50 protein-coding genes and 1 other RNA gene (2 of these 51 only partly in view) are annotated in these 57,671 nt (G+C 54.2%); 35 read left to right on the top strand and 16 right to left on the bottom strand.

All coding sequences use genetic code 11. From position 1 onward, the window contains the following. Both LMS44_RS13045 and LMS44_RS13040 read left to right on the top strand, forming a co-directional pair. A protein-coding gene (locus LMS44_RS13045; protein WP_498945320.1) for a flavin prenyltransferase UbiX crosses the window boundary here: on the top strand, window positions 1–32 show its 3' end. Its footprint begins 613 nt before the window's first position; only the last 32 of its 645 coding nucleotides appear in the window; its start codon lies off the left edge, out of view; the stop codon is at window positions 30–32. A 3-nt stretch (window positions 33–35) separates the two neighbouring features. Beyond that, window positions 36–659: a LysE family translocator gene (locus LMS44_RS13040; protein ID WP_009287002.1), complete on the top strand. Its 624-nt coding sequence runs from the start codon at window positions 36–38 to the stop codon at window positions 657–659. 18 nt (window positions 660–677) lie between these two features. Here LMS44_RS13040 and LMS44_RS13035 read toward each other — a convergent pair whose 3' ends face one another. From LMS44_RS13035 to LMS44_RS13025, 3 genes are read right to left on the bottom strand one after another with little or no spacing between them, the layout of a single operon-like run. Further along, on the bottom strand, window positions 678–2,075 hold the full coding sequence (locus LMS44_RS13035) for a bifunctional DedA family/phosphatase PAP2 family protein (RefSeq protein WP_022523153.1): 1,398 nt from the start codon (window positions 2,073–2,075) through the stop codon (window positions 678–680). Window positions 2,076–2,118: 43 nt separating this feature from the next. After that, window positions 2,119–3,048, bottom strand: a complete 930-nt coding sequence (locus LMS44_RS13030; RefSeq protein WP_009287001.1) for a diguanylate cyclase domain-containing protein — start codon at window positions 3,046–3,048, stop codon at window positions 2,119–2,121. Further along, window positions 3,045–3,899, bottom strand: a complete 855-nt coding sequence (locus LMS44_RS13025) for a hypothetical protein (RefSeq protein ID WP_009287000.1) — start codon at window positions 3,897–3,899, stop codon at window positions 3,045–3,047. The genes LMS44_RS13030 and LMS44_RS13025 overlap by 4 nt, the downstream gene beginning before the upstream one ends. A gap of 198 nt (window positions 3,900–4,097) precedes the next feature. On the opposite strand from LMS44_RS13025, the gene LMS44_RS13020 reads away from it, so the two are divergent. The 11 genes from LMS44_RS13020 (at window position 4,098) to lipB (ending at window position 14,696) form a co-directional block, all read left to right on the top strand. Beyond that, window positions 4,098–5,405 carry a glutamate-5-semialdehyde dehydrogenase gene (locus LMS44_RS13020; RefSeq protein WP_022523154.1) on the top strand — a complete coding sequence of 436 codons (1,308 nt, stop codon included), beginning with the start codon at window positions 4,098–4,100 and terminating at the stop codon, window positions 5,403–5,405. Between the two features lie 9 nt (window positions 5,406–5,414). Then, a complete protein-coding gene (gene nadD, locus LMS44_RS13015; RefSeq protein WP_022523155.1) occupies window positions 5,415–6,074 on the top strand; it encodes a nicotinate-nucleotide adenylyltransferase in 660 nt (219 codons plus the stop codon). 78 nt (window positions 6,075–6,152) lie between these two features. Next, window positions 6,153–6,539: a ribosome silencing factor gene (gene rsfS, locus LMS44_RS13010; protein ID WP_022523156.1), complete on the top strand. Its 387-nt coding sequence runs from the start codon at window positions 6,153–6,155 to the stop codon at window positions 6,537–6,539. Beyond that, complete coding sequence (gene rlmH / locus LMS44_RS13005) at window positions 6,536–7,003, top strand: 23S rRNA (pseudouridine(1915)-N(3))-methyltransferase RlmH (RefSeq protein WP_009286999.1); 468 nt, start codon at window positions 6,536–6,538, stop codon at window positions 7,001–7,003. Before rsfS ends, rlmH begins: the two co-directional genes overlap by 4 nt. Window positions 7,004–7,091: 88 nt before the next feature. Continuing rightward, on the top strand, window positions 7,092–8,999 hold the full coding sequence (gene mrdA, locus LMS44_RS13000) for a penicillin-binding protein 2 (protein WP_022523157.1): 1,908 nt from the start codon (window positions 7,092–7,094) through the stop codon (window positions 8,997–8,999). A gap of 3 nt (window positions 9,000–9,002) precedes the next feature. Next, window positions 9,003–10,163, top strand: coding sequence for a rod shape-determining protein RodA (rodA, locus tag LMS44_RS12995; RefSeq protein WP_041158541.1), 1,161 nt, complete (start codon window positions 9,003–9,005; stop codon window positions 10,161–10,163). Between the two features lie 78 nt (window positions 10,164–10,241). Further along, window positions 10,242–11,303 carry a lytic murein transglycosylase B gene (gene mltB / locus LMS44_RS12990; protein WP_009286996.1) on the top strand — a complete coding sequence of 354 codons (1,062 nt, stop codon included), beginning with the start codon at window positions 10,242–10,244 and terminating at the stop codon, window positions 11,301–11,303. Beyond that, window positions 11,300–12,316: a septal ring lytic transglycosylase RlpA family protein gene (locus LMS44_RS12985; protein ID WP_022523159.1), complete on the top strand. Its 1,017-nt coding sequence runs from the start codon at window positions 11,300–11,302 to the stop codon at window positions 12,314–12,316. The genes mltB and LMS44_RS12985 overlap by 4 nt, the downstream gene beginning before the upstream one ends. Window positions 12,317–12,412: 96 nt before the next feature. After that, window positions 12,413–13,627: a D-alanyl-D-alanine carboxypeptidase family protein gene (locus LMS44_RS12980; protein ID WP_022523160.1), complete on the top strand. Its 1,215-nt coding sequence runs from the start codon at window positions 12,413–12,415 to the stop codon at window positions 13,625–13,627. Window positions 13,628–13,722: 95 nt separating this feature from the next. Further along, a complete protein-coding gene (locus LMS44_RS12975) occupies window positions 13,723–14,031 on the top strand; it encodes an HP0495 family protein (RefSeq protein ID WP_022523161.1) in 309 nt (102 codons plus the stop codon). Window positions 14,032–14,033: 2 nt separating this feature from the next. Further along, complete coding sequence (lipB, locus tag LMS44_RS12970; RefSeq protein ID WP_022523162.1) at window positions 14,034–14,696, top strand: lipoyl(octanoyl) transferase LipB; 663 nt, start codon at window positions 14,034–14,036, stop codon at window positions 14,694–14,696. Between the two features lie 112 nt (window positions 14,697–14,808). Here the strand turns inward: lipB and lipA are convergent, their stop codons facing one another. Together lipA and LMS44_RS12960 are read right to left on the bottom strand one after the other, a co-directional pair. Next, window positions 14,809–15,873 (bottom strand): lipoyl synthase, encoded by a 1,065-nt coding sequence (gene lipA / locus LMS44_RS12965; RefSeq protein ID WP_022523163.1) that lies wholly within the window; start codon window positions 15,871–15,873, stop codon window positions 14,809–14,811. A gap of 178 nt (window positions 15,874–16,051) precedes the next feature. Beyond that, complete coding sequence (locus LMS44_RS12960; protein WP_027957536.1) at window positions 16,052–17,038, bottom strand: LysR family transcriptional regulator; 987 nt, start codon at window positions 17,036–17,038, stop codon at window positions 16,052–16,054. A gap of 235 nt (window positions 17,039–17,273) precedes the next feature. Here LMS44_RS12960 and LMS44_RS12955 point away from each other — a divergent pair, with 235 nt between their 5' ends. From LMS44_RS12955 to LMS44_RS12930, 6 genes are all read left to right on the top strand, one after another. Further along, a complete protein-coding gene (locus tag LMS44_RS12955) occupies window positions 17,274–19,817 on the top strand; it encodes a DUF3141 domain-containing protein (protein ID WP_022523165.1) in 2,544 nt (847 codons plus the stop codon). A 314-nt stretch (window positions 19,818–20,131) separates the two neighbouring features. After that, a complete protein-coding gene (gene topA, locus LMS44_RS12950; RefSeq protein WP_022523166.1) occupies window positions 20,132–22,759 on the top strand; it encodes a type I DNA topoisomerase in 2,628 nt (875 codons plus the stop codon). After that, entirely contained in the window at window positions 22,756–23,217 is a 462-nt protein-coding gene (locus tag LMS44_RS12945) for a DUF6586 family protein (protein ID WP_022523167.1), read from the top strand. Before topA ends, LMS44_RS12945 begins: the two co-directional genes overlap by 4 nt. A gap of 46 nt (window positions 23,218–23,263) precedes the next feature. Next, complete coding sequence (locus LMS44_RS12940) at window positions 23,264–23,728, top strand: ferritin family protein (RefSeq protein WP_022523168.1); 465 nt, start codon at window positions 23,264–23,266, stop codon at window positions 23,726–23,728. 154 nt (window positions 23,729–23,882) lie between these two features. Further along, entirely contained in the window at window positions 23,883–24,512 is a 630-nt protein-coding gene (locus LMS44_RS12935; RefSeq protein ID WP_022523169.1) for a L,D-transpeptidase family protein, read from the top strand. Between the two features lie 230 nt (window positions 24,513–24,742). Continuing rightward, window positions 24,743–25,006 carry an Lpp/OprI family alanine-zipper lipoprotein gene (locus tag LMS44_RS12930; RefSeq protein WP_022523170.1) on the top strand — a complete coding sequence of 88 codons (264 nt, stop codon included), beginning with the start codon at window positions 24,743–24,745 and terminating at the stop codon, window positions 25,004–25,006. Between the two features lie 177 nt (window positions 25,007–25,183). Here LMS44_RS12930 and LMS44_RS12925 read toward each other — a convergent pair whose 3' ends face one another. Both LMS44_RS12925 and mfd read right to left on the bottom strand, forming a co-directional pair. Beyond that, entirely contained in the window at window positions 25,184–26,353 is a 1,170-nt protein-coding gene (locus LMS44_RS12925; RefSeq protein ID WP_022523171.1) for a L,D-transpeptidase family protein, read from the bottom strand. A 111-nt stretch (window positions 26,354–26,464) separates the two neighbouring features. Beyond that, entirely contained in the window at window positions 26,465–29,914 is a 3,450-nt protein-coding gene (gene mfd / locus LMS44_RS12920; protein ID WP_422154570.1) for a transcription-repair coupling factor, read from the bottom strand. A gap of 231 nt (window positions 29,915–30,145) precedes the next feature. On the opposite strand from mfd, the gene LMS44_RS12915 reads away from it, so the two are divergent. From LMS44_RS12915 to sthA, 9 genes are all read left to right on the top strand, one after another. Then, window positions 30,146–31,600 carry a glyceraldehyde-3-phosphate dehydrogenase gene (locus tag LMS44_RS12915; RefSeq protein ID WP_190373118.1) on the top strand — a complete coding sequence of 485 codons (1,455 nt, stop codon included), beginning with the start codon at window positions 30,146–30,148 and terminating at the stop codon, window positions 31,598–31,600. Between the two features lie 306 nt (window positions 31,601–31,906). After that, a complete protein-coding gene (locus LMS44_RS12910) occupies window positions 31,907–33,256 on the top strand; it encodes a Na(+)-translocating NADH-quinone reductase subunit A (RefSeq protein ID WP_027957530.1) in 1,350 nt (449 codons plus the stop codon). A gap of 2 nt (window positions 33,257–33,258) precedes the next feature. After that, entirely contained in the window at window positions 33,259–34,482 is a 1,224-nt protein-coding gene (locus tag LMS44_RS12905; RefSeq protein WP_022523175.1) for an NADH:ubiquinone reductase (Na(+)-transporting) subunit B, read from the top strand. Then, window positions 34,482–35,303, top strand: coding sequence for a Na(+)-translocating NADH-quinone reductase subunit C (locus tag LMS44_RS12900; RefSeq protein WP_009286986.1), 822 nt, complete (start codon window positions 34,482–34,484; stop codon window positions 35,301–35,303). The genes LMS44_RS12905 and LMS44_RS12900 overlap by 1 nt, the downstream gene beginning before the upstream one ends. Window positions 35,304–35,305: 2 nt before the next feature. Beyond that, entirely contained in the window at window positions 35,306–35,974 is a 669-nt protein-coding gene (locus LMS44_RS12895; RefSeq protein ID WP_009286985.1) for an NADH:ubiquinone reductase (Na(+)-transporting) subunit D, read from the top strand. A gap of 1 nt (window position 35,975) precedes the next feature. Beyond that, the gene (gene nqrE, locus LMS44_RS12890) at window positions 35,976–36,593 is read left to right on the top strand and encodes an NADH:ubiquinone reductase (Na(+)-transporting) subunit E (protein ID WP_009286984.1); all 618 of its coding nucleotides are present in this window, start codon (window positions 35,976–35,978) and stop codon (window positions 36,591–36,593) included. A gap of 72 nt (window positions 36,594–36,665) precedes the next feature. Next, entirely contained in the window at window positions 36,666–37,898 is a 1,233-nt protein-coding gene (nqrF, locus tag LMS44_RS12885) for an NADH:ubiquinone reductase (Na(+)-transporting) subunit F (protein ID WP_009286983.1), read from the top strand. A gap of 232 nt (window positions 37,899–38,130) precedes the next feature. Further along, complete coding sequence (gene nqrM / locus LMS44_RS12880) at window positions 38,131–38,385, top strand: (Na+)-NQR maturation NqrM (RefSeq protein ID WP_022523176.1); 255 nt, start codon at window positions 38,131–38,133, stop codon at window positions 38,383–38,385. Window positions 38,386–38,445: 60 nt separating this feature from the next. Beyond that, window positions 38,446–39,837, top strand: a complete 1,392-nt coding sequence (sthA, locus tag LMS44_RS12875; RefSeq protein WP_009286982.1) for a Si-specific NAD(P)(+) transhydrogenase — start codon at window positions 38,446–38,448, stop codon at window positions 39,835–39,837. Between the two features lie 66 nt (window positions 39,838–39,903). Here sthA and LMS44_RS12870 read toward each other — a convergent pair whose 3' ends face one another. The 6 genes from LMS44_RS12870 to leuS all read right to left on the bottom strand — a co-directional run bounded on the left by LMS44_RS12870 (window position 39,904) and on the right by leuS (window position 46,975). After that, the gene (locus LMS44_RS12870; protein WP_022523177.1) at window positions 39,904–41,109 is read right to left on the bottom strand and encodes a GGDEF domain-containing protein; all 1,206 of its coding nucleotides are present in this window, start codon (window positions 41,107–41,109) and stop codon (window positions 39,904–39,906) included. A 288-nt stretch (window positions 41,110–41,397) separates the two neighbouring features. Then, window positions 41,398–42,336 (bottom strand): PA2778 family cysteine peptidase, encoded by a 939-nt coding sequence (locus LMS44_RS12865; protein WP_141440977.1) that lies wholly within the window; start codon window positions 42,334–42,336, stop codon window positions 41,398–41,400. 13 nt (window positions 42,337–42,349) lie between these two features. Further along, entirely contained in the window at window positions 42,350–42,748 is a 399-nt protein-coding gene (locus tag LMS44_RS12860) for a PA2779 family protein (RefSeq protein ID WP_009286979.1), read from the bottom strand. A gap of 86 nt (window positions 42,749–42,834) precedes the next feature. After that, window positions 42,835–43,902 (bottom strand): DNA polymerase III subunit delta, encoded by a 1,068-nt coding sequence (gene holA, locus LMS44_RS12855; protein WP_141440978.1) that lies wholly within the window; start codon window positions 43,900–43,902, stop codon window positions 42,835–42,837. Next, complete coding sequence (locus tag LMS44_RS12850) at window positions 43,899–44,393, bottom strand: LPS-assembly lipoprotein LptE (protein ID WP_027957523.1); 495 nt, start codon at window positions 44,391–44,393, stop codon at window positions 43,899–43,901. The genes holA and LMS44_RS12850 overlap by 4 nt, the downstream gene beginning before the upstream one ends. Continuing rightward, the gene (gene leuS, locus LMS44_RS12845) at window positions 44,390–46,975 is read right to left on the bottom strand and encodes a leucine--tRNA ligase (protein WP_430468926.1); all 2,586 of its coding nucleotides are present in this window, start codon (window positions 46,973–46,975) and stop codon (window positions 44,390–44,392) included. The genes LMS44_RS12850 and leuS overlap by 4 nt, the downstream gene beginning before the upstream one ends. 161 nt (window positions 46,976–47,136) lie before the next feature. On the opposite strand from leuS, the gene LMS44_RS12840 reads away from it, so the two are divergent. Further along, window positions 47,137–47,658 carry a zinc ribbon-containing protein gene (locus LMS44_RS12840; RefSeq protein WP_226251462.1) on the top strand — a complete coding sequence of 174 codons (522 nt, stop codon included), beginning with the start codon at window positions 47,137–47,139 and terminating at the stop codon, window positions 47,656–47,658. 4 nt (window positions 47,659–47,662) lie between these two features. Here the strand turns inward: LMS44_RS12840 and LMS44_RS12835 are convergent, their stop codons facing one another. Together LMS44_RS12835 and LMS44_RS12830 are read right to left on the bottom strand one after the other, a co-directional pair. Then, on the bottom strand, window positions 47,663–48,976 hold the full coding sequence (locus LMS44_RS12835) for a hypothetical protein (RefSeq protein ID WP_430468925.1): 1,314 nt from the start codon (window positions 48,974–48,976) through the stop codon (window positions 47,663–47,665). Between the two features lie 412 nt (window positions 48,977–49,388). After that, window positions 49,389–49,790, bottom strand: coding sequence for a phage integrase N-terminal SAM-like domain-containing protein (locus LMS44_RS12830; protein ID WP_427769744.1), 402 nt, complete (start codon window positions 49,788–49,790; stop codon window positions 49,389–49,391). Between the two features lie 311 nt (window positions 49,791–50,101). Between LMS44_RS12830 and LMS44_RS12825 the strand changes: the two genes are divergently transcribed. The 6 genes from LMS44_RS12825 to LMS44_RS12800 all read left to right on the top strand — a co-directional run bounded on the left by LMS44_RS12825 (window position 50,102) and on the right by LMS44_RS12800 (window position 56,529). Beyond that, the gene (locus LMS44_RS12825) at window positions 50,102–50,959 is read left to right on the top strand and encodes a tyrosine-type recombinase/integrase (RefSeq protein ID WP_422154442.1); all 858 of its coding nucleotides are present in this window, start codon (window positions 50,102–50,104) and stop codon (window positions 50,957–50,959) included. Then, window positions 50,952–52,103 carry an IS91 family transposase gene (locus tag LMS44_RS12820; protein ID WP_052475583.1) on the top strand — a complete coding sequence of 384 codons (1,152 nt, stop codon included), beginning with the start codon at window positions 50,952–50,954 and terminating at the stop codon, window positions 52,101–52,103. The genes LMS44_RS12825 and LMS44_RS12820 overlap by 8 nt, the downstream gene beginning before the upstream one ends. 344 nt (window positions 52,104–52,447) lie before the next feature. After that, an RNA gene (locus LMS44_RS12815) (hammerhead ribozyme type II) lies at window positions 52,448–52,510 on the top strand. 277 nt (window positions 52,511–52,787) lie between these two features. After that, window positions 52,788–53,546: a hypothetical protein gene (locus LMS44_RS12810; RefSeq protein ID WP_430468924.1), complete on the top strand. Its 759-nt coding sequence runs from the start codon at window positions 52,788–52,790 to the stop codon at window positions 53,544–53,546. A gap of 139 nt (window positions 53,547–53,685) precedes the next feature. After that, window positions 53,686–55,224, top strand: a complete 1,539-nt coding sequence (locus LMS44_RS12805; RefSeq protein ID WP_430468923.1) for a transposase — start codon at window positions 53,686–53,688, stop codon at window positions 55,222–55,224. A 456-nt stretch (window positions 55,225–55,680) separates the two neighbouring features. Continuing rightward, on the top strand, window positions 55,681–56,529 hold the full coding sequence (locus tag LMS44_RS12800; protein ID WP_430468922.1) for a sulfurtransferase: 849 nt from the start codon (window positions 55,681–55,683) through the stop codon (window positions 56,527–56,529). Window positions 56,530–56,925: 396 nt separating this feature from the next. Here the strand turns inward: LMS44_RS12800 and rlmF are convergent, their stop codons facing one another. Further along, window positions 56,926–57,671 carry the 3' portion of a 23S rRNA (adenine(1618)-N(6))-methyltransferase RlmF gene (gene rlmF, locus LMS44_RS12795; protein WP_430468921.1) on the bottom strand. The gene runs 193 nt beyond the window's last position, so the window shows 746 of its 939 coding nt (coding positions 194–939); its start codon lies off the right edge, out of view; the stop codon is at window positions 56,926–56,928.

The following is a 57,671-nucleotide window of genomic DNA, read 5'->3' as shown; positions in this document are numbered from 1 at the left end:
GCTGGGGAGAGGTCGGAGATAAGGATGAGTGATCTATGATGTCGTGGGCCACGCTGTCGGTTTTTGTGCCAACGTTTCTGTTTGTCTCGCTAACCCCAGGTATGTGCATGACCCTCGCCATGGTGCTGGGCATGACCCAAGGCGTCAAACGCACGCTGTGGATGATGGTGGGCGAGTTGCTGGGCGTTGGCTTAGTGGCTGCCGCCGCAGGCGCGGGGGTAGCTGCGTTGATGCTGCGTCAGCCAGAGCTGTTTGTGCTGTTTAAGTGGGTGGGCGGCGCTTACCTGGGTTATTTGGGTATTATGATGTGGCGTTCCCGTGGGCGCATGGCGATTCCCAGCGAGCTGGATGCGGGTCCACCCGCTAGCCCCCTGCAGTTAGCCATGCAAGGGTTTGTTACCGCGGTGGCAAACCCGAAAGGGTGGGCATTTTTTATGGTGCTGCTGCCGCCTTTTTTGGATAGTAGTCGCCCACTGCCGGGGCAGCTCAGCCTGCTGATAGCGGTCATTTTGACCATTGAGTTTGTCAGCATGCTGGTCTATGCCACCGGCGGCAAAACGCTACGCAATGTGCTCGGTAAAAGCGGCAATGTCCGGCTCCTGAATCGCATCGCCGGAACACTGATGATTGGGGTAGGCCTGTGGCTTGCCTTGGGGTAAAGCGGTGTCGATTTAAAGCTAAACCGGTGGGAATAAGCCGACGCGAGCGCTGATAAGCACTAGCGATGCCAGGCTGAGCAGAAGCCACGGGCAGGGGCGCATCGACGGGCGCGACTGCTGCTGCCAATGAAGTAGCGTGAGTGCGCAAACGACCAAGCCGAGTAGCGCGCCTCCCACCAGATCACTGAACCAGTGCACGCCCACCACCAGTCTTGATAGCGCCATGGGCAGCGCAAGCGCTAGTGCTATCCAGTACACCCAAAAGCGTTTTTGACGGGGTATCTCGGCCGCAACGAACGCCGCTGTAAGGCCAACGAGCACCACGGCGGTGGAAGTGTGGGCGCTGGGGTAGGAGAACGAGCCCATTAAGTAGTCCGGTGTCTCTGGGCGAGCACGACCAAACAGCCCTTTGCCTACTGTGTTTAGCAAGGCGACGCTGGCAAAGGCGCCACTCCAGTGCAGTAAAGCCTCCCATCTCTTGCTCACCAGCATCCATGCTGCCCAAGGCAGTGTTAAAGCGATAATGCCTAGGGTGTCGCCAATGCGTGCAAAAACATTCCCCGCTCGGTACAAAACATCGCTTTGCAGCCAGGAGAACAGTTGCTGAATGAACAGATCAATCTCAAGCGGTTCATGGTGGGCGATGACCAGCAGTGTCCAGCCAGACAGACTGCCTAGCGCTATGACCAGTAACAGTAGTGAAGCCAAGGGGACATCGCCGGTTTGACTCATGGCCAGCCATGGCCTGCGTAGTAGCGGCATACGGCGAACGCTGACAGCAATAGCCCGGTAAAGTCGCCCATGCCGTGTCGCTTGATGCCGACCCCAGGAGAAAATCACCGCTAGCACGACAATGATCGCTGCGAGGATAAGCAGCGCAGCCTCTATGCCTGGCGGTAGATTCAAATGGTGCTGCCAGGTACGCCCCAACAAATAGCCGGGCAGTATATAGGCAGGCGCCCACAGTGCTGCAGAAGTGACGTTAGCCCAAATAAAGGTGCGTGGTGGCATACGCATCATGCCTGCTACCAAGGGAATAATCGGTCGCACTGGACCGACAAAGCGGCCGATAAACACTGACCAAATGCCATAGCGCTCAAAGAACCGTGCCCCGCGGCCCAACCATTCGGGATGCAGGGAAAGGGGCCATCTCTGAGTGACCTGCTCGTGATGTTTAAAGCCCAGCGAAAAACTGACGCCGTCGCCTAAAATAGCGCCTATGAAGGCAGCACCGATTAACCATGCCAAGCCAAGATCCTGATGTCCCGCCAGGGAGGCTGCGGTAGTGATTAACACCACGCCCGGCACCAGCAGCCCGATCAAGGCAAGTGATTCTACTAATGAAATCGCCAGCACCAGACAGACGATCAACGCAGGCGATGGCGTTAATGAGTGGAGCAGATCGGCTAGCGGCAAGGAGAGTACTCCAGCGTCAGATAAGAGACATTGAAAAGGCAGACTAGAGGTTGGCGAGGGCGGCGCCGCGGGTTTCCAGGCGCTTTACATAGTGTGCAAAGTGCTCGGTGCGACTGGGTAAGCAGGCGGCAATGCGCGCTTCCAGTTGACCGGTTTCTACCAGTACACGCTGTGAAAGAGCTCTTTGTAAACGCTCGCGTACCAACAGAGCGCCGCTTTCACTAGTGTCAGGTAGAACCAGCCAAAAAGTGGCGCTGTCCGCGCGCCCCAGCACATCATGATCGCGACAACGGCTATTCACTTCACCGCATAGCGCTCCCAGCAGCGCCGTTTGCGCACGATGGCCAAACTGCTCTGCTGCCATATCCAACTGCGGTAAATGCAGTACCAGCACTGCCAGTTGCTGATTGAGCATGGCAGCGCGCTGGAACTCGCTGTGTAAGCGCTCTTTTAGCGTGTCCATGTGGAAAGCTTCACAGTCGCTGTCGTTGGGGTCGGTAGCTCTTAAGAGTGCACGGCGACGAGCATGCTCCCAGCGGGGGAGGGCAAGTAACAGTGTTAAAGCAGCATAGCCCACGATAATCGCCGGTGGCGCAGAGGCGACCGAAGGAAGCAGCCACCACAATGGCCCAATGGCAATATTAATCAGCATTGCGGCCCATAGCGGTAGCAGTAAAAACGCGGCGGTAATCGGCAGGCCTAACCATAGAGGTGATACCTGCGGCTGAAAATAGAAAGCGCCGAGCACTACCGAGTAGGTACTGCAGAGTAAAATAATGCGCGGCAGGTAGCTTTTCACGCCCTGCCCTATATGCATTAGCAGGGCGGCCATTAGCAGCAGGGTCATAAAGGTGGGAATCAGCAGGTCGCGGTAGTCACCCATGGCATACAGCCATAGCGCGTAGCCCACCATCAACGCGATACTGGAAGTATAAGCCAGGGTCATTAATCGTTTGGGGAGGTGCTCGATCATACCGTCTCCCGCACCCGCTCAGCCGGAAGTTTGCTGATCTCAAACACCGAAAGCGTTGCCGGTTCGATATCGATTAATTCAAGGTGTTCACTGGTAATATTGTCGGGTAAGTCGGCGAGTAGTAGGCTGCGTCGTTGAGCGGCTTCTCTAGGTGAGCGGGCAAGAATGAGTGTCACCAGCGTTGTGCTGCTTAAGCGGTAAACGTTTTCAAAATCATAGGTTAATTCGCACAGCTTTTGCGCCATTGGCCACAGTTGGTGGCGTTTTACGTGCAGAATAAACAGTTCCGCATGAACGCCTTCACGCTCGCAGCGCGTTTGTTCACGGGCGATATCGCGCAGCAACTGCTCACCGGCCCAAAGGTTAAGGCCGGGAATCAGTCGCAGGCGTTGGCGAATGGAGCCGTTCATATCAATAAGCTGCTGTGCTCTGGATAAGGCCAGCAGACCAAGCACCAGCAGTGAACAAATCAGCAGCACAAGCGCTGACGCCTCCAATTGAGGTGCTACCATTACAGCGCTAATCAGTGCAGCGCTGAGGTTAAAAGCGGCGACCCCATTGTTTTGGGGCAGCATCAGCATTGCGGCCCACGCCCAGATTAAAATGCCGTGTCGTTCTGGAGCAGTGGCAATTAAACCCAATAGCAGTGCACCCGGTACAATTTGCCATGGCAATCCTCGCGAACGACGGTGGCTAAAATCAAGCATCAGTGCGGTGATGAGTAACCAGCCGACTGATAGCCACAGCACTAGGGCAGCAGCAGGGGGTGTAGCGGGTGTCCATAGTGCCAAAGCGACGGCAGCAGCTAAAAGATTGGCACGTAGCAGGCGGATTTTGTACTTGCTTTGCATGGTGACTTACTATTCGTCCTGAATGACCAGATGTATCTCATCAAGTAAAGTAATTGTAGGATAATAAATGTACGCGAGACATATTAGTGCCTTAATCGTCCCCAGTATAACGATGAAATGACGTAACATAAGCAAAACATGTAAAACGCGATACATGGTTAATTAAAAAATTAAAGTATCCTTCCGTACGGAGACACTATGAGCGCTTCAACACCGTTCCAAGACGAGGCCCATCAGCACTTAATTGCCGGGAATGTGCCCGCCTACATGCAGGCCTTGGGGCAAGCGGCGCGCCGTGCCGCCAGTGAACTGCGGCGGGCGGATACCGGGTTGAAAAACCGTGCGCTAATGGCTATGGCGCAGCGCTTGACCGAGGCGCGAGCCAAAATACTGGATGCCAACACCGAGGATTTACAGCGTGGCCGCGAGAACGGTTTGGAAAGCGCGCTGCTGGATCGCTTAGCTCTGAACGACGCGCGTATCGACGCCATGATTGAAGGGCTACAGCAGGTAGCGGGCTTGCCTGACCCGGTGGGCGAAATTGGCGATATGCGTTATCGGCCTAGCGGCATCCAAGTGGGCAAAATGCGCGTCCCGCTGGGCGTCATCGGAATTATTTACGAGTCGCGCCCAAATGTAACCCTGGAAGCCGCCAGCCTATGTTTGAAGTCGGGCAACGCCTGTATTTTGCGCGGCGGGTCGGAAGCCAGCCAGTCAAATGCCGCCATTAGCGCCTGTATCCAAACGGGGTTAGCTGATGTAGGCCTGCCAGCGGGTAGTGTGCAGGTAGTCGCCACCACTGATCGCGCGGCGGTGGGTGAAATGATTAGCATGCCGGAATATGTCGACGTGATTATCCCCCGCGGTGGAAAGTCGTTGATTGAGCGTATCAGCCGTGATGCCCGCGTACCGGTTATCAAACATCTCGACGGTGTTTGTCATGTGTATATCGATACCACCGCTGATCCCGCCAAAGCGCTAGCCATCGCCGTCAATGCGAAAACTCATCGCTACGGCACCTGTAACACCATGGAAACGTTGCTGGTTGATGCGCCGATTGCTGACCTGCTGCTGCCGGAACTGGCCCGCGCTTATGCCGAACATGAAGTTGAACTGCGTGGCTGCCAGCGTACGCAGGCATTGTTGCCACAGGCGGCAGCTGCTGAAGAAGCCGATTGGTATGCCGAGTATTTGGCCCCCGTGCTGGCAATCAAAGTGGTCGATGGTATCGATGAAGCGATTGCCCATATTGAACAGTACGGCTCTCACCACACTGATGCGATTGTCACCCAGGATTATTCACTCGCACGCCGCTTTATGGCGGAAGTCGACTCCAGTTCGGTGATTGTGAATGCCTCTACCCGGTTTGCCGATGGTTTTGAGTACGGGCTTGGCGCTGAGATCGGAATTTCAACCGATAAGCTTCACGCCCGTGGGCCTGTCGGTTTGGAAGGGCTAACCACTCAGAAATACGTCGTATTTGGCGATGGCCAGGTGCGTGAATAGGGTGGTGGCATGAGTCAAACGGAGCAGCGTATCGGCATGTTGGGCGGCACCTTTGACCCTGTTCATCTGGGGCATTTGCGCAGCGCGGTAGAGTTGCATGAGGCGCTGTCGCTTGATCGGCTACATATGATACCGGCTCAACAGCCACCGCTACGTGGGCGACCCCAAGTCTCGGCGAAACAGAGATTGGCGTTATTAGAAGCGGGTATCGGTGCGACGCCTGGGCTGATCGCCGATGACCGCGAGCTGCGCCGTGACGGCCCCTCTTATAGCGTCGATACACTGGCTGAGCTGCGTGGGGAAGTTGGCGAACAGGCCCGTCTGGTGATGGCGATTGGTTTTGATGCCTTTTTGCGGCTCGCCCAGTGGCACCAGCCGGAGCGCTTGTTTGAGTTTGCTCATCTAGTGGTGATTGCCAGACCGGGCTATGACGATCCGTTACCGGCATCATTAATGGAACTGGTAGCGCATCGCAGAGTCGATAGCGTAGACGCATTGATGCAGCGGCCTTGCGGCGGCTATCTGCCATTGGAACTGCCATCACTGATGGCGATCTCGGCGACGTATATCCGCGAGCGTTTGGAGGCCGGGAAAAGCGTGCGCTATTTACTGCCAGAAGCCGTTGAATTGGCCATTACGCAGGACGGACTTTATCGACAACGCGAATAGCGCTGGCAGTCATCAAAGAAGCCGTTACAATGGCCGGCTTTATTGACCGATTAACCAATAAGGTTGTCTTTAGGAGTCATGCACATCGATACATTGAAAAATCTAGCGGTTGACGCGCTAGAAGAACTGAAAGCACGTGACATTACACAGTTGGATGTTGCCAAATTAACCGAGGTTACCGACCTCATGCTGATTGCCAGTGGCACTTCGACCCGCCATGTGGCTGCCCTGGCGCAAAACGTCGTGGAAAAAGCCAAGGCTGCAGGGCTTGGCCCGCTGGGCGTTGAAGGTGGCGATAACGCCGATTGGGTACTGGTCGACCTGGGGGATGTCGTTGTCCACGTGATGATGCCCGAGGCACGCACCCTGTATGACTTAGAGCGGCTGTGGGCCGATCTGCCCAGCGACTCGGGTGCCATTGGCGACTCTCTTGAGCGCTTCCAAGAGCGAGCCGGCATGTCATGAAGATCCGGCTGTTAGCGGTAGGAAGCAAAATGCCTGGCTGGGTAGAAGAGGGCGTCAATACTTACCGCAAGCGGCTACCGAGAGATTTTAATCTCGAGATAGAAGAAATTGCCCTCGGTCAGCGTGGCAAAAATGCAGATATCGCGAAGGCGCGTGCCCAAGAGGCGCAGCGAATTCGCGACAAGTTGCGTGGCGACGAGTATCTAGTCGCGCTGGAAGTCAAAGGTAAGCCTTGGACCACCGAACAGTTAGCGCAAGAAGCCGATGCCTGGCGCATGGCCGGGCGAGATATTGTCCTGCTTGTGGGGGGGCCAGACGGTCTCGAGCCCTCGCTCTCTGCGACGGCTGACAAAACCTGGTCGATCTCCCCGCTGACGCTGCCTCACCCGCTGGTGCGGATTATGCTGGCCGAGCAGCTCTACCGTGCCTGGACACTACTGGTAGGTCACCCTTATCACCGCTGACGGCTAACTGAGATGGTGAGCGATCACTGTTATGGACTGCTGCGCCTTTTGTTTGATTTGATTGTTTGATTTGAGAGTCATCGTTACCATGCTCAAGCGCCCCAACACGCTAAAAAACTCCGAGCAAGAACTGCGTATTTTTCGTGTTAGAGCGCTACTCGCGGTGTTAGTAGTTTTTACGCTTGCAGGCTTGCTAACGAGTCGCTTGGTTTATTTGCAGATCGTCCAGCATGATATGTACAGCACGCGCTCCGAAAACAACCGGGTTCGCGTCGAGCCGCTGCCGCCGAACCGCGGTTTGATCTATGACCGTAACGGGGTGCTGCTGGCTGAAAACCGTCCCACCTACAACCTCACGCTGGTTCGCGAGCGTGTCGATAACCTAGATGAAACCCTAGCACTATTGGTCGACCTGCTTGAACTGCCTGAAGAGGAGATCGAGGCGTTCAATGTGCGTTCACGCCAACGCCAGCGTCCTTTCCAGCCAGCCCTCCTTACCAGTGACTTAAGCGAAGCACAAATTGCCCGTTTGGCGGTTAATCGTCATCGTCTGCCTGGAGTCGAAATAGAGGCTCAGCCGCTGCGCTACTATCCCGATGCCGAAATCATGGCACACACACTGGGCTACGTTGGGCGGATTAACGCCGAAGAGATGGAAACCCTGGACGCGGGTCGCTACGCAGGGACTCATTTTATCGGTAAGACGGGGGTTGAGCGTTTTTACGAAGAGGAGCTGCACGGTCAGGCAGGCTTGCGCAAAGTTGAGACAAACGCTCGCGGGCGAGTCTTGCGGGAGCTTGGGCGAACCGATCCGGTGCCTGGTAAGAACCTAACCCTAACCCTGGATAAGTCGCTGCAAACACTGGCTTACGAATTGCTGGATGGTCGTCGTGGCTCCATTGTGGCTATCGTGCCGGGCACTGGTGAGATCCTCGCCATGGTATCGACACCGGGTTTTGACAGTAACCAGTTTGTCACCGGTATTGATGTTGCGTCTTATCGCGCTTTGCAGCAAGACCTTGATCTCCCTCTGTTTAACCGCGCGACTCGCGGTCACTATCCTCCCGGCTCTACGATTAAGCCCTTTCTAGCGCTCGCGGGTTTGGTGGAAGGGGTAATCACTCCAGACAGCACCATAAACGACCCTGGTTACTACCAATTGCCTAATGATTCCCGACGCTATCGCAACTGGCTGCGTTGGGGGCACGGGCGGGTCGATTTAGAACGAGCTTTAGCGGTATCTAATAACACCTATTTTTATACCCTTGCGCACGATTTAGGCATTGATGACTTACATGATCAAATGAGTAATTTTGGCTTTGGCCGGCGTGTAGCCCATGACGTTCAGGGAGAGAGTGGTGCTTTGATGCCTTCGCGAGATTGGAAGCGTGGCCGCTTTAACCAGCCCTGGTATCCCGGGGAAACCCTCTCGGTGGGGATTGGACAAGGCTATTGGCAGGTAACACCTCTCCAGCTAGCCAGTGCTACGGCAACGCTGGCCAATCGGGGCCATTGGGTGAAACCAAGGCTGGCCCGACAGATTGGTGATACCCCTGTGCCGCGTGATCTGCCGGATACGTTAGATGATATTGTGCTCGCCAATGATAGCTGGTGGGATCGTGTATTCAGCGGCATGGAAAAGGTGGTTAGTGGCACGGAAGGCACTGCCCGGCGAACCGGTGTGGGCCTTGAGTACCGCATGGGCGGCAAATCAGGCACCGCACAAGTATTTTCGCTGGGGCAGGATCAGCGCTACAACGCCGATGAGCTGGCCGAACGACTGCGCGACCACGCTCTGTTTGTGGCCTTTGCGCCGTTGGATGACCCCCAGATTGCCGTCTCGGTTATTGTTGAGAATGCCGGTGGTGGCAGTACCCACGCAGCGCATCTGGCCCGTGCAATGACCGATGCCTGGTTACTTGAGGATGAGGCCCCCGACGTAGAGGAAGTGCGTGAAGTGTTGGAAGAAGATGATGCCAATGTGGAGGGAAACTAAGCCATGCCTTGGCATTATATAGCCCGTTCGATGCGTGGCCATCCTGTTCGCCCGCCTGAGAGTGGTATCGCCCGGCGGAAAAGTATCTGGGAGCGAATCCATCTCGACCCTTGGCTGCTAGGTTTGCTATTGCTGCTGATGGGGAGCGGTTTAATCGTTCTTTACAGCGCTTCCGGACAATCTATTGATGCAGTGATTGGCCAAGGCGTGCGTTTTCTTATCGCGCTGGTAGGCATGGTAATTATTGCCCAGTTCTCGCCCTCAACCTTTTTGCGCTTTGCTCCATTGGCCTATTGTGTTGGCGTAGCCATGCTGATTGCCGTTGATGTAGTGGGTGATGTGGGCATGGGGGCGAAGCGCTGGCTAGTGATTCCTGGTGTGATACGTTTTCAGCCATCGGAAATGATGAAGTTAGCTGCCCCGTTAATGGTTGCTGCCTATCTAAATCGCTGCGAACTACCGCCCCGCCTGCGCGATATTGTCGTGTGTGGGGTCATTATTGGCGTGCCTGTGGTACTAACCGCGATCCAACCCGATTTGGGTACTTCGCTGCTGGTATCTAGCGCGGCCCTGATTGTCGTGCTACTGGCGGGCTTGTCGTGGCGTTTGATTGGATTTATTACCGCGCTGGGGGCTGCCGCAGTGCCGCTGCTCTGGATGAATATGCATAACTACCAGCGTCAGCGGGTATTGACGTTTCTCAACCCTGAAAGCGATCCGTTGGGGGCAGGCTGGAATATTATTCAGTCGACCACGGCCATAGGTAGTGGAGGGCTATGGGGCAAGGGGTGGCTGCAGGGTACCCAGTCCCAACTAGAGTTTTTACCTGAGCGACACACCGATTTCATCATTGCCGTCCTGGGCGAGGAGTTTGGTTTGGTGGGTATGCTTGTGCTGCTGTTCCTATATCTATTGATTGTCAGCCGAGGTTTGTGGATGGCTAGCTCCGCGCAGGATACCTTTGGGCGTTTGGTGGCAGGCAGCATCATTTTAACTTTTTTTATCTACGTGTTCGTCAATATGGGCATGGTGAGTGGCATTTTGCCCGTGGTGGGGGTGCCGCTGCCATTGGTTAGTTATGGCGGCACCTCTAGCGTGACCTTGTTAGCGGGTTTCGGTATTCTCATGTCGATACATGCGCATCGTCGGTTACTGTCGCGCTAGCGATGCTGTCTGCTTCAGACGCTAATGTTGCTCGGTAATGGATAATTCAGGATTGAATAGCTCAGGAGTGGAGAGCCAATGAACAAGGTTCAAGGGAAGACGAGCAGCTATGTGTTGGCCGCGCTGATGTGCTGGGTGACCCCCATGGCGTTTGCTGATCAGCCTTCACCGCAGGCTCAGTTTGAGACTCCTCACCACTTTGCTCCCCAGCAAAATGCTGACAGCCAAGCGCTGGTGGAAGAGCTGGTCGAGCAAGGGTTGCCGCAAGACTGGTTGGCAGAAGCGCTGGGTCAGGCGAGCTATACCCAAAGCGTATTAGATGCCATGGAAGGAGCTGCTGAGCGGCGTCTGAAGTGGTACGAATATCGTGCTATTTTTCTGACCCAGCAGCGCATTGAAGAGGGCGTGGAGTTCATCGATGCTCATGCCGACGCCTTGGCGCGCGCGGAAAGCACCTATGGTGTGCCCGCTGAAATCATTACCGCTATTATTGGCGTTGAAACTTACTATGGTCGCCATAAAGGCCAGCATCGCGTGCTGGATTCGCTAGCCACACTGGCGTTTCATCATCCGGCAAGGGGGGCTTTTTTTCGCGGTGAGCTAGCGGCCTTTTTACGTATTGCCTACGAACAGCAGGTCGACCCTACCGAGTTGCGCGGTTCCTATGCCGGTGCGATGGGTTACCCGCAGTTTATTCCCACCAGTTATCAAGCCTATGCCGTGGATTTTGATGGCGATGGACGACGTGATCTTTGGGAGAACCCGGTTGATGCGATTGGCAGCGTCGCGAATTACTTTGCCGAGCATAACTGGAAGCCGGGAGCTGATATCTACCACCAGGCCACTGGGCCAGACGTAATGCCCGTAGAGTTACTCCAGGAACTCTCATTTAACCAAACCTCACCTCCTGCGGTGAGCATTGCTCAGTTGGCCACTCATGGGATTGAGCCCAGCGAGCCACTTGATGATAATTTGCCAGTGGTGCCGTTGGCGCTTGAGTTCGCCAATGGAGAGACCCGTTACCGGTTTGGCGAGTATAATTTTTACGTGATTACCCGCTACAACCATAGTCACCTCTATGCCATGGCCGTAGCCGAGTTGGCAGAAGCGATTGCTGAGCTGCACGAGGATGAGGGATGAAGAGCAAATTGAGGATTAGCCAGCGGGCGGTTGGCGCGATTGCCTTACTGGCGCTGGTCAGCGGCTGTGCCAGCAATGACACTCAGCGGGTAGATGCCTCCGGTTCCGCGAATCAAACGGCGGCTCCGGCTTCAACGGCGGCCAACACTAGTGGTGGCCGCTATGCCATGAGTGGTGATGCCTATCCGCTCGAGCCGCCGGATGTTACCAAGGTGCCTGATGCAGAGCCCCGCATCGAGCAGCCTTCCAGAGCGGGCAACCGCTCTAGCTATGAAGTGTGGGGGAAAACCTATCAAGTGCTGCCTGATGCAACGGGTTATGAGAAACGTGGTACGGCCTCCTGGTATGGCGAAAAATTCCATGGCTACGCGACCTCAAACGGTGAAATCTACGACATGTATAAGATGTCGGCGGCACACCGTTCGCTGCCTCTACCCACCTTTGCGCGAGTCACAAACCTGGATAATGGGCGATCGGTCATTGTGCGAGTGAACGACCGTGGCCCCTTCCACAGTGACCGTGAGATCGATCTCTCCTACGCGGCAGCCGCCCGGCTAGGCTTCCTCGACAATGGTACCGGTTCCGTGAAAGTGGAAGCGATCAACCCTGAGCAGTGGCTAGCCGAGCACGGCAAGGGCGGTGGCGGCGCTTCCCCCCAGCCTCGCGTAGCCGAGGCACAGCGGGTTGCTGCAAATGCTTCTTCTATGCCCGTTCCGCCGGCGGCGTCTGCTGCATCTGCGGCTGATCCTTCACCACAGACACAAACAGCGCAGCCGCCAAACGAAGGGGAAGCTGGCGACGCAGTGTATCTGCAGATCGCGGCACTGGGTAATCCGGAAGGCGCTCAGCAGTTGCAGCAGCGTTTACAAGGTGAGCAGCCCCATGCGGTGCGTATTATGAACGACGCTGACGTTTATCGTGTTCAAGTGGGGCCCATCGCTCCGAGCCAAGAACCTCAAGCGCGAGAAACACTGCGCCAAGCAGGGTTCCCCCAGGTCTTTGTTGTGCGATAATTCACCCCCTGTTTATTTCCGGTGGCGCGCCTTACGCGCCGCCGTTTTTTAAAATAAGCTTTTCAAGTAAGCTTTCAAGTAAGTGAGACTGACGTTATGAACGTGTTTACATCCATTGGTCGCTCTGCACGCCTGTGCCTCTTCGCTGCCATGGCGACGGTTGCTGTGCCTGCCAGTGCCCAGCCAACGCCTCAGCCGGTAATTCCGCAGCCGCAAACCATTATCCCTTCAGCCCCTCAGTTAGCGGCAAGTTCGTGGATTCTGATGGATGCTAACAGTGGCCGTATCTTGGCCGAGCATAATTCCGATGAACGTTTGCCACCAGCAAGTTTAACCAAGCTGATGACCGCCTATTTGGTAGAGCGTGAGCTCAATCGTGGCACCATTAAGCTCACTGATATGGTTAATATTAGCGAGAATGCCTGGCGCACCGGCGGCTCGAAAATGTTTATTGAGGTGGGTGATCAGGTTTCGGTGGATGATTTACTCCACGGTATCATAATTGTGTCGGGCAACGATGCCAGTGTCGCCATGGCAGAGCATTTGGCGGGTGGTGAGGTGCCCTTTGCCGATCTGATGAATCAGCATGCCACGCGGTTGGGCATGAATAACACCAACTTCCAGAACGCCACTGGCTTGCCCGCCGACAATCACTACTCAACGGCCCATGACTTGGCGCGTTTATCCCAGCACATTATTAATGATTACCCTGATCACTACGAAATCTACTCCCATCGTACGTTTTCCTATGGCGGTATTGATCAGCCCAACCGCAACCGTTTGCTGTGGCGTGACCCTTCGGTGGATGGCCTGAAAACCGGCTGGACAACGGAGGCGGGGTTCTGTCTGGTGTCTTCAGCTAAGCGTGACGATATGCGCTTGATTTCCGTAGTGATGGGCACCAACTCTGATGAAGCACGCGCTCAAGAAACCCAAAAGCTGCTCAGCTACGGTTTCCGCTTTTTCGAAACCATGAAGCTCTATGAGCGCGGTGCCGTATTGGCAACGCCGCGGGTTTGGGGCGGCGATATCAATGAGCTGCGTGTTGGTGTCGATGAAGAAGTCTTTATGACCCTGCCACGCAACCGCAACGAAGAGCTGCGTGCGCGCCTAAACCTCAATCCAGACCTACAGGCACCGATTGCCATTGGCGACGAGGTTGGTACGCTGGAAGTGCATTTAGGTGATGAAGTGGTCGGTGAGCGCCGCTTAGTGGCGCTGGAAAACATCGAAGAGGGTGGTCTCTTTAAGCGCTTGTTCGATCAGGTGCAGCGCTTCTTTAGTAATCTGATTAGTAATTTTACGGATTGATTATAGACTTACAGCCGGTAGGTTGATGGGTTCTAGCGTATATCTGTGATGAACCCAGTCTTTGTGAAAATCAGTCTTTACGAAATAGGTTTGTTATGAAAAAAGGTGCTCCGGGACTTCGTGATTTGCGCCAACCGGCGGCTCAGGAGCCGCCTAAAATCACTTTCCCATGTGATTACTCGTTAAAAGTTGTCGGCGATGCGGCCGAAGATTTTCCTGCCTGTGTGTGCCAGGTGATTGTGCGCCATGACCCTGACTTCGATGCAACGGCAATGCAGGTGGTCGATAGCCGCAATGGCCGTTTTCAATCGGTACGTGTGGTGATTAGAGCGACCGGAGAGCAGCATATTAAAGAGTTGTTCGACGACCTCAAGGCTACTGGCCGTGTGCATATGGTGGTGTAACCGTGGAAAACACCGTGCCGATTGAGTTGCACGATTTGGGTCACCAAGCCTACCTGCCAGTGTGGGAAGCTATGCGCACGCTAACCGATACACGGGATGCGCAAACCCCTGATCAGTTCTGGTTGGTCGAGCATGACCCGGTGTTTACCCAAGGCCAGGCTGGCAAGCCCGAACACCTGCTGCTGCCCGGCGATATTCCGGTGGTGCACGTTGATCGGGGGGGGCAAGTCACTTATCACGGGCCAGGGCAGGTGGTGCTGTACCCGCTGCTGGATGTACGGCGGGGAAAAATTGGCGTGCGCGATTTAGTCACTGCATTGGAGAATGCCGTGATTGACGTCTTGAGCCACTATGGCGTGAGCGCCCGAGCTTGGCCCGATGCTCCAGGGGTTTATGTGATGACAGAAGCGGGTGAGGCGAAGATTGCCTCACTGGGTCTGCGTATTCGGCGGGGGGCGAGCTTTCACGGCGTGGCGCTGAATGTAAACGGTGACCTGACGCCTTTTTTGCGCATTAACCCCTGCGGCTATGCAGGTATGCCCATGGCGAAGTTGGCTGACCTCGTCTCGTTGCCAGGGGATCATCGGGTGGGTGAGCAGCTGGCCGAGGCGCTAGCTAAACGGCTAAACCGCGAATTGGTCAGTGTCGAGAACACGCCACTGTAAAAATTGGGTCACCTTTATTAAAAAAACGGTTCAAAAAAACGAGGCTTATAAAGCGGGTCTTAAAACCCGCTCCATACATATTAGCAAGCCCCGTAGAACGCTTAATTTAAGCCTATCCTACGTTGAGCGCTGGAATAATATTGGGGTTTGCTTCTTGCTCCTGACCGGGAATCGCGGCAGGTGAGGCGAGCCCCAGATTGTTTTTCTCAAACACGCGATCAGCGCGGTAGCTTGAACGTACCAGCGGGCCAGAGGGCACTTCCATAAAGCCTTTTTCCAGGCCAATCACGCGGTAGCGATCAAACTCTTCAGGCGTTACCCAGCGCTCAACCGACAGGTGATTTTTGGTCGGGCGAAGGTACTGGCCAAGCGTGACAATATCGACGCCGATCTCACGTAAATCATCAAACGTTTGCAAAATCTCTTCGTCGGTTTCACCCAAGCCCAGCATCAGGCTGGTTTTGGTGATGATATCTGGGCGGTAGCGCTTGGCATGAGCAAGGACATCGAGGGTTTTGCGGTAACCTGCCCGCCGGTCACGCACTCGGCCTGTCAGGCGTTCCACGGTCTCCACATTTTGGGCAAATACCTGTAGGCCTGAATCGACGACGCGTTCGATAGCGGCAAGGTCACCATCAAAGTCGGGCGTCAAGGCTTCGACTACCACCTCGGGTGTGCGCGCTTTGATCGCGCGAATGCAGTTGGCGTAGTGGGTTGCGCCGCCATCGTCGAGGTCGTCACGGTCAACTGAAGTCAGTACGATATAACGCAGCCCCATGAGCTCTACAGATTTGGCCGTGTTTTCAGGCTCTTCGTGGTCAAGCCAGCCCTGGGGGTTGCCGGTGTCTACTGCGCAGAACCGACAGGCGCGGGTACATACCGAGCCCATCAGCATGATAGTGGCCGTGCCGTTGCTCCAGCACTCGCCCATATTGGGGCAGTGGGATTCAGCGCAAACAGTGCTTAATCGATGGGTCGCGACGTTTTTCTTGACCGCTTCAAAACGCTCGCCACCTGGAATCTGTGCTCGCAGCCACTTGGGTTTGCGCTCAAGCTCAACAGAAGGGGCCTCTGGCTGCGCTTTGCGCTGCTTCATGCCATCCTTGATCACCGACATGCCATGTTCATTACGGTATTTTTCACCGCTGGACACGCGCTGCGAGGGGTTATTGCTCATAGTGACAGAGCCTCTCTTCTGTGCGGTAGGCCGAAGGCGTAAAAAAGGTTTAACCCTGTTCCAAGCCTGCCTATTGATACCTGGTTAATACGAAGTTTGCTCAATATTTTATCGTGCTAATGATGGCTAATGTAACATATCTCGCTGCCAACAAGACACCGTAAGCCATCACTCGCCTTCAGGAGGGAAGTATCGGCAAACAGGCTACCCCATGGCTGGGTAAGGGGCTGGCGGGCGCCTGAAAGTGACGGCGATAGTCGGGTAAGTGTTCACGGATGAAACTCAAAAATAGCTCGGCGACCGGAGTGGGTAAGCGCTCCCGCGTATAGACCGTGCACCAAGAGCGGTGGATGGGAAAGTCGGGCAACCCCAGCTCAAACAGTAACCCCTGCTCAAGCTCCAGCTGCACCGCCAAACGCGGCAGCACGGCAACACCTAAGTGAGCCATGACGCCCCCTTTAATCGCTTCATTGGTACCTAACTCAATACAGTGGGGAAGGGCGACCTGCTGACTGGCCGCCATCTGCTCAAAAGCGTTGCGTACGCCGGAACCGGGTTCGCGCATTAGCACGTAATGGCGCGCAAAGTCTGCTAAGGAGGGTTGCGGCATCGAAAGTAGCGGATGCTCGGGCCAGACGACGGCGATCAGTTCGTTATCAATAATCGGCATCACTACCAAGCGATCGTCTTCAGGCACCATGGCCATGATAACCAAGTCGTCCTGCTGCTCAGCCAATCGATCGAGTGCCTGGCAGCGATTGCATACCTTTAAGCGGACATGTACTTCGGGATAGTGAGCACGGAAGCGGGCAAGTAAATAAGGCACCACATATTGGGCTGAGGAAACCGCTGCGATGTTGAGTTCGCCGCTTATTTTGCCGTTAATATCCGATAGGTTCATTTCCAGCCGTGACAGTTGGCCAAAAATTTCGCGCGCTGAGTGGGCGAGGGTATCGGCGGCGGGAAGCGTGTGAAGCGTTTTACCCGCATAATTAAACAGAGGCTGACCCAGTGCCAACTCAAGCTGCCGTATTTGCGCGCTGACTGCTGGCTGGGTCAGTCCCAGTTGCTCAGCTGCACGAGAGTAGGAGCGCTGCCGATGCACCGCCTGGAAGACCTGGAGTTGCCGAAATGTTAGGCGATTGAGCAGATTGGGGGATGACATAAAAACCTCGTAGTGAGCACCCTTTAACTAATATCAAAATCAGGCTTCATCGCCAGGGCAAAGCATGCTAACACTGAATCTTTTAGACTGCCTAAACAGGACTTCATTAGTCACATAAGGCGTAATTGCCAGGGTTAAAGATCGACGCCGTGCGCATAGTGGCCTAGACTATATTGCATTGCAGCATCATTGCTTTCGGGTCTGATGCCTGTGCATCAACCCAACGGGAGACCCTATGAACTTTCTTGCTAACCCACTCGCCAAGACTATGTTTCCTGCTAACGCTTTCACTAGCGCATGGTTGAAGCAACAAAATGATTCCACAGCCATACCTGGAAGTGAGGCGATCGCTTCATTATTCGATCCTTTCGGGTTTGGGCGTGCAGCCTTTGGTTACTGGCGCGATAGCATGGAGCGCAGCGTTCTCTATCTGGACGTTATGCGCGAACGCGGTAATCAGTACCTCGAGCATATGGAGCAAACCAAGCCCAATGTGTTGGGGTTCGATACCGAAGTGCTGATGGATGGTCGGACGCTGCCGCGGCCAACCAACTACGAACTGTTGCGTGTGTTGCCCCACGAAGGGACAGAAATTGATCTGCAAAAGCGCCCGTTTGTAGTGGTTGACCCACGTGCGGGGCATGGGCCAGGGATTGGAGGGTTTAAGCCGGACAGTGAGTTGGGCGTGGCGCTTAAAGCGGGGCACCCCTGCTACTTTATTGGTTTTTTACCGTTTCCTGAGCCAGGCCAAACCGTTGAGGATGTGGTCGAGTCGGAGATCGCTTTTTTGCGCCATGTGATTGAGCTGCATCCCGAAACGACTGAAAAACCGATGGTGGTGGGCAATTGCCAGGCGGGCTGGCAGATCATGATGGCGGCTGCCTTGGAGCCTGACGTTTTTGGCCCTATCCTGATTGCTGGCGCGCCACTCTCCTACTGGGCTGGTGAACACGGCAAAGCCCCCATGCGCTATACCGGCGGGATGGCGGGAGGCAGCTGGATTACGGCACTCACCAGTGATATTGGCGACGGCCTGTTTGACGGGGCGTGGCTGGTGCAGAACTTCGAGCGCCTCAACCCGGCTAATACCTACTGGAAAAAGCAGTATCACCTTTACGACAATATCGATACCGAAGCGGGCCGATACCTCGATTTTGAGCGTTGGTGGGGTGGTCACGTCGTATTAGGCGGTGAAGAGATTCAGTATATCGTCGATAATCTATTTGTCGGTAATCGGCTCTCTACCGCGCAGCTGGTCACCCATGATGGCCGCCGAATCGACCTGCGTAATGTGCGTTCGCCGGTGGTTGTGTTCTGTTCGCGTGGGGATGACATTACTCCGCCGCCTCAAGCATTGGGGTGGATTCGTGATTTATATGCAAACACCGATGACATCATTGCCAATGAGCAAACCATCGTCTATTGCCAGCATGATACGACCGGCCATCTAGGTATATTTGTTTCGGGCAGCGTATCGCGCAAAGAGCATACCGAATTCACCGCCAATATGGATTACATCGACGTACTGCCGCCTGGGCTGTACGAAACCTCCATATCTCCGGCAGAGAAGGGTGAAGACGCTGAGCTGTTCGAGCGGGATTATCTGCTCGAATTTATGCCGCGTAACTTTGAAGAGTTAGACCAGGCAGTAATGCACAAGCCAGAGGATGATCGTCGTTTTGCCACCGTGGCGCGGATCTCAGAAATCAATTTGGGGATGTATCGGCTCTTTTTGCAGCCGTGGCTAAAAGCCATCATGACACCGGAGGCTGCCCGCTTGATCCGTCGTATGCACCCTATTCGTTTGGGCTACAAACTGCTTTCTGATCGTAATCCACTTTCGGTGCCGCTACCGGTAATGGCGGAAGCAGTGCGCAAAAATCGTCACCCAGTATCAAAAGATAATCTGTTCAAAACGCTTGAAACCATGGGGTCTGATCAACTGGTCGCCAGCCTCAATGCGATGCGCGATTTGCGGGATAGCAGCACCGAAAAAATGTTTATGGATATCTACGGCCAGCCGCTATTGCAGGCTGCTGTCGGTCTGTATGGCGATGCCCATGTACACCGTCGCCGTCCAGGGGCAGAGCCCGAGCACCGTCGCTTTATTGAACAGCGTCAGGAAGAACTGCGAGAGAAAATTGCTAAGGGCAGTGCCCATGAAGCGGTTATGCGCTCGCTTATCTATGTGCTCGGTGGCGCCCCAGCTACAGATGAGCGTAACTTTAAGCGGCTACGCGCCTCCCGTGCGGAGCTTGAGCCTGGTATCGAACTGAGTGATTTTAAAAACTTGGTGCGCGAGCAGTTCTTTATCTTGAAGCTGGATCGTGAGCAGGCGTTGAATTCGCTGCCTACTTTGCTAGCAGGTAGCAGCAACGATGATGTCGATGGCTATATTAGCCACCTTGAGCATGTGTTTGCCGCCAGCGGCGATCTTTCAGAGCATGCTGCTGAGCGCTTTGCTCAAATTAAAGTGTTGTTTGATAAGGCAAGACCCCGCAAATCGGTAGCGAATAAGCCGGCTGCGAGCAAGCCGACGGCCAGCAAAGCGGCTGCGACAACTAAGCCTGCCGCTAAGCCCAAAGCTGCTACTGCTAAGCTGGCCGAAACGCAAACGACTTCGTCTGCGCCAGTGGCCAAGGAGCAGCCCGTGGTGAATGAGGAGTCTGTGGTTAAGGAGTCATCGTCTAAATCTGCTGCGACTAGCGAGTCGGCCAGTGAGCCGGCGGCTAAACCCACCAGCACTACCAGACGTAAAAAGACGCCGCCTAAACGCTAAATCAGTACATTAGCTCATTGCGCCCCCGCCTATTTGGTGGGGGCGCTTTGTTTGCCTGATTACCTTTTGGGTTGCTGTAATGTCGGTGGCAGTCTAGTGTCTAGCTACTATTTGTCTGAAATATAACCCTGGTTGTCTAAAGTCTATGGATTCTCCCTACGGCTTGGTTGCCACTGGCGCTTAGCTAAGGGCTGGGGTAGGGTAGGCGCATTTTTTCATCCGTATCTTTTTTAACGGGCAGTTTCAGCCCGTCGATACGGCACCGAATTCAGAGCACGCGCTAGACAGTCCGTGCATTAGGAAAGTGGAGCACTATGGGCAAGTCACTGGTCATCGTCGAGTCGCCAGCGAAAGCGAAGACGATTAACAAATATCTCGGCAACGATTTCATCGTGAAGTCGAGCGTGGGCCACATTCGTGACCTGCCGACCAGCGGCTCAGGTAAGGCAGCCTCCGACCCCAAGGAGCGCGCGCGCCAGGCCGCAGCGACACGCAAGATGTCGGCGGAAGAGAAAGAAGAATATAAAAAACGTAAAAGCCAAGATCAGCTGATTCGGCGGATGGGGATTGACCCCAACAACGGCTGGGAAGCCCGCTATGAGGTGCTGCCTGGAAAAGAGAAAGTCGTTGCCGAGCTAAAGAAGCTGGCTGAGAAGGCTGACGCTGTCTACCTCGCAACGGATTTGGATCGCGAAGGGGAAGCCATTGCTTGGCACCTGCGCGAGACCATCGGTGGCGATGACAGCCGTTACAAACGCGTGGTGTTCAACGAAATCACCAAAAACGCGATTCAAGACGCTTTCAAGGCGCCTGGCGCGCTCAATATCCCCCGGGTAGAGGCGCAGCAGGCAAGGCGTTTCCTGGATCGCGTTGTGGGCTTTATGCTTTCGCCTCTACTGTGGGCGAAAGTAGCGCGCGGGCTGTCGGCTGGCCGCGTACAGTCAGTCGCGGTACGTCTAATTGTTGAGCGCGAGCGCGAAATCCGTGCCTTTATTCCTGAAGAGTTTTGGGATGTGCACGCGGATTTGGCCTCTCCTGAGGGTGAACTGGTGCGTTTTGCCCTGGTTCGTCAGGATGGCAAGGCCTTTAAGCCTACCTCCGAAAAAGACACCCTTGCGCGTATTGAGCAGCTTAGAAAAGCCAAGCTGGCGATTACCTCACGGGAAGACAAACCCACCAGTTCAAAGCCCACGGCACCCTTTATTACCTCTACGCTGCAGCAAGCGGCGAGTGGCCGGTTAGGTTTTTCTGTGAAGAAAACCATGACCATGGCTCAGCGCCTCTATGAGGCGGGTTACATCACCTATATGCGTACCGACTCCACCAACTTATCGAAAGATGCGGTTGAGGGTGTGCGTAGCTATATCGGTGAAGAGTTCGGCGAACGCTACCTGCCCGAAGCACCTAATCGTTATAGCAGCAAAGAGAGTGCTCAAGAGGCCCATGAGGCGATTCGCCCTTCCAGTGTCGAGCGTAAGGCTTCCGATCTGGCCGGAATGGAGCGGGATGCCGAGCGTCTCTACGAGCTGATCTGGCGTCAATTTGTGGCCTGCCAAATGACCCCTGCAGAGTACCTTTCAAGCACGCTGAGTGTTGAAGTCGATGGCTACGAGCTACGTGCCAAAGGACGTGTACTGAAGTTTGATGGTTATACCCGGGTGATGAAGCCTAGTGGTAAAAATGAAGATCAGAGCTTACCGGACTTGCCAAAAGGTACGCCTATGGCACTGGAAGCGCTCGATCCTCAGCAGCACTTTACCAAGCCAGCACCACGCTACACCGAAGCAAGCCTGGTCAAAGAGCTTGAAAAGCAGGGCATTGGCCGACCGTCAACCTACGCTTCAATCATCTCAACGATCCAGGATCGCGGCTATGTGAAGCTGGAAAACCGTCGTTTCTATGCCGAAAAGCTGGGCGATATCGTCACCGAGCGGTTGAAAGAGTCCTTCCCTGATTTGATGGACTTCTCGTTCACTGCCCGCATGGAAGATAGTCTGGATGAGGTCGCCGAAGGCGAACGCAACTGGCAGGCGCTGCTGGATGCCTTCTACGAAGAATTCCGTGAAGAGCTGGCCAAGGCTGAGAGCGAAGATGGCATGCGCCCCAATCAGCCGGTGCCAACGGATATCGACTGCCCAAGCTGTGGTCGTCATATGCAAATTCGTACCGCTTCCACCGGGGTTTTCCTGGGTTGTAGTGGCTACAATTTGCCGCCCAAAGAGCGTTGTAAAACCACCATTGACCTGATTCCTGGTGAAGAGGCGGTGGCCGAAGACGCGGGAGAAGAGGCCGAAACCAATGCGCTGCGTGCCAAGCGTCGCTGCCCCAAGTGTGGCACGGCGATGGACAACTACCTAATCGATGAAACGCGTAAGCTGCACATCTGTGGTAACAGCCCCGATTGTGACGGCTACGAAGTTGAAAGCGGCAAATTCAAGATCAAAGGCTACGACGGCCCGATCATCGAGTGCGATAAGTGCGGCTCTGAGATGCAGTTGAAGTCAGGCCGCTTTGGCAAGTATTTTGGCTGTACCAATAGCGAATGTAAAAACACCCGTAAGCTATTGAAAAGCGGCGAAGTGGCGCCGCCAAAAATGGACCCGATCCCGATGCCGGAACTGGCTTGCCAAAAAGTTGACGACCATTACGTGCTGCGTGATGGCGCAAGCGGGCTGTTTTTGGCTGCCAGCAAGTTCCCTAAAAATCGTGAAACACGGCCGCCGCTGGTGAAAGAGCTGAAAGCGCACGCCGATGAGCTGCCCGAAAAGTATCACTTCATTCTTAAAGCGCCGAGTGAAGATCCGGATGGTCGCCCGGCGCAAATCCGCTACTCGCGGAAGAGCAAAGAGCAGTACGTGATGACCGACGAGGAGGGCAAGGCCACAGGCTGGAAAGCCATGTTTGATGCCGGTAAATGGCACGTGGAGGACAAACGCAAGTGAATGCACGGTCACGAACCAACCAGCTGCTCTATCAGGCGGAGCTATTAGTCACCTTGCCCGCGGGAAGTGATGAGCATGCTTCTGCGCGGCAGATGGCGTTGGAAGAGAGTGCGCTGGCGCTTTTTGAGCTGGCGCTTGAGTCGTTACTGCGCGAAGTTACTGAACACGCTCGGCTGTCGGAGCATCGCTGGACTGTATTGCTGGCCCAGGATGGCCCTGCCTTGGCCGAGCTGCAACGTCTGCGCGACTTGAAAGCCCAGCCGGAAAGCTGGCTGAACTGGTTGGAGGGGCAACTTGAGCGCCTACATAGTGACGAAGGTGCTGCGCGGCGCGAAACTCACAACCCCGCTATGATTGCCGTGGGTAATCAGGCCGGTTTGCGCCAGCAGTTACTGGATAATCTTCAGGCGGCCAAGCGTGAAATAGGCGCGCTGCGCGAAACTAGCCTGGAGTGGTAGTGTTTATTGTTATGCATCGCTCAAGTCGTTAAGAAAGGAGATCATGATGCGCTATAACCAGGTGAAAGATTTAATCGAATGGGCGGCGGGTTTTCATGCCCGGATGGCGCGACAGTATAGCGAAGCCGCTGAGGATGCTGAGAATCAGCGCTTAGAGATGGCGTTTAATTACTTGGCCAGCCGTGAGCTAAAAATGAAAACGGGGCTTGAAGATCTCTTCCACGATGGCTCTGACCATTCAGAAGTGCTGGAGTTATGGTTCGATGATTCCAGCGATTTCCCCCAGCCGCCTGAGTTGGATCGCTTGTCGGAACAAACCATCACCGGCTCGATAGAGGATGCGATGAGAACTGCCACATCGTCGCATCAGCGCCTTCAAGCGCTCTACGAGCATCGCGCGGCACGAGCGAAAATTGAGCCTGAAGAGGAGTTTTTCAATGCCCTGGCTCAAGGACATAATTCCGAGATACGCAATATAATGGCGAGTATGGAAGAGTTTCAGGGCGTTTGATGGGGTCTCTACTAGTGGATTATCGGTTACTGCTCTTCGGGGCGTCAGTCGTGTACATGACGAAATTGCTAACGGCGAATGTGGGAATAGGGTATAACAGCCACCAGACGCGCAGAGTCGGTCAATCGCGGGCTAACTTGTTTCGAGAGCTGTCATGTTTTTAGTTAATCGCCGTCGATTTTTAGCCATGGTGTTGAGCTTGCCAGCCGTGGCCAGTGCTGCTGTTACTGCGCCCAGTCAGGATACCGCCACTGATCTCGTAGAAACGATACTGAGTCGCGCTCATGTGCCGCGTCATAGCAACGAACTGTGGGTGCTGGTGGACGATAAAGAGGCCACCCTTAGCGTGTTTCGGGGTAACGCGCTGCTGGAGCGGTTTGCGCCCATATCACTTGGCCGTGCTGGGGCTAAAACCCAACGGGTTCGCGGCGATAATGTGACTCCCATGGGGGAGTTTCATGTCAACCGTTTTAATTACGAAAGCCAGTGGCGTACCTTCATAGGCATTGATTACCCAACCCCAGCGCACGCTAGAATGGCGCTGGAAAAAGGGATTTATACCCAAGCTGATTATGATGACTACTTCGACTACTATCGACGTTATGGTCACCCCCCGCAAAATACCGCACTGGGTGGGGCGATTGGAATTCATGGCCTGGGTAGCGCAGACCCCGATATTCATGGGCGCTATCACTGGACCCAGGGGTGTGTTGCCGTTACCAACGATCAAATCGATCGCCTGGCAGCGCTAGTGGGTGTTGGCACTCGGGTAGTGATCCGTTAAGCTAACGCCGTTGATGGAAGTTCGAGGTTTTAAACAAGTGGCTATAGACAACCGCTGTGGTCTATTATAAAACAGCGTTTGACTTGCGTGCTTTGCAGCACAAGTCACTGAAAAGAACCTGCACCGCAGGTAGACAAATTTAAGCTAAGAACTTATTCTAATTTAAGTGACTAGCCTTACCTTTGTCATACCCTTAACGTAGTACCCAAGGACGACTCAAGGAGAACATTATGACTCTGAAAACTACTCTGAAGATGACTGCTGCTGCCGCTTCTCTGGCAATTCTTGCTGGTTGTGCTTCTACCAGCGCGCTGGAAGAAGTTCGCATGACTGCAGAATCTGCACAGGCTGACGCTGCAGAAGCACGCAGCATGGCTTCACAAGCTATGAACACTGCAAACCAAGCCCAGCGCGACGCGCAGGCTGCTCTGCAGATGTCTGAGCAGAACCGTGAAGAAATGAACCGTATGTTCCAGCGTTCCATGCAGAAGTAATTCTGCTTGGGCTGCTGAGGGAGTCGTCTGACTCTCTCAGCAGCTGCTGGAAGAAAGCTGTAGTTAGTTAATATGCCGTAGTAAGGCGCTGTACGTTAAAGCGTCAGACCAGTAGGTTTTGATACTAGCTACGCAAAAACCCCGCCTTGGCGGGGTTTTTTGTTGCTAGGTGTTCGGTTAAGCGTCTTTATCGTCGTCAGTGGCGGCGCTGAGCTTAAGCTCGTCAATCAGCTCAACAGGCTCTGGTTCTGGCTCGGGAGCCTGAGGGCCATATAGCGCGATAAATTGGCCGTCAGGAGCTTCTACGGCGCGCTGAATCTGATCCGCGTCTATTTCAACGTCACTGCCAGTTAGCTCAGTGACGCGTTCAAGGGCATTAAGCAGTGGCTCAAAGCCTTCCGCGTTCTCTTCCAGCTGTGGGAAAGATTGCACAAACAGCGTGCCATCGGCTGCAAAGCCCGCTTTGAACGGTGCATCCATCAGGTTGACCTGAGTACCGCTAGGCAAACGCTCGTAGAGCGATTTGATATCTTCCGGGTACATGCGGATACAGCCACGGCTAACGCGCATACCGACGCCATCAGGGCGGTTGGTACCGTGAATGAGATAGCTCGGCATGGCCAGCAGAATTGCGTGCTCGCCCAAGGGGTTGTTAGGGCCGGGCGGTACCACGGAAGGCGCTGGTTCGCCGCGTTCGGCTGCTTCGCGACGCATAGATGCCGGTGGAGCCCAGGCGGGGTCTTTAACCTTAACCGTGGTGCGGGTGATGCCTACGGGGGTAGCGAACTCTTCACGCCCCACGCTAACCGGGTAGGTTTCGACGATGCCGGGTTTGTCGGCAGGGTAGTAGTAGAGACGTAGCTCAGAAAGGTTAATGACAACGCCTTCCCGCGGCGCAGGCGGAAGAATGTATTGGGCGGGGATCACCACTTCGGTACCTACGCCAGGTACCCAGAGGCTGACACCCGGGTTGGCCATGCGAATCTCTTCATAGCCAATGTTGTGGCGTCGGGCGATATCGATCAGCGTCTGCTTGGGGTCTTCGACAACGACGGTGTAGCGCTCGCCAATGACATCGCCTTCTTCGGGTAGGCGGAAGTGACCACGGGGTAGCTCATCCTGATCAGCAACCTGAGCGGCGCTATCGACGGCGTCTATGCTGATTTCCTGTGCTTGCGCCTTTGGCGATTCTTCTGAGCTTTCTTGAGTCTGCTGCTCTTGCGCCTGTGTTGGGCTGTCGGCTTGCTCGTTAGCTGGTTGCGCAAAAGCGGGGCTCACCAGGCTAGCGGCGAGTAGCACGGCCAAGCTGGTAGGGCCCCAAAGGGTAAAGGTATTGCGAATGTTCATGATCGTTCCTAATGTGTTAATTCACTGCTGATGCGCGTTGCTGGGCCACTGGGATCAATAAACGGCTGTTGATCAACTGGGCCATGGCTACTGGCAAGTTTGCCCCAAGCTTCACGCCGCCGCTACTTTTTGGTTAAGGGTGCTAAGTAGGTTTTCAAGTTGCTGGAAGCGCTTGTCGACACTTTCCATTGGTAATTCAAACCGTAAGGTGTCAGAGCCATCTAAACGATAGTGCTTTGGTGACGTCTGAATGAGGGTCACCAGGGTTAAGGGATCCACCTGGGTGCTGCTATCAAACAATACTCTACCGCGGCTCTCGCCAGCCTCGATTTTGCTGATTCCCAGTTGCTCGGCACGGTGGCGCAGCTTGGTCTGGCGAATCAGGTTTTTCAACGGGTTGGGCAGCAAGCCAAAGCGGTCGATCAGCTCAACCTGTAACTCTTTAAGTTCGCTATCGCTCTGGGTGTTGGCAATCCGCTTGTACATCACCAGGCGCTGCTGAACATCGTGAATATAATCACTTGGAATCAGCGCAGGCAGGTTGAGGTTGATTTCCACGCCGGTATTGAAGGGCGCATCGATATTGGGCGTTTTACCCGCGCGAATGGCCTTCACCGCTCGATCCAGCATCTCCATATAGAGGGTGTAGCCGATGGTTTCCATCTGGCCGCTCTGTTCATCCCCCAGCAGTTCACCCGCGCCACGGATTTCCATATCGTGGCTGGCCAGGGTAAAGCCAGCGCCTAGATCATCCGAAGCGCTAATTGCTTCCAGACGCTTGATAGCATCACGGGTCATCGCTTTGGGCGGTGGTGTTAATAGGTAGGCGTACGCCTGATGGTGACTACGGCCGACCCGGCCCCGCAGCTGGTGCAGCTGGGCCAAGCCAAATTTATCAGCACGTTCGATAATAATGGTGTTGGCGCTGGGTACATCAATGCCGGTTTCAATGATGGTCGAACACACCAGCACGTTAAAGCGTCGGTGGTAGAAGTCCGACATAATGCGTTCCAGGCTGCGCTCGGGAAGCTGGCCGTGGGCAACCGCTACCCGCGCTTCGGGGATTAGTTCACGAATCTGTTCGGCACTGTTTTCAATGGTTTTGACTTCGTTATGCAGTACATAGACCTGCCCACCACGCAGTATTTCACGTAGCAGGGCTTCCTTGATGATACTGGTGTCGTGCTGCTGAACAAAGGTTTTAACCGACAGACGGCGGGCGGGCGGCGTAGCGATAATCGACAGATCACGGATGCCGCTCATGGCCATATTGAGCGTGCGCGGAATAGGGGTCGCGGTTAGCGTCAAAATATCGACTTCGGCACGCAGCGTTTTGAGCTTCTCTTTTTGCGCGACCCCGAAGCGGTGCTCCTCATCGATGATCAGCAGGCCCATTTTGGGCAGCTCAACACTTTTGGCGAGCAGTTTATGGGTGCCGATGACGATATCCGTTTGGCCGCTTTTAATGCTCTCTAGTGTCTGGGTGACCTCTTTGCCGCTGGTAAAGCGTGAGATCAGGCCAATATTGACGGCGGTGTCAGCAAAGCGGTCGCGGAAGTTCTCGAAGTGCTGGCGCGCCAGCAGCGTAGTGGGCACCAATACCACCACTTGGCGGCCAGACTGTACGGCCAAAAATGCCGCGCGCATGGCCACTTCGGTTTTGCCGAAGCCGACATCGCCGCACACCACGCGATCCATGGGCTGCGGGGAGGTCATATCGCTGATGACCGCTTCAATCGCCGCGTGCTGGTCAGCGGTCTCTTCAAATGGGAAGTTACCCGCAAAACGCAGATACTCCTCGCCTGGCGCCTCATAGACCACCCCTTGCTGGGCTTCCCGGCGGGCGTAGACATCCAGCAGCTCTGCAGCGGTATCGCGAATTTTTTCGGCGGCTTTGCGGCGGGCTTTTTCCCACTGGTCCGAACCGAGCTTATGCAGCGGGGCCAGTTCGTCACCGGCCCCGCTGTAACGGGAGATCATATGCAGGCTGTCGACAGGCACATAAAGCTTGGCACCATCGGCGTAGGAGAGCGCCAGGAACTCATTTGCCTGGCCGCCGGCCTCTAAGGTTTCCAGCCCTAAATAGCGGCCCACGCCGTGGGCTTGGTGAACCACTGGCGCGCCTTCGCGCAGCTCCGACAAGTGGCGTACTGCAAGCTCATTGTCATCCGTGGCTTTTTCGCGCCGACGGCTCTGACGTACCACGTCACCAAACAGCTCGGTTTCACTAATTACCGCAATGCTTGGATTATTTAGCCATAAGCCGCTGTCGACCAAACCTTCCGTAATTGCATAGGTATGATCGCTAGCGAGAAAGTCGTGGAAGCTATCGGTATGCGGAAGCGAGAGCTGAAGTGGCGACAGGATCTCTTCCAGGGCTTCCCGGCGACCCCGCGACTCCGCCACAAACAGTACCCGGGTTTGGGCATGGGAGTGCAAAAATGCTGACAGCTCCGCCAATGGCTGCTTGGCGCGGGCACTAATAGAGAGTGTGGGAAGCGGTGCGGCTTCAGGCTGTTGCGCATGGCGCTGCTCGCTATCCTCGGTTAACTCTATTCGCGGGCAGGCTTTGATTGCCGAGAATACATCGTTGACCGGGAAAAACGCTCGGTGCGGTGGCAGCAGCGGGCGGGTTGGGTCAACGCCCAAGTTTACGTAGCGAGCGTCGATCGACTGCCAGTGCTGCTCGGCGGCAGCAAAAACTCCCGGCAGCAGTGCGACTCGTGTATCGTCGGTCAGGTGGTCAAACAGTGATGCGGTGTGTTCAAAAAACAGTGGTAAATAGTGCTCAAGCCCCGGTGAAGGAATGCCTTTCAACGCATCGTTATAAAGAGGGCATTGCCGCGGATCAACGTCGAACAGGGTTTCAAACTGCTCACGAAAACAGGCAATCGCGCTGCGGCTTAGCGAGTACTCGTGGGCGGGTAGCAATTCTAGCGATTCAAGCTTATCAGTCGAGCGCTGGCTGCCAGGGTCGAAGTGGCGCAGCGAATCGATCTCGTCGTCGAACAGGTCAATACGGATCGGCTCATCCATACCCATCGCAAACAGGTCAATCAGCGCACCGCGCATGGCGTATTCGCCGGGCTCATAGACTGTTTCGACAGCGCGATAGCCCGCTCGGGAGAGCGATTCCCGAAACGCTTCGCGATTCAAGCGCTCGCCAGTTTTGAGTGTCATGACCCGCCCGGCAATGTACTCAACCGGGGGCAAGCGCTGCATCAGCGTGTTGATCGGCACCAGCACAATGCCGCGCACGCCATCTTGCAGTTGGCGCAGGGTACGCAGTCTCGCCGAGACAATATCCTGATGGGGTGAAAAGCTGTCGTAGGGCAGCGTTTCCCAGTCGGGGAAGGGCAGTACCGGTACGTCGCTATAAAAATAGAGATCTTGTTCAAGACGCTGCGCGCTGGCCGTATTGGGAGTGATCACCAATAGCGGAGCTTTTGCAGCAACGCGGGAGAGTGCCAGCGCAGTCGCGCTACCCGGCGGCGATGTCCAGTAGAGCGTATCGCGAGTCCCTTGGGGCTGGGGCGGTTCGAGCAGAGAGAATGTCGGCATAAGCAAGATATCGTTTTGCGCTGAAACGGAAGGGAGATCATACACGATCACCCGTTTCAGTTAGAGTGCCGCGGCTTAAGGTAGCGGGTTAATCTGTACTGAAAGAGGTTTTGTAGTGAGATTGGCATTTCTGTAATACCCCTACATGTTGTGCGACTATCCAGTCATTGCGACCGCTGCGCTTGCCCCGGATAATACACTCTCCGTTCCCACTACCTGATGAGGCCGCACGTGAGTCAGCAAGCGCTCGAAAACGTTTTTCAAGAATGGCAAGGCAACGAAGCCTTGGCGGAGCAGATGATCCCGTTAGTAGGGCAGCTCTATCGTCAGAATAACGTCGTTGCCACCATGTTCGGGCGTTCACTTATTAAACGGTCGGTCATCCGCATTCTTAAAGACCACCGCTTCGTGCGTAAAATAGAAGGGACTGAGCTCTCCGTTGAGGATACCTACTCTATCGTGAAGGGGATGGTCGCTTTGAACCTTGGCCCCGCCCATGTGGATGTAGGTAAGCTGGCGGTGATGTTCAAGAACCGGGGCGGTGGCGATGTCGAAGCCTTCCTGCGTAAAGAGCTGCAAGAGATTATTGATGGCTACCAGCCGGGGGCTAGCACCGGGGAGCCGCAAGACGTGGTGCTCTACGGTTTTGGCCGCATTGGTCGTTTACTGGCACGAGTGATGATAGAGAAGGCCGGGGGCGGTAATCTGCTGCGTTTGCGCGCTATTGTGGTGCGTGGCCGTGGCGATGTGGCTAAAGACCTTGAGAAGCGCGCCAGCCTGCTGCGTCGTGACTCAGTACATGGGCCTTTTGACGGCACCATCATGGTCGATGCAGAGGCCCGCACGCTGACGGTCAACGGCAATGTTATTCAGGTTATTTACGCCGATTCGCCCAGTGAGATTGACTATACTGAGTATGATATCGATAACGCGGTGATTGTTGATAATACCGGTATCTGGCGCGATGAAGAGGGCTTGGGCCAGCACCTGAAGTGTAAAGGCGCTGCCAAAGCGCTACTAACGGCACCGGGTAAAGGCGATATTAAAAACATCGTTTACGGTATTAACCATGAATCCATTGGCGACAGCGATCTCATCGTCTCTGCTGCCTCTTGCACTACCAATGCGATCGTTCCGGTATTGAAGGTACTCAACGACGAGTACGGTGTGGTGAATGGGCATGTGGAAACCGTGCATGCCTATACCAACGACCAGAACTTGATCGACAACTACCATAAAGGTGACCGTCGTGGCCGTAGTGCGGCGCTGAATATGGTATTGACCGAGACAGGAGCAGCCAAGGCCGTATCGAAAGCGCTACCTGAGCTAGAGGGAAAGCTGACCGGCAACGCCATTCGTGTGCCAATCCCTAATGTCTCTATGGCCATTCTCAATCTGACCCTGGATAAAGCGACAGATGCTGTAGCGCTAAATGACTACTTGCGCCGTATGTCGATCGAGTCTGCCTACCAGAAGCAAATTGACTTTGTCGATTCAGCAGAAGTGGTGTCGTCAGACTTTGTGGGCAATCGTCATGCCGGTATCGTGGATGCTAAAGCTACCATCGCCAACGGCCATCATGCGGTCATTTATGTGTGGTATGACAATGAGTTCGGTTATAGCTGCCAGGTTGTACGTATTTTGCAGCAAATGTCTAACGTACGGTTTTTAAAACTTCCTCGCTAGTTAAACTTAGCAAAGCCCGCATGCCGGGTGTTAGAGCTAAGAGAATGCGTTGACGCCACCTTCGGGTGGCGTTTTTTTGGTCTCAATCTCATCTTTTGCCAATGTATATAGCACTTTTGGTGGTCATCAGGGATGTGGTCATTGGACGCGCTTATCTTTATAATACGATGGATTTTTCGGGGTGGTTCAAGTGCTGCTTGGGCCGGACTGGTAACAATCTGAGCAGAAAATAACAATTCGCTGAGCAGAAAATAAGCATTCGAACCCCATACCTTCGTATATCCGATCCAACAACTGGGCGAGACTATGATCGAAGTCAAAAAAGGCCTGGATCTCCCCATCACGGGAGCGCCCGAGCAGCGTATTGAAGATGCGCGGCCTGTGCGCCACGTGGCAATCCTGGGTACCGACTACGTTGGCATGAAGCCGACGATGGAAGTCCAGGAAGGGGATAAGGTCAAACTGGGCCAATTGCTCTTCACCGATAAGAAAATTGCTGGTGTGCGCTATACAGCGCCCGCTGCCGGTGAAGTGCTTGCAATAAACCGTGGCGAAAAACGTCGTTTGCTGTCTGTCGTAATTAAAGTAGACGAAACTGAGGAAGCGGTCGAATTCGCTGCTCATGATCGTAATGCCTTAGCGCAGCTTGAACGTCAGGTCGTTGTCGACCAACTGGTAGAATCGGGACTCTGGACTGCATTGCGCACTCGTCCTTTCTCGCGCACCCCGGCCATTGATAGCACCCCGGCCGATATTTTTGTAACCGCCGTGGATACCCATCCACTTAGCCCTGACCCTGCGTTGATCATTAACGAGCAGTCGCAGGCATTCGAGGATGGCCTCAAGGTGTTAGCGCGCCTGACCGAGGGCAACGTCTTCTTATGTACGGGCGAAAATGCCTCAGTCCCGGGTGGCGATGTTGACGGCGTAAAAACCGAAAGCTTTGCCGGCCCTCATCCTGCGGGACTTGTCGGCACGCATATTCACTACCTTTCTCCAGTCGCACTGCACAAAAAAGTGTGGCATATCGGCTACCAGGACGTTATTGCGTTCGGTAAGTTGTTTGTAGAAGGGAAGCTGGATATGAACCGTGTGGTTGCCATTGGTGGCCCGCGTGCTGAAAATCCGCGTCTGATTCGTACCCGTGTCGGCGCTAGTACAGATGAACTCCTGACCAACGAAGTCATCAAACCCGAGGACACTCGCGTAATTTCTGGTTCGGTATTCTCTGGCTTTGCCGCTGAAGGTAAGTTGACCTACCTTGGCCGCTTCAGCAATCAAGTGAGTTTGCTGGAAGAGGGCAACAAGCGCACGTTTATGGGTTGGTTGTCTCCTGGTGCTAATCGTCACTCGGTCTTGGGTATTTATATCTCCAAGATTAAGGGGCTCAGCAACTATGCTCCGACGACCTCTACCAATGGTTCCGAGCGTGCTATGGTGCCGGTAGGTGCCTATGAGCAGGTGATGCCGCTAGATATCATGCCGACCCAGCTATTGCGTTCGTTGATCGTGGGCGACATTGAGGTTGCCATGCAGCTTGGGTGTTTGGAGCTGGACGAAGAGGATCTGGCGCTGTGCACGTATGTTTGCCCTGGCAAATACGAATATGGCCCCATCCTGCGTGATAATCTCACCATGATCGAGAAAGAGGCCTGATAATGGGTATTCAACAGACACTCCAAAATATCGAGCCGCATTTCCACAAAGGCGGAAAGTACGAAAAGTTCTATCCGCTGTTTGAAGCGGTAGATACTATTTTTTACACGCCACCGAGCGTGGCTAAAACCACCGCGCATGTGCGTGACGGTATCGATCTTAAACGCATCATGATTACCGTGTGGATGTGTACTTTTCCGGCGATGTTTTTCGGCATGTGGAGCGCTGGTTGGCAGGCCAACACGGCAATTGATGCGGGCTATGCCTCTATGGGAGGCTGGCGCGAAGCGATTATGATGACGCTGTCGTCCGGTCATGATGCGAATAGCCTGTGGGCTAACTTTGTCCTTGGCGCTACCTACTTCCTACCTATCTACCTGGTCACCTTTGTGGTCGGTGGTTTCTGGGAGGTGCTGTTCGCTATCAAGCGCGGTCACGAAGTCAACGAAGGCTTCTTCGTCACTTCCGTACTCTTCGCGCTGGTACTGCCCGCCACCATTCCCCTTTGGCAGGTTGCCTTGGGTATCACCTTTGGTGTGGTGATCGGTAAAGAGATCTTCGGCGGCACGGGTAAAAACTTCTTGAACCCCGCGCTGACCGGTCGTGCATTCCTTTACTTTGCCTATCCCGCGCAAATCTCTGGTGACTCTGTATGGGTTGCCGCTGATGGTTATACTGGTGCGACGGCACTCTCGCTAGCGTTCCAGGACGGTATGTCTGCGTTGACCGACACCTTTAGCTGGTGGGATGCCTTCATCGGTTTTATCCCTGGCTCGATCGGGGAGGTCTCGACACTAGCCATCTTTATCGGCGGCGCTGTGTTGCTGTGGACGGGAATTGCCTCTTGGCGAATCATGCTGGGGGTACTCCTGGGCATGGTGGTGACCAGTACGCTGTTTAATCTAATCGGCTCTGATACCAACCCAATGTTTGCCATGCCGTGGTACTGGCATCTGGTGATCGGCGGTTTCGCTTTCGGTATGGTCTTCATGGCAACCGATCCGGTGTCGGCGTCGATGACCAATCAAGGCCGTCTGCTGTTTGGTGCGCTGATTGGTGTGATGACTGTTTTGATTCGCGTTGTGAACCCGGCTTTCCCGGAAGGCATCATGCTGGCGATTCTGTTCGCTAACCTGTTTGCACCGCTGATTGACCATTTCTTCGTCCAGGCCAACATCAAGCGTCGCGTGAAGCGAACCGCCGTACCGGCCGAGGAGACTGCCTAATGGCACAAGGTAACAACTCCATCAAGAAAGTCCTGATTGTGGCGTTTGCATTGTGTATCGTGTGCTCCGTCATTGTCTCGACCGCGGCGGTCGCCTTGCGACCCATGCAGCAGCTTAACCAGGAACTCGACCGTAAAACCAACATCTTGAACGTTGCCAAGCTTTATGAGCCGGGTATGGACGTTGAAGAGGTGTTTAGCGATGAGATCATCGCACGGGTCGTTGACCTGGATACGGGTGAGTACTCCGATGAGTTCGATCCCGATACCTACGATAGTTTTGAGGCTGCCCGTGACCCGGCCTCGGGTCGCACGCTTTCTGGCGATCAAGACATCGCGGGCCTTTCACGGGTTGAAAACTACGCGACTGTTTATCTGGTCGGCAGTGAAGACGATCCGGAACAGATCGTGTTGCCGATTCGTGGTCAGGGACTTTGGGGCTTGATGCGTGGCTTCCTGGCCGTAGAGGGTGATGGCAATACTATTGTCAGTATCACCTACTACGAGCACAGTGAAACGCCAGGTTTGGGCGCAGAAGTTAACAACCCGCGCTGGCAAGCCCAGTGGGAAGGCAAGAAAATTTACGATGAAGAGGGCGACCTCTCACCGGAGATTCACCTGACCAAAGGCGGCGCCAGTGACGAATACGAAGTCGATGCGCTATCTGGCGCTACGCTGACCAGTAACGGCGTGACTAACATGCTGCAGTTCTGGTTGAGCGAAGAAGCTTTCGGTCCCTATTTGGCTAAATTCCGCAGTGGCACTGAGCCGGAAGACGCCGAAGAGACCGATACCAACTTCGAAGACGTTGAGGGGGCCTGATCATGGCGGACGTAAATGCAAAAGGCGTTTTAACAGCGCCGATTTTCCAGAACAACCCTATTGCGCTGCAAATTCTGGGGATCTGTTCGGCACTTGCGGTAACCACCAGTATGAGCGTATCGCTCGTTATGGCGCTGGCGGTTATTTTCGTAACGGCATTCTCAAATCTGTTCGTATCGTTGATCAGGAATCATATTCCCTCTTCGATCCGTATCATCGTGCAGATGACCATTATTGCCTCGCTGGTTATCGTGGTTGATCAGATTCTCAAGGCGTATGCCTATGAGATGTCTAAGCAGCTCTCGGTATTTGTGGGTTTGATCATTACTAACTGTATCGTCATGGGGCGCGCTGAAGGCTTTGCGATGTCCAATACGCCGGGCATGTCGTTTTTAGACGGTATTGGTAACGGCCTCGGCTATGGCTTTGTACTCATGGTGGTGGGTTTCTTCCGTGAGCTGCTGGGTTCGGGCAGCGTATTTGGCATTACCATCCTCCAGACCGTGCAAAATGGTGGCTGGTACGTGCCTAACGGCTTGCTATTACTACCGCCTTCAGCGTTCTTTATTATCGGTCTACTGATCTGGGTAATGCGTTCCGTTAACCCTGAGCAAGTAGAAGATAATGAGTTCAAAATGAAGGAAAACACCAAGCCCAAGGAGGCCGTGTAACATGGAACATTATCTGAGTCTTTTTGTTGCCTCGGTGTTTGTTGAAAACATGGCACTGGCCTTCTTCCTGGGGATGTGTACTTTCTTGGCGGTGTCCAAAAAGGTCTCCTCAGCGATTGGCTTGGGCATTGCGGTGATTGTGGTATTGACCGTCACCGTGCCGGTTAACAACCTTGTCTATACCTTCTTGCTACAGGAAGGTGCGCTGACCTGGACCGGTATTAGCGGTGCTGAAAACATCGACCTCTCCTTCCTTGGGTTGCTCTCCTACATCGGTGTCATTGCGGCGCTGGTACAGATCATGGAAATGTTCCTTGATAAGTACGTACCGTCGCTCTACAACGCGCTAGGGGTCTTCCTGCCGCTGATTACCGTTAACTGCGCCATCCTGGGTGGCGTACTGTTCATGGTGGAGCGTAGCTATAACTTTGGCGAAGCCGTGGTCTATGGCTTTGGCGCGGGCACCGGTTGGGCATTGGCCATTGCCGCCCTGGCGGGTATTCGTGAAAAGCTGAAGTACAGCGATGTGCCGGGTGGCCTTCAAGGGCTGGGCATTACTTTCATCACCGTGGGGCTGATGTCGTTGGGCTTTATGTCCTTCTCGGGCATTCAGCTTTAATCGGAGCCGGTTTTTCCCGGCGGTGGCAAACATCGCCGGGTAATAGAAAACCTCCAGCAATAGGAAACCGACATGGTTGATACAACAGTCATCTTGCTCGGTGTTGTCATGTTCACGGTCATCGTTATTAGCTTGACGGCGATCATTCTGGCAGCGCGCAGCAAGCTTGTGAGTAGCGGGGACGTGACCATTGAGGTCAACGGCGACCCTGAGCACACTTTGAAGACCCAGGCCGGTGGTAAGCTGCTAAACACGCTTGCCGCTAACGGCATTTTCCTCTCGTCCGCCTGCGGTGGCGGTGGTTCTTGTGCCCAGTGTAAGTGTCGGGTTGAAGAGGGCGGCGGCTCTATTCTGCCGACTGAAGAGTCGCACTTCACGATGCGTGAGAAGAAAGAGGGCTGGCGCCTCTCTTGTCAGGTACCTGTGAAGCAGGACATGAAAGTCGAAGTGCCTGAAGAAGTCTTTGGGGTGAAGAAGTGGGAATGTGAGGTTATTGCCAACCCCAACGTTGCCACCTTTATCAAAGAGTTAAACCTGAAACTGCCAGAGGGCGAAGAAGTCGCCTTCCGCGCCGGTGGCTATGTACAGCTCGTTGCACCGCCTTACGATATCAAGTTCTCTGATTTTGATATCGACGAGGAGTATCGGGGTGATTGGGAAAAATTTGATATGTTCAAAATTTCCCACAAGAACAACGAGGAAGTGATTCGCGCATACTCCATGGCGAACTACCCAGACGAGAAGGGTATCCTCAAGTTTAACATCCGTATTGCCACGCCGCCTCCCGGCACTGACCATCCGCCTGGCTTGATGTCGACTTATGTCTTCAGCCTTAAAGAGGGCGATAAGGTCACCGTAATGGGACCGTTCGGTGAGTTCTTTGCCCGTGATACTGACGCCGAGATGATCTTTATCGGTGGTGGTGCGGGTATGGCACCGATGCGTAGTCACATCTTCGATCAGTTGAAGCGCTTGAAGTCTGATCGCAAGATTACCTTCTGGTACGGTGCTCGCTCCTGGCGTGAAACCTTCTACAACGAAGAGTACGACCAGTTAGCCGAAGAGTTCCCTAACTTTGAGTGGCACTTGGCGCTATCTGATCCTCAGCCGGAAGATAATTGGGAAGGGCCGACAGGCTTTATCCATAATGTGCTGTACGAAAACTATCTGAAGGATCACCCAGCACCTGAAGATTGCGAGTACTACATGTGTGGGCCGCCGATGATGAACGCATCGGTTATCAAGTTGTTGCTTGATATGGGCGTTGAGCCGGAAAATATCCTGTTGGATGATTTCGGTGGCTAAACGGTCAGCGTAAGTCGATAGTAGCGTTAAGCGGGGCTGGCCTTTTGGGCTGGCCCCGTTTGTTTATATAACCTTGTGCAGGGAATGACTTATCACCGCGCTGATAAGAGGGGCTTGGCTAAGGTATAATCACTTTAATGATGAATGACCGTGAGGCACTTATCACGACGACTGTTGTCGTCAGGTAAGACCAATAATTTAAAGCGAAGCAATGTGAAGCGGGGAGGTTGATATGACTATTTGGCTACTGGTATTCGGTTTCATGGCACTGATTATGGGTGCGATGGCTGTGGGCGTCATCATGGGCCGCAAACCAATTGCCGGTTCTTGCGGCGGTTTGAATCAAATCGGCATGAAAGATGGCTGTGATATTTGCGGTGGCAAAGATGAGGTTTGTGAAGAAGAGAACCGCAAGCGCGGAGGTGTGCGCCGCCGTAGCGATGAAAGCCGTGGTGCCGATTTGGGCTATGATGCTACACGTCGCTAACAAGACTGCGTTGTATGCAACGGGATGATTGATCAAAAATAGCAAGGGGACGCAGAGAGCATGGCGGTTCACAATTACGATGTTGTGGTGATCGGTACGGGGCCTGCGGGGGAAAGCGCTGCTATCAACGCTGCAAAGCATGGCAAGCGTGTAGCGATTATTGAGAAGCAGGTTCAGGTAGGTGGCAATTGTACTCACTGGGGTACCATTCCTTCCAAAGCGCTGCGCCATCAGGTGAAACAGATCATGGCGTTCAACACCAACCGTATGTTCCGCGATATTGGTGAGCCGCGCTGGTTCTCCTTCCCCAAAGTGATGGAACGCTCAAGGGGTACCATCGATAAACAGGTAGAGATGCGTACCACCTTCTATGCGCGCAACCGCATTGATCTGTTTCATGGCGTCGCCCGATTTAAAGATGAGCACACCTTGTTGGTGCGTGACCGCCAGGAAGGCATGGAAGAACTGGTGGCGAAGAAAATCGTGATTGCCACTGGTTCTCGCCCTTACCGCCCGGCGGATATTAACTTCCGCCATCCGCGTATTTACTGCTCTGACACCATATTAAGCCTCTCGCATACCCCGCGCACGCTGGTAATTTTTGGCGCCGGGGTGATTGGCTGTGAATATGCATCAATCTTTTCGGGCTTGGGCGTCAAAGTTGATCTCATTAATAACCGTGACAGCCTGCTGTCGTTCCTGGACGATGAGATTAGCGATGCACTCTCCTACCATTTGCGTAAGCACGGTGTGCTGGTTCGCCATAATGAAGAATACGAGAGCGTTGAGGGCGATGAGTCAGGCGTCGTCGTGCGTCTCAAGTCAGGCAAGAAAATTCGCGCTGATGCATTTTTGTGGGCCAATGGGCGAACCGGTAATACCGACAGCTTAGGCCTTGAGAACATTGGCTTAACCGCCAATGGGCGTGGTCAGCTAAGCGTTGATGAGCACTACCGCACTGCGGTTTCCCATATCTACGCAGCGGGCGATGTAATTGGCTGGCCGAGTTTGGCGAGCGCGGCTTACGACCAAGGCTTGAACTCGTGCAATGAGTTGCTCGATAAAGAGTATCGCTTTGTGAGTGATGTACCTACCGGAATCTACACCATCCCTGAGATTAGCTCGTTCGGCCCCAATGAGCGTGAACTTACCGAAGCCAAAGTGCCCTATGAAGTAGGCAAAGCTTTCTTCAAAGATACCGCTAGGGCACAAATTACCGGTGATACTGTGGGTATGCTTAAAATTCTGTTCCACCAAGACACCCTGGAAATACTCGGTATTCATTGTTTTGGCGACCAGGCGTCTGAGATTTTGCATATCGGCCAAGCGATCATGCAGCAAGAGGGCGATGCCAACACGCTCAAGTACTTTGTAAATACCACGTTTAATTACCCGACCATGGCAGAAGCGTACCGGGTGGCTGCGCAGAATGGTTTAAACCGAGTTTTCTAGCCACAGCTTTAGCGAGGGCTGCTTTGTCAGGCGTCTAATCCGAGAAGTTGCCTTTGTCGTAGACGTTTAAGAGTCACTGGATTCGCGAATAAGCGTATGGCCGTAAGCTTGTGGTTTGTTATCAGGTGACGGCTCAGTGGGGGGCAACAGTTTTTCAACGCGGTTGCGCCCCAGTGCTTTAGCTTGATAGAGCGCTTTATCGGCAAACGAATAAAGCTGCTCAAACGTCAGCGAGCCGACTTGGCACGTCGTCACGCCGATGCTAATAGTCGGGTTGGCTTGCTGCTCTATACCGCTCAGCGTATTAACTTCGACCTCTCGGCGCAGCCGATCTGCTACCTGAAGCGCATCATGGGTAGCGGTGTTGGGCATCAATAAACAAAACTCCTCTCCACCAATCCTCGCTAATGTATCCGATGGACGGCTAAGCTCGCGAAGCTGCTTACTGATCTGGCGAAGTACCTCATCGCCGGTTGGGTGCCCGTAGGTATCATTAATTTGCTTGAAGTGATCAAGATCTAACAGCAGCAGGCTAAGCGGTGCTCGATCGCGCTGGGCTTGGGTAAGCGCAGCGGATGCTATATTGACCAAATGGCGCCGGTTATATAGCCCGGTCAGTTCATCGGTTAGCATTAGCTGATGCATGACGTTGCGCTGACGGTGGAGATGAATAACCGCTAGGCAGAGTGTAATTGCAGCGCTGACCATTAACACCAATAGCGCACTCACCGCAATCGAGAGTCGCTGCATCACCAAACGTTGCTGAACAGAGGTGTCGCGCACTTCTTCTAGCAGCTGGTTGTATAGCCAAGCCTGAGCGCCGCCTACCTCCATGGCAACCCGTTGTAACGGATCAATCAGCTCTGGGCGCTGTTGGGCTTGCTGTGACTGCTGGGTTAAGTCTGAAAGGCGATTGTTAAGCTCACTGAAGTGATTATGCAGGTATTCAACGTCCGAGATGAGATATCGGTGGCGTTCAATACTGCTCTGTATGTTATTTAAATGCTGTTTGGAAAGTGAAATAAAATAATCGATGTATTTAATGTGTTCGCTGCTAGGCTGGCGGCTGCCTTCCTCTAATGCGGCCCGTAACTGAGGCGTGGCCTGTTGGGCTAGAACAATATCACTTACTAGCGTGGTGTAATCGGCGCTAGCTTTTTGGCACGCACTGTAAACATAGCTGCCCATTACTGCGGACATAGCGCAAAGAAGGACGGCAAAAATGGATGCTAAGCGCCCACCGGGCTGACGAAGAAAGTGGCGCATCATCATGAGATAATCAGCAAGCAGGCAGTGATGCCGCCCCTCTCTGTATACTGCCGAGCAGGCGAGAGTACGTTTGGTAAAAACACGTAATCATCAAAAGAGTGCTTCCGTTGCAAAGGGCAGTTCTGCATGGCACCTCTCCGTTAATGGGTAGGTAATCCAATGAACAGCTTAAAGACTTCATCCTTATGCAACTTAAGCACTCACCCGCCGAGTCTGCCATCCCACAACTTTACTAATTGCAGGATCATACTTGTGCTCGTTATTATTAATAACGCTGTTAGTGATTGATATTTAATCGTTATTTAGAGAGTCCAAGGCTAAACGCGCTTTTTCCTGCCAGCTCCCTTCAAGCGCAGCCGCTTGCGTTAATGCTTCGCGAGCCGCGTCAGGCGCATCGTTTTGCAATAGTAAAAGGCCCAGATTTAGCCATGCGGCCCCCATCTTTTCATCTAGCTCGGTTGCCCGTTCAAACGCCTTGCGTGCGTTGTCGGGTTGTTGATCTGCGTAAAGCGCATTGCCTAACGCAAACTGCCCCATAGCGTTAGTGGGATGGCGTTTTGCAAACGCTTGCCAGCTTGAAAGCGTGGCGCGTGGCCCATGGGCCTCTTCGTAGGCGCTAAGCGCTTCTAAGGCGTTGCGGGCAGTAATACCTGTAGGCAAAGTACCTGGTTCGGCCACCACAAATCCCCAGCGCTCAGTGCGTGCCCAAGTGGCATCGAAACGGCTGAACGACATGGTATGGCGCTCAATCTCGCCGCTGCGCAGAATAAGCGTTTCACTGGGCAAATCGTAACCAATGGCCACAGCGTAGTGCCACATTGGATAAATCGGCAGCGACAAATTCTGCATAACGACCACCGGGTCGCCCGCTGCCAAATGGTTTAATAGGGCGTCCATGGTGCCGCGAATAGGAAACGCGAGCTGCTCATGCCGTCTCACCGTTGCCAGCATTTCTGGCTGCACACTGCCATCGCGTCCGGGCAGAAATACTTGAGGAATCAGCTCCTCAACGTCGGTGTCGACACCCTGGTGATTGAGTACCATTGCCAGCGTGGCAGGGCCGCACTGAAATTCTGTTTGGGCGTAAAACGGTACGCTGGTGATTTCTGTATGGGGCGGTAGGGCTTGATAGGTGCTTTGCAGTAATACCGGATTACGCGCACAGCCGCTGAGCAGTAGCAGCATAATAAAAACGCCCGCAAAGCGGGCGTTGGAAAACAGGTAGGTCATGAGCGGCCTTGTATTAGCGAGTAAACGGGTAAACGTCGGTTAGGCCGAGAATGTCGGTTACCAGCAAAATAATGAAAACGGCAAATAAAGCGCCTACAACGCCGGCACCGGCTGGCAGTTGCTCAAGCTGATCAGCCATTTGCTGTGCTTCAGCATCACTGAGTGATGCAACGCGAGCCTCGACTTCGTCCAGATCAACACCCTGTTTTACCAGCTGATCTTGCACATCGGCGCGGGCCAGGATCTCGTTAATCCGTTCGCGATCAGCGCCAGCACGGTCAGCTGCCAAAACAGATTGGGTGGAGACTAAATCCATTGATTGGGGCGCAGTGGGTGCAGCGGCAACGGGTAAGCTGGTAATGACCAGCGCTGCAATCAGTAGGGTAGAGAGGTAAGCACGCAATGTTTTCATCGTCTTCTTCCTTATAGACTAGTCGGGGTGGTAAGGAATGAGTATAGAAACAAATGGTTTGATTTTTAAGCGTAATATGCAAAGTGCTAATTATTTGCACTAATGCGATAGGTCCAGGCGGATTCTGAGAGCAGTCCACGGCCCCCGGCCATGGTCATGGCCAGATCGTGTAGGCCGGGCCATAGCGGTACAGTTGCCGCGCCCTTGACGGCTAAATCGAGCCGCTGGGCCATTAATAGCAATTTATGTAGTCGTTTCATGGGCAGGCGGCCAATGGCTTTCTGGTAAGCGGGGCGGCGCTTATCAAAAATCATCGGCTTTTGGGTTTTGCAGGCGTGCTCAAAACTCTGCCCTTGATCCAGGTGCTGATGCAGCGAGAGTAGCGTGCGTAGCTCTCGGCTAAGTGCCCACAGCACGATAGGCGCCTCAACGCCTTCACTGCGTAAGCCATTCACAATGCGCGAAGCGCGGCTGGGTTCGCCTTTCAGGCAGGCATCGGCCAAATTGAAGACATCAAAGCGGGTGCTGTCTTCTACTCCCTGGGCAATACTTTCCACGTTCAAGCGGGTGCCTTGGGGGTGAATCAGTGCCAGCTTTTGCAACTCTTGGTCAGCGGCCAAAAGATTGCCTTCGGTGCGCTCTCCCAGCAGGCGAGCGGCTTCCAGATCAATTTGTAGACCGTGCAATGAAGCACGATCCCGTAGCCAGTAGCCCAAGCGGGAAGCGTCCACGGGCCACACGGGAACAAACAAGCCGTGCTTATCCAGCGCTTTGAACCAAGCGCTTTTTTGCTGCTTGGCATCAAGCTTGCCCATACCAATGAGCAGAACGTCATCGCTGTTATCCAGAGTTTCGGCGTACTGCGCTAACGCTTTGCTGCCTTCTTGCCCTAACTTGTGATTGCCTAAGCGCAACTCCAGTAGCTTGCTGGTCGCAAACAGCGAGAGGTTGCTCGACATTTCCATCAAGCGACCCCAGGCAAAATTGGGCTCGACATCGAGTACTTCACGCTCCTCGACACCACCCTGGCGAGCTGCGGCCCTTACAGCATCGCAGGCGTCGCGATGCTGTAAGGGCTCATCCCCCGCTACGATCACTACGCGGGGTAGCTTTTTTGCTAACGCAGCGGGTAGCTGATCAGCAAATACCTTCACTGCATGCCCTCAACGTAAGTAAGGCGCTCAATGATTTGCTGAGACAACTGGCGTGCAAGCGTCTGTTCTGCTTCCATCATGAGCGTTTCGCGGTTAAGCAGGTCGTCATCGCTAACGCGAATGCGGGTATCCGTCGACAGCGTTTCATTATTGATGTGGTAGGCATTCGATGCTCGCTCCTGAACTGAGAGTCTGGCGCTAAGCGTTAGCTCGTGCTCGCGGCTTGCTCTGCCATCACCGCCGAGTCGACGCTCGGTTAAAACAGGCGTGCCCAACGTGACCCTCCAGGGCGCATCAGCAGCTACTTGGGTGCCTAACTGCTGAAGACGTGAGGCGATCTGCTGAGCGACGGCACTGTTGGTGTCGCCTTCTAAAGCAAGGGGGGGCAGCGTAGGCAGCGATTCAGAGCCGCGTAGCCGAAACCCACAGCCGCTGAGCAGCACCGCCGCCGAGGCGGCGATGCTAGCGGTTAACAATGTGCGTCGATTCATCCACTCACCACGATATTAACCAGTTTGCCGGGCACTACGATCACTTTACGTACGGTGTTGCCCTCGAGGAAGCGCTGAACGTTTTCATGCTCCATCGCCAGCTTTTCAATAGACGCCTTATCTGCGCTTGCCGGTACTTCAAGGCGAGCACGCAGTTTACCGTTGACCTGTACCACCAGCTCAATGCTGTCGCGGGTAAGGGCGGATTCATCCACCACTGGCCAGGTCGCTTCGATGGCCGGGCCTGAATGGCCAAGCGCTTCCCAGAGACTATGGCACAGGTGCGGCGTAATCGGCGAGAGCAAGAGTACGCAGGCTTCCAGCGCTTCACGGCTAACCGCCAGGCCAAGTTCAGAGCTATCGTCGAACTTACCGATGGCATTAGAGAGCTCCATCACCGCAGCAATGGCGGTATTGAAAGTGGTGCGGCGGCCAATGTCGTCGCTGGCTTTCTTGATAGTCTCGTGGGTTTTCCGGCGCAGCGTCTTTTGATCGTCGTTAAGTGCATTGACGTCCAGCGTGCCGGGCGTGCCCGCTGCCAAGTGCTCATTCACTTGACGCCATAGGCGCTTCAAGAAGCGGTGTGCGCCCTCAACGCCTGAATCCGACCACTCCAGGGACTGCTCGGGGGGGGCGGCAAACATCATAAACAGGCGTACGGTATCGGCACCAAACTTGTCGATCATCGACTGCGGATCAACGCCGTTGTTTTTCGACTTGGACATCTTCTCGATGCCACCCATTTCCACTGGCTCGCCGTCGCTCATAAGGATAGCGCTCAGCGGGCGACCTTTCTCATCACGCTTCACTTCCACGTCAGCGGGGTTAAACCACTGCTTGCCACCGTTATCAGTGGAGCGGTAGAAGGTTTCCGCAATGACCATGCCCTGGGTCAGAAGCTGCTGGAAGGGCTCGTCGGAATCTACCAAGCCAAAGTCACGCATCAGCTTGTGGAAGAAACGCGCATACAGCAGGTGCAGAATGGCGTGCTCGATACCGCCAATGTAGAGGTCAACCGGCAGCCAGTAGTTGGCGCGCTCATCCAGCATTGCTTCGGTGTTATCCGCACAGCAGAAGCGCGCGTAGTACCATGAGGACTCCATAAAGGTGTCGAAGGTGTCGGTTTCGCGCGTCCAGCCATCGCCCAGGTCAGAAAACGCTGGCATCTTCTTCAGCGGCGAGCCCGAGGCGTCTACGGTAACTTCCATAGGCAAAGAGACCGGCAGCTCGTCATCGGTCAGCGGAACGGTTTGACCTTCCGGGCCGTATTTGACCGGAATTGGCGCGCCCCAGTAACGCTGGCGGGCAACGCCCCAATCGCGCAGGCGGTAGTTGGTTTTGACTTCACCACGACCAAGCTCAGCTAGTTTGGCGGCAATGGCATCAAAGGCTTGTTCAAAATCAAGGCCATCAAATTGACCTGAATTAACCAGCTTGCCGTATTCGGCGTAGGCCGCCTCAGAAACGTCGGCAGGCTGGCCGCTTTCATCGGCGATGACCGGTTTGATGGCAATCCCGTACTTGGTGGCAAATTCCCAATCGCGCTGGTCGTGGCCGGGTACCGCCATCACCGCACCGGTACCAAACTCCATCAGTACAAAGTTAGCCACGTAAACGGGCACTTCATCGCCCGTTAGCGGGTGAACCGCCGTATGCCCGGTGAGCATGCCTTTCTTCTCTTTGGTGGCCATCTCGGCTTCGGAAGTGCCACCCCTGGCGCACTCATCGCAGAAAGCTGCAAGCTCACTGTTCTGCTCCGCCGCCTGCTTGGCCAGCGGGTGGCCAGCGGCAACCGCCACATAGGTCACGCCCAACAGGGTATCCGGGCGGGTGGTGTAAACCGCTAGCGGCTCATTGGCTTGGCCATCAGCGCCTTTAACATCAAAGGTCAGCTCGACACCGCGTGATTTACCAATCCAGTTGCGCTGCATGGTTTTGACCTGTTCTGGCCACTCCACTTTATCCAGGTCGGCCAGCAGCTCATCGGCGTAGTCGGTAATCTTCAAGAACCACAGCGGGATCTCTTTACGCTCAACCAGTGCGCCGGAGCGCCAGCCGCGGCCTTCGATAACCTGCTCATTGGCGAGCACGGTTTGATCCACCGGGTCCCAGTTAACCGTCGACATCTTCTTGTAGACCATGCCTTTCTCCACCAGCTTGGTGAAGAACCACTGTTCCCAGCGGTAGTAGCTGGTATCGCAGGTGGCGAACTCGCGGCTCCAGTCGTAGGCAAAACCCAGTGCCTTCAACTGATTGCGCATGTAATCGATGTTTTGGTAAGTCCACTTGGCAGGCGGCACCTGATTCTGAATGGCGGCGTTTTCCGCGGGCATGCCAAACGCATCCCAGCCCATGGGCTGCATGACATTTTTACCCTGCATGCGCTGGAAACGTGAGACAACGTCACCGATAGTGTAATTACGCACGTGCCCCATGTGCAGCTTGCCGCTGGGGTAGGGGAACATGGAGAGGCAGTAAAACTTCTCGCGGTTCGCGTCCTCTACGGCTTTGAAGCACTGATGTTTGTCCCAGTACTGCTGGGCGTCGCGTTCGATTTCACGAGGGCTGTAGTGTGCGTCCATCGGTTTATTAATGCCTTGGCGTATTCGCCCAAAAGGGGCGCAAAGTGAATGTTAGATGACATCTGTCAGATAAGTGAGGTCGATTGTATCCTATGCAGGTGTATCCTTGAACGGTAAGCCGATGATAGGTAACTGCACGCGTCGATAAAAGGAGAGGCACCATGAGTGAACAGCAAAATGACAATCGCCTACGCGAAGGCTATGAGCGCTTGCTGGAGCGGATGCAGGGGGGCGCCAATGAGCTAACCTGGGAAAACCTGCAGAAGGATTTGGACGACGCGGTCGAGTTTGAAGCGGAGCTGGAAGAGTACACCAAAGATGAGCTAGCCCTGCTGCGCGCCTGGGTCGAGCGTGACCTGAAAGATATGCGCTACTACATGGCAGACACCGGCAAGCAGGTAGCCAGCTGGCTGGGCATCGACATTGACGGCCTTTCGCGCCGCGTGGCGGAGTCGCTGCTTTCAATTGCTGACCGTAGCGTGGTCGAACGCGAACGCTTCGAAGAAGATTTAGAAGCCGCCCGCGCCGACTACTGCGAAGGTGAGATGGCGGCGCCCGGTCTAATGGCTTGCACCCATTGCGATGCTCAGGTGATGCTGCCCACCGTGGCGCGTCTGGAACCTTGCCACCAGTGCGGACATCGCTACTTCTACCGCTTCCCTAGCAAAATCGTTGAGACCTGATCGATTAGGTGACCAGTAAACTGACGCCTGCAATCGCCCCCAGCGAGAGCAGGCTCATTACCGCTGCGTAGAGGAGGTTATTTTTCATCATTCGGTAACCGCTCACCCCGTAGCGACCCTGCAGTGACAGGTTGATCCCCGAAAGCGGGCCCACGCTGGTTCCTACCGCCCAAGAGGTTAACGCCACAAACGCAAATACGGTTTGTTCTCCACTTTGCAGATTCAGTATTGAGGCCAACACCGACACCCCAATAATGGGATGCAAGCCTGCAAGTGCACTCAGCGTAATCGCTACAAAGCTAAGCATCGCCTGCGGCGCACCAAAGCGGGTGAACAACGTCCAGTCGCTACCAGCTGCCGCTGTTACCAGTGTCGAAAGGCCAATGGTTAATAATCCCGCCGCCAAAAACAGCGAAATCTCCCCGCGCATGGCGGGTAAACGCGTGGTGGTATGCTGACGAATACGCCGCAGAGTAAATTTGGGCCCATGGGGGAGGTTACTTAGCAGAGCCACGCTAGGCAGCAGAAAGGTAATAATGCTGACAATGGTCAGGGCAGGGGTAAGCACAAAGTGAAACAGCATCACCAGCGCCGCCATGCCTACCGGCATTAACAAGCTGCGCGGTGACAGTGAGTAGCCATCCACCTCGCTGAGATCAAACCGTCGCCTAAGCTCCAGCGTAGTTAACAGCCCCGACAGCATCGCCATAGGAAAGCCCACTACAGCAATTTGCGCGTACTCGACGTCGGGTACCAGCGCGATCACCACGCCCATAGATGCAAAAAAAGGCGACCACAGCGCCGCGCTGCTCAGCCCACGGTTAAGCGCCAGTAGCTGCGGGGTGGAGAGTGGCCCGCGCCGGGCCAGCTTATCGCCCACCATAAACACGGTAGAGAGATTTAAAATCGTCCCCAGGAAGTGTACTCCCAGCCAGGTACGCAGCACGCCACCCGCTCCGGTCACCCGACTTCCCGTCGCCCCCTTATTGCCTTGCTTTCCAATCAGCGAAATAAAACTAACGCCCACCAGCATGGCCGCCACAAACGAATTGCCCTGCAACATGGCAGGCCAATCGACAGCCGCACCATACACAAACCGCGCCACCAAAAGCATGCCAGCGCCCAGCGCAATCAGCACGCCGGCCTGAATGCGCGAACGCTTGGGAATATCCCGCCACAGCAACACAACTGCCGCCCACAACAAATAGCTCACCGCATGGGCAGTGCTCAACCAGCCGGTAAAACCAATAATCTGTGCGATCAAACCAAGCAAAATCAGCACGCCCGCCAAGCGTTGCCGAGAAGTCGTCTCTTGCATGCCAACCCCTTAATAGTGAATTAGCAGGCTAATAGGATTTGCAAAGGAAGGCCAGCGGCAACGAGTTATGAGGCAAGAGCATTTTGTACACTGGCACCATTACTTGCGTAGCCACATTTCGTAGCGCGTGGTAACGAATCTGCGAGGAACGAGCAAATGAGGCACCCGCGGGAGCATCGCGAAGCGATGCCAGATCCATGCAACTAACGAGCCGTTGCCCTCAGAGAGGAAACACTTTTTTTCATCGATACGTGACCTAATCCAAATTTATGAATAAGGTATGATTAATCAGTCAGATTCGGTCGCAGCTGGAGCGTTTTATCGTAATCTAGGTGCGCCTTGGCGGTAGCGTGGTTTCGTTTTAGCTCATTAGCCTAAAAGGCAGCGCACACCGGCAAATTCCTTCCTCAGGTCAGGGGGTGGCTATCAAATTCATAGGCCCACACACTCGATTTAACACGCGCATAACCTCTTCGTGAGAAAGCACGACAGGTAATCGACGCGGGCGTTTAGCTCGTGAAAAGGCGCCAATATCACCCAATGGCATATCAAGGATATGACGATACAGAAATACTAAAGCATTAAGCGCTTGGTTTTGTGTAGCTGCAGCCACATATCGCTCTACGGCAAGGTGCTCAAGAAAAGCTTGGACTTCAGAAGAGCCCATACTGGCTGGGTGTCGCAGCCCATGATAGCGAATGAAATAACGTATCCAGTAACAGTATGTTTTTTCAGTACGTGGGCTGTAGCGCTTTACTCGCATAACAGCTTTCACACGATCCATTAGTTTCGGAGGCCTGCTTTGCATATCCATTTGGTTGTCTGTCTCCTGGTGGTGGATATACATACAGTATTATTGGGCTTGGCAAAACGCGCAAGTATGCGAATTCTGCAAATACAGCCTAATTAATATTAATTTATTTTAAAATCATGTGGTTATGCACGAAAAGGTAGGCTACATTTACTAAGTAAACATGCTGACGCGTTCATCCAATCATAGGACGCGCCGTCTAATACCTGTTGAACTAAACCGCTTCGCGGTAGCTGTCGACGAACCACGTTTTTTGCCTCATCGGGCCACACTGTTGTATGACCCACGTGGGTCATACAACAGGAGTGACGACGATGACTGCCTTGCGACAGAAGATGATCGCGGCCATGCGTCAGCGTGGCTTTGCGCAACGTACCCACAACACCTACCTGATGGTGGTCACTGAACTAGCACGTTATTTCCACCGCCCGCCAGACACGTTGAGTACCGACGACCTGCAACACTTCTTTAATCACCTGGTTCAGGAGCGTGGTTTGTCCGCCGCCAGTTGCCGTGTCTATCTGCACGGCGTGCGGTTCCTGTATTTGCACGTGTTGCAGTGGCCTTCGTTTGATGTGCCGCTCACCGTCCCCAAAAAACCGCAGCGGATTCCAGAACTGCTGACCCGCGACGAGGTTCGGCGGATCCTGGCCGCCTGCCAAAACGCCAAGCATCGCATGATGCTCGAACTGTGCTACGGCTGCGGATTGCGTGTAACCGAGGTCTGCCACCTGCGAGTTAGTGACATCGACAGCCAGCGTTACCAACTCCGTGTGACGCAGGGCAAGGGCGGCAAGGATCGTATGGTGTTACTACCCGTGACCCTGCTTGATCGCTTGCGCGATTACTGGCGCGCCTATCGGCCAGTCACATGGCTGTTCCCGAGCGCTCTGTTTCCCGATCAAGCCCTACACGCCAGTGCGCCACAGAAGGCCTTTACCCAAGCCAAGCGCCTGGCCGGGATCGAGCGGGTCGGTGGCATCCATAGTCTGCGCCATGCCTATGCTACCCATGTTCTGGAGCAAGGCCTTCCCGTCCATCAGCTCCAGCGGCTACTGGGCCACCGTCACCTCCAGTCGACGATGCGCTACCTGCACTGGCTGCCGAGCCAGCAAGGGGGAGATCAGTGTCATATTGACCTGGTGGCCGCCTTGGAGGTGAGCCATGACTAAGGCCGCTACCTTGCAACAGGCGCTGACCCGCTTTCTCGATCCAACCGGTCTTGATCGCCAGCGCCAACGGGTGTGTACCCATCTGCTGGCCTGCCGAACGGAGGCGATGGGCGGGATGGTCTTGCAGTGCTCCGACTGCGCTCATGTACAGCCACACTACTTTGGCTGCCGCGATCGTCATTGCCCGCAGTGCCAAGGCCGCGCCATAGAACAATGGGCCGAACGTCAGCAGGCCAATATCTTGCCTGTGCGCTATTACCACGTCGTGTTCACGCTGCCGCACAGTCTTAATGGCTGGGTTCAGCTTCATCCCGAGGTGATTCACCGGTTGCTGTTCCAGAGTGCTTGGCAAACGCTGCGCACTTTTGGACGAGACCCCAAACGCCTTGGCGGCGAAATGGGGATGATCGCCGTGCTTCACACTTGGGGTCAGAACCTGAGCCAACATGTGCATCTGCACTGTTTGATTCCAGGCGGTGCCTTGGGTGACGATGGCCGCTGGCGTGGGGCGCATAGCAACTACTTGTTCCCGGTGCGGGCCTTGTCATGCCACTTTCGCGGGCACATGGTGAGCGCTCTGCGCAAGGCCGCCAATGCAGGCGATCTCCACCGGGTAAACCGGCCCGGAGATGTCGATGCTCAACTGAACACGCTGATGGCCACTGACTGGGTGGTTTACAGCAAGGACTGCCTTGAACACACTCATACGGTAGTTCGCTACTTGGCGCGCTACACGCGCCAGATCGCCATCAGCAACGCGCGTATCCTGGCCGTCGATGAGCACCAGGTGACCCTACGCTACAAGGACTATCGCGACCATGACCGACACAAGTCGCTCATCCTCAATGGCGAGGAGTTCGTACGCCGCTTCCTGCTTCACGTCCTGCCCAAAGGACTGATGCGGGTGCGTCACTACGGTTTTCTGGCCAATCGCTGCCGTCGGCAACGTCTGATGCAGGTTCGTCGAGCACTAGCGGTGGTTGAGCAAGCACCGGGTGCCGATATGGCTGCCAGCGATGCGGAGCTGGCCTACACCTGTCCACATTGCAAGCAACCCACATTGCGGATGATCGGGACGCTCACACCCCAGCGCCACACCTACGATCAACCGTCTAATCATAAGGATCAACACTATCGAGCATGATGTAACGCCCTACGACGACAACCGACTTGGCTAACCGGCTCGCTAGCGGGTCATGGATAAGCTCGTCCCGATGATGGATTTTAGCCATCAGGCGCGCTACATTGGGTTAAATTAGATTTGGAAGTGCTGAAATGATGGCGAAACTCACGATCAGAGCGCGTTACCCCAGACATGCCAATGCACGGCTTGGTACCTCAGGCCGCACGCTGATCAATACAATCCCCTATTAAATAGCTGCCTGATGGACGCGCCTTAGTCCAACAGGCATTTATTCGCCATGCTCCGCACGGCGAATAAATGCTTCACTGTTATGTTTCAGGCGCAGCGTCACGCGACATTCGATAAGCCGAAACGCCCATGGGCGTCTCTCGGAGGTAGCCTCCCGAGACTGATGATGGCAGGCATCGTTTTTGTACTACTAAATCCGTCCAACTATTGGACGCAATATGTTTGTTCAGAAGTGATATTTCTACTATCAAAAGTCGTTAAGGAGGGTTTGCTTATGGTTATAAGGTCTATACGAGAAGTTAAGCCGTTTGCTAAATGTACTGCCAACGTCATCATTGACGCTTGGGAGGCCTGCCTCCCTTACAGGCCAAGCCTGCTGACGAGTTGGTGAAATTCCAACGAAAAGGGGTTCCGAGAATTGAAACGTAAACAAATGTCATGTTTTTGGTCTAAGCCATGGATTTTAATCAGTTACAAATTAGGATTCTTGAAGAGTCCTCGAAAACGACTGGCCATGGCGGCTTCGCTTCGAAATCTTGCGCACGTCACCTAGAAAGAGCGCTTCAGCTGCGGACCAGAATGCCAGAGGTAGCAGCTTTTTTAGCAATCACGGCTGAGGAAGAAGCTGCAACTGCAGTTTTTGCAGCTTTACGTAAAAGAAGGTACGCCCATGCAAAACAGCTCAAGGTGCGGGATCACAGATTCAAAGCTGGTGTTTACCCATTTTTAAAACTGTTGGGTGAAGTCTTGGGACCGCTAAAACACGAGTTCCCGTTGACCCTGTTCTTCGATCAAAAAAGTGATAAGGAGAAACGTGACATTTTGCGCGTCCGAATGCCGATAGGGATTCAGGGTGATAGACAGTTTTGTATTGTGCCAGAGCCACCGCTGAATCTCGTATCTGTAGATCCAGGTGGCACTCCAACGAATTATTTAAAGCAAGTGCGGAGTGTCGCTTCTGATCAAGGTATTCACTCGATATACGAGTATATTCAAGAGGTTGCGAATCAAAGAAATACTATGCTTTATGCCTCGGACTCAGGGATACCTGAGTTGAAGAATATTGATAACATTCTTGATCGCCATGTTAGGGCTGCCTTTCTTAACCTAATCATGTATCTACTGATTGAACCACATAAAATACAGAATCTTGTTCAAGAAGCGCTGCACACGTTCCTGAGTATTCTTCACCGTATTGACGAGAAAGAAACATAACCAGCGGCATCACGGTGACCGCTTTTCCGCCGCTTCGCGGCTCCAAAACGGCACGTGTGCCGAGCGTTGAGCCTGTAGAAAAAACCCGCTGACGGCTAAGTTTTGGTAGGATCGAGAAAACAGACGAGGAGTGGTCAGCATGCCGCGCTTCAAGCCTTATAACCACGATCAAAATGCCATGGTGGTGATCAACTACCAAGATCAACTCCAACCCGGTACCTTTGAGCACGCAGTGCATTACCTGATCGAGCATAAACTCGACTTGTCCGTTTTCCACCCCAAGTACCGCAACGATGCGACCGGCCGGCTGGCCTATGATCCGGCCATCCTGCTTAAGATTATCCTGTTTGCTTACTCCAAAGGCATCACCTCCAGCCGTGAGATGCAGTGGTGCTGCGAGACCAATATTATTTTCAAAGCCCTTTCTTGCGATACCGTTCCCCACTTCACCACACTGGCCAGCTTCGTCAGTCGCCATGCTGATGAGATTGAAGCGCTATTCGAACAAGTGCTGCTGGTGTGCCATGAACAAGGCTTGCTGGGTAACGAACTCTTTGCCATTGACGGCTGCAAGATGTCCTCCGATGCCTCTAAGGAGTGGTCGGGTACGTTCAAAGAATTGGGCGAGAAGCGGGAGAAACTAAGAGGACTGATTCGGCATCATTTATTGGAGCACTACGCGCGTGATGAAGCCGAAACGGAAGCCGACCTGGATCGGGACATTCGCCGAGCCAAGACGATTCTCTCGCTAGATGCCGCCATGAATAAAGTGGATCGTTTCCTAAAGATGCACAGCCCAAGGATGGGCCAGGGGAAGCGAATCAAGGAAGTGAAGAGCAATCTGACCGATAACGAAAGTGCCAAAATGACCACCAGCAAGGGCACGATCCAGGGCTATAACGGCGTAGCCACGGTGGATAAAAAGCACCAGATCGTTATTGATGCTCAGGCCTTCGGCGAAGGCCAGGAGCATCATACCCTGAAGCCAGTTCTGGAGCAGGTAGAAGCGCGTTTTAAGAAGCTGGGCATCGCCGAGAACATCTACCAGAAAGGCACCGTCGTGACCGCTGACACTGGCTTTGCCAATGAAGCTAACATGAAGTATCTGTACGAACAGCAGATCAACGGCTACATCCCCGATAACCAGTTCCGCAGCCGAGATCCGAAGTTCGCCGACCAGAAAGACAAATATGGCAAGCGCCATCAGAACCTGCTGGACAAAGGCTGGCGAGAGACGATGCCAGCCAGCGCGTTCCAGTTTGATCCTTTAAAGCTAACGTGTATCTGCCTAACTGGCGAAAAACTGTCCTATCGCGGGCAACAAGAAACGGACAATGGCAAGATTCGGGTACACTTTGAAGGGCGTTTGCTGCAATGTCGGCACGGCCCAAAGAAATACCGATGCATGCAGAATCCGAGCTCGGCCGACCATCGCAACGGCGCAGGGCGACAAGTGTCTTTTATTATCGAGAACAACCGCTTACCCAATTACACGGACTGGATGAAGCACCGAGTTGATAGCCCGAAGGGCAAAGAAATTTACAGCCACCGTATGTCAGTCGTGGAGCCCGTTTTCGGCAATATTGGCACGACGAAAAGACTGAACCGCTTCAGCCTTCGGGGTAAGCAAAAGGTGCAAGGTCAGTGGCAGCTTTACTACCTGGTGCACAAATATTGAGAAGTTAGCGAATTATGGCCACATGCCCGCGTCATGAAGGGCTTAGAGCGGGGTCAGTTGCTTTTTAAGAGCAAAAGGCCGTCTTTAACAAGCTTTAGTTGGGCGCTCAAGTGGCTAAATACCGATATTAAGATTACTCAGCCAGATGACCGGCTGGGTAAATGAATAAGGACAACAGGCGCTGGAAACGGCTCGAAATCGAGTTTTTCTACAGCCTCGTTAGAGTGCTGAAATATCCTCAGATGGGGAGGATTGCGGTTGCTAGGTAAGTAGTCCCGAAGTGATAGCAGGCCTGATTGCGAGGTTTGGCGCGGATGCTAAAATTTTCGCCTGCGGTCGGCTATTAGTGTAATTCGTCGATCAGCATGCTGCGGGTGACGCGGTTCGCGTCAACTTGCTGGTCGCGCCCGTTCGCGATCGTGTACTGTTACATAATGACCTAGACCGGAGAACGCCATGCCTTCCCCCCTCGTGACCACCGACTGGCTGCAGGAGAATCTGGATAACGAACATTTGGTCCTGATCGACGCTAGCATGGCCAATGTCGTTGGCAAGGAGCCGATCATTTATGACAGTCCGATGTTGATCCCGGGAAGTTTCCGAATAGACCTGGAAGGAACGCTTTGCGATACCGGAGCTTCCCAAGCCCACGCCTTCCCGACGGAAGAGCAGTTCACGGCGGAGGTCCGTAGATTGGGCATCGAGCCCGAGAGCCTGGTGGTCTTGTACGACGATCAGGGGATCTACTCGTCACCACGCGCCTGGTGGATTATGCGGGCTATGGGCCTCAAACAGGTGTTTGTTCTGGATGGCGGCCTGCCGCAGTGGTTGGCCGAAGGTCGGGACACCGTTTCTGCTCCGGTGTCGGATGCGGCAAAGCATGGCAGCGTGGTTGGCCAGCTCGACGACACCCTGGTTCGAGATTCTGCCTACGTTTTCCAGCACCTGGAGGACGAGCAAGTAACGGTCATCGATGCGCGATCACAGGCACGTTTCCTGGGGCAAGCGCCAGAACCCAGACCTGGTGTGCGCGGTGGCCACATCCCCAATTCCCTCAACCTGCCGTTTACAGAGGTGCTGGAGGGCTATCGGTTCAAGCCAGCCAGCCAGCTGGCGTCAACGTTTGCCCACCTCGCTCCCTCCCTTCAGCCCAGCAATGGGCACCAACTGGTGTTTTCCTGTGGTTCCGGCATCACCGCCTGCATCATCCTACTGGCGGCCGAGCTGGCCGGGTATACTCAGTTGTCACTGTACGACGGTTCGTGGGCCGACTGGGGCGGCAGTGAGTCGTTGCCGGTGGCGTAGCGGATACCATCTCGCTACGAAATGAACTGGCAGTTCCTAACAATCACAGGCACGGCGACGTCTATTCCATTGCGGCTTCTCCTCCATTCCGCAGCCGCGAGTGCTGTCTGCGTTGAGTCTGTAGCAAAACTCCGATAACGGCTAAGTTTTGGTAGGATCGAGGAAACAGACGAAGAGTAGTTAGCATGTTGCGTTTCAAACCCTATAACTAAGATCAAAACACCATGGTGGTGATCAGCCACCAAGATCAGCTCAAGCCAAGCACCTTTGAAAACACAGTGCACTACCGAACCAAGAACAAGCTAGACTTCTCTTTTAGCCATCCCCGGCGATGTGCTTATCGCAGCGTAAAGTCCCGGCAAACTCCGCATAATCATACCCCACCTCAAAAACACCTCACATAAACGTCCAGGCCAATATCCTCGTGATCTTATTTCCCTGCTTCATCTCTATTTCCCGTACATCAACCGCACCGAGCTTACGAATCAGCTTCTTGGCAGGCTTAACATTGTCAGCTTTTGAAACCAGGCTGCTAAACCAGCGGCATTGAGTTGCATACTCCTGGCTTTCTCTTATTAGCTTTTTAAGAAACAGCTGTTCGCCCCCCTTACACCAAAGCTCTGCCTCCAGCCCGCCAAAATTCAGAACGGGAGGTTTGGTTTTAGCTTTTTGTTCACCGCGACTACGAGCAAGGTTATTGAGTTTAAGCTGGCTACCTTTAAGTGCTTCATCGAGCGAGGCGTGGAAGGGTGGGTTGCATACGCTGACGTCAAAGAACTCCCCAGCTTGAATGATCCCTTCAAATATGTGGTTTTTATCGTGCTGCGTGCGCAGCGTGAAGCGATCTTTGAGTGTGGGGTTGTTGGTGATAATCGTGGCTACGTTCTCAAGCGACTGAGTGTTAATGTCACTACCCACACACTGCCAGCCGTAAATTTGGCAGGCCAGTAGTGGGTAGATGCCATTGGCTCCTGTCCCTATATCGAGCAGCTTGATGCTGGGCTGTTCATGTCCAAGTCCAATTAAATCCGCCATGTGATGAATATAGTCGGCTCTGCCTGGGATCGGGGGGCAAAGCGCGCCCTCTGGAATATCCCAATCGACAATATTGTAGTATCGGTTTAATAACGCGGCGTTGAGGG

The organism is Halomonas profundus, assembly GCF_020865425.1.
GTDB lineage: Bacteria > Pseudomonadota > Gammaproteobacteria > Pseudomonadales > Halomonadaceae > Vreelandella > Vreelandella titanicae.
This window is presented reverse-complemented; position numbering and strand designations above follow the sequence as displayed.

Excerpts from the sequence above, each read along its gene's own strand:
- LMS44_RS13040 (WP_009287002.1), top strand. The coding sequence starts at position 36 with ATGATGTCGTGGGCCACGCTGTCGGTTTTTGTGCCAACGTTTCTGTTT.
- LMS44_RS13030 (WP_009287001.1), bottom strand. The coding sequence starts at position 3,048 with ATGATCGAGCACCTCCCCAAACGATTAATGACCCTGGCTTATACTTCC.
- LMS44_RS13025 (WP_009287000.1), bottom strand. The coding sequence starts at position 3,899 with ATGCAAAGCAAGTACAAAATCCGCCTGCTACGTGCCAATCTTTTAGCT.
- LMS44_RS13020 (WP_022523154.1), top strand. The coding sequence starts at position 4,098 with ATGAGCGCTTCAACACCGTTCCAAGACGAGGCCCATCAGCACTTAATT.
- nadD (WP_022523155.1), top strand. The coding sequence starts at position 5,415 with ATGAGTCAAACGGAGCAGCGTATCGGCATGTTGGGCGGCACCTTTGAC.
- rsfS (WP_022523156.1), top strand. The coding sequence starts at position 6,153 with ATGCACATCGATACATTGAAAAATCTAGCGGTTGACGCGCTAGAAGAA.
- rlmH (WP_009286999.1), top strand. The coding sequence starts at position 6,536 with ATGAAGATCCGGCTGTTAGCGGTAGGAAGCAAAATGCCTGGCTGGGTA.
- mrdA (WP_022523157.1), top strand. The coding sequence starts at position 7,092 with ATGCTCAAGCGCCCCAACACGCTAAAAAACTCCGAGCAAGAACTGCGT.
- rodA (WP_041158541.1), top strand. The coding sequence starts at position 9,003 with ATGCCTTGGCATTATATAGCCCGTTCGATGCGTGGCCATCCTGTTCGC.
- mltB (WP_009286996.1), top strand. The coding sequence starts at position 10,242 with ATGAACAAGGTTCAAGGGAAGACGAGCAGCTATGTGTTGGCCGCGCTG.
- LMS44_RS12985 (WP_022523159.1), top strand. The coding sequence starts at position 11,300 with ATGAAGAGCAAATTGAGGATTAGCCAGCGGGCGGTTGGCGCGATTGCC.
- LMS44_RS12980 (WP_022523160.1), top strand. The coding sequence starts at position 12,413 with ATGAACGTGTTTACATCCATTGGTCGCTCTGCACGCCTGTGCCTCTTC.
- LMS44_RS12975 (WP_022523161.1), top strand. The coding sequence starts at position 13,723 with ATGAAAAAAGGTGCTCCGGGACTTCGTGATTTGCGCCAACCGGCGGCT.
- lipA (WP_022523163.1), bottom strand. The coding sequence starts at position 15,873 with ATGAGCAATAACCCCTCGCAGCGCGTGTCCAGCGGTGAAAAATACCGT.
- LMS44_RS12960 (WP_027957536.1), bottom strand. The coding sequence starts at position 17,038 with ATGTCATCCCCCAATCTGCTCAATCGCCTAACATTTCGGCAACTCCAG.
- LMS44_RS12955 (WP_022523165.1), top strand. The coding sequence starts at position 17,274 with ATGAACTTTCTTGCTAACCCACTCGCCAAGACTATGTTTCCTGCTAAC.
- topA (WP_022523166.1), top strand. The coding sequence starts at position 20,132 with ATGGGCAAGTCACTGGTCATCGTCGAGTCGCCAGCGAAAGCGAAGACG.
- LMS44_RS12940 (WP_022523168.1), top strand. The coding sequence starts at position 23,264 with ATGCGCTATAACCAGGTGAAAGATTTAATCGAATGGGCGGCGGGTTTT.
- LMS44_RS12935 (WP_022523169.1), top strand. The coding sequence starts at position 23,883 with ATGTTTTTAGTTAATCGCCGTCGATTTTTAGCCATGGTGTTGAGCTTG.
- LMS44_RS12930 (WP_022523170.1), top strand. The coding sequence starts at position 24,743 with ATGACTCTGAAAACTACTCTGAAGATGACTGCTGCTGCCGCTTCTCTG.
- LMS44_RS12925 (WP_022523171.1), bottom strand. The coding sequence starts at position 26,353 with ATGAACATTCGCAATACCTTTACCCTTTGGGGCCCTACCAGCTTGGCC.
- mfd (WP_422154570.1), bottom strand. The coding sequence starts at position 29,914 with ATGCCGACATTCTCTCTGCTCGAACCGCCCCAGCCCCAAGGGACTCGC.
- LMS44_RS12910 (WP_027957530.1), top strand. The coding sequence starts at position 31,907 with ATGATCGAAGTCAAAAAAGGCCTGGATCTCCCCATCACGGGAGCGCCC.
- LMS44_RS12905 (WP_022523175.1), top strand. The coding sequence starts at position 33,259 with ATGGGTATTCAACAGACACTCCAAAATATCGAGCCGCATTTCCACAAA.
- LMS44_RS12900 (WP_009286986.1), top strand. The coding sequence starts at position 34,482 with ATGGCACAAGGTAACAACTCCATCAAGAAAGTCCTGATTGTGGCGTTT.
- LMS44_RS12895 (WP_009286985.1), top strand. The coding sequence starts at position 35,306 with ATGGCGGACGTAAATGCAAAAGGCGTTTTAACAGCGCCGATTTTCCAG.
- nqrE (WP_009286984.1), top strand. The coding sequence starts at position 35,976 with ATGGAACATTATCTGAGTCTTTTTGTTGCCTCGGTGTTTGTTGAAAAC.
- nqrF (WP_009286983.1), top strand. The coding sequence starts at position 36,666 with ATGGTTGATACAACAGTCATCTTGCTCGGTGTTGTCATGTTCACGGTC.
- nqrM (WP_022523176.1), top strand. The coding sequence starts at position 38,131 with ATGACTATTTGGCTACTGGTATTCGGTTTCATGGCACTGATTATGGGT.
- sthA (WP_009286982.1), top strand. The coding sequence starts at position 38,446 with ATGGCGGTTCACAATTACGATGTTGTGGTGATCGGTACGGGGCCTGCG.
- LMS44_RS12870 (WP_022523177.1), bottom strand. The coding sequence starts at position 41,109 with ATGATGATGCGCCACTTTCTTCGTCAGCCCGGTGGGCGCTTAGCATCC.
- LMS44_RS12865 (WP_141440977.1), bottom strand. The coding sequence starts at position 42,336 with ATGACCTACCTGTTTTCCAACGCCCGCTTTGCGGGCGTTTTTATTATG.
- LMS44_RS12860 (WP_009286979.1), bottom strand. The coding sequence starts at position 42,748 with ATGAAAACATTGCGTGCTTACCTCTCTACCCTACTGATTGCAGCGCTG.
- LMS44_RS12850 (WP_027957523.1), bottom strand. The coding sequence starts at position 44,393 with ATGAATCGACGCACATTGTTAACCGCTAGCATCGCCGCCTCGGCGGCG.
- leuS (WP_430468926.1), bottom strand. The coding sequence starts at position 46,975 with ATGGACGCACACTACAGCCCTCGTGAAATCGAACGCGACGCCCAGCAG.
- LMS44_RS12840 (WP_226251462.1), top strand. The coding sequence starts at position 47,137 with ATGAGTGAACAGCAAAATGACAATCGCCTACGCGAAGGCTATGAGCGC.
- LMS44_RS12835 (WP_430468925.1), bottom strand. The coding sequence starts at position 48,976 with ATGCAAGAGACGACTTCTCGGCAACGCTTGGCGGGCGTGCTGATTTTG.
- LMS44_RS12830 (WP_427769744.1), bottom strand. The coding sequence starts at position 49,790 with ATGGATATGCAAAGCAGGCCTCCGAAACTAATGGATCGTGTGAAAGCT.
- LMS44_RS12825 (WP_422154442.1), top strand. The coding sequence starts at position 50,102 with ATGACTGCCTTGCGACAGAAGATGATCGCGGCCATGCGTCAGCGTGGC.
- LMS44_RS12820 (WP_052475583.1), top strand. The coding sequence starts at position 50,952 with ATGACTAAGGCCGCTACCTTGCAACAGGCGCTGACCCGCTTTCTCGAT.
- LMS44_RS12810 (WP_430468924.1), top strand. The coding sequence starts at position 52,788 with ATGGATTTTAATCAGTTACAAATTAGGATTCTTGAAGAGTCCTCGAAA.
- LMS44_RS12805 (WP_430468923.1), top strand. The coding sequence starts at position 53,686 with ATGCCGCGCTTCAAGCCTTATAACCACGATCAAAATGCCATGGTGGTG.
- LMS44_RS12800 (WP_430468922.1), top strand. The coding sequence starts at position 55,681 with ATGCCTTCCCCCCTCGTGACCACCGACTGGCTGCAGGAGAATCTGGAT.